Below are 57226 nucleotides of genomic sequence, written 5' to 3'. Positions count from 1 at the left end.
AGCATCAAAATCATCACTAGATTTTTTTGCTTTAGCCAATTCGCTTGAAATTTGTGATTCTTTGTCACGAGTTCTCTTTTCAGCTTCAGCCATTTTTTTATCTCTCGATAAAATTACTTGTTCGTGTTCTGTCTTTAATTCTAAGAACTTTTCTTTTGCTTGTAATATTTTATCTTTTTTAAGAGCTTCTGCTTCTGCTTTTGCATCTTTTAAAATAGAACCAGCTTCTTTTTTTGCATTTTTAATAAGATTGGAAACGTTGCTTTTTTCTAATGCTTTAGCAATTCCAAAACCACCAGCAAGACCTGCTATAATTCCAATTATAATGTATATTAGTGTCATAATTTAGTTAAATAATTTATATAAAAAAAGCCTACATTAGAGTGTTGTATAAACTCGTAAAGGACAAGTTTTGAGCTAACTCGTAGTTCAAGCTTCCTACTTAAAGGCTTGCTATAGTTACGAAGATTCGCTCATTTTAATTTGTTAGTGTTGAGTTTATCAAATTATACTAATGTAGGCAGTATCTTAATGTATATGTAAGAACGTATTTATTTTGAGAGTAACTCGCTCAGTTTTTTATCTAAATTTTCTAGTCGAACAATTGACGATGATTCTACTTCTGTAACATCAATTTGTTTTTGTTCAACTTGCGAAGCAAACTGTAAAGCACACATGGCTAATACGTCTTGCTTATCTCTTACAGCATAGCTTTGTTCAAATTGTTTAATCATTTCATCAATCTTTTTTGAGGCAATTCTTAGTCCTTCTTCTTGAGAGCTATCTATAGTTAATGGATAAACTCTGTCTGCAATTGATAATTTAATTTTTAACTTTTCTTTCATTCTTTTAATCTGAAAGTTGTGCTATGCAATAATCGATTTCGCGAATTAATGAATTTATTTTGAGCTTTGTTTCTCTTTTGTTTTCTTCACTGCCTATTAATGAGTTTGCCATTCTAAGATTTTCAATTTGACTTTTTAAAGCAATTAATTCTTCCGACTGTTGTTCTTGATTTTTCTCAAAAACTACTATTTTTTGCTTCAATTCTTGGTTTTCACTTTCTAATACAACTAATTTTTTGTTGAGCTTAAAAAATTTAACTTCAAGAGAATCAATTAATTCTGATAATCCTTTCATGAATGATAAAATTCATTTCTATTTCTACAAATTTAGCATTACTATCGAATAATTACAATACTTTTTAATAAAATTTATGTAAAAAAATGTTTTTTTTATAATAATTTGGTTTAGAACCAGTTATGGAAAGGTTTTTGATTGTTGTGTTTTTGTGCTATTATTTTTATTATTTTTATCTTTTATTTAATTCTATGAAAATTTTTCTTCTTTTTTTGTTGCCTTTTTCTGTATTTAGTCAAGTTGATTATCCAGCTGATTTTATCTCACCTTTGCCAATTACTCTTGATGTTTCTGGTTCTTTTGGGGAGTTAAGAAGTAATCATTTTCATTCAGGTATTGACTTAAAAACTAACGGTAAAGAAGGTTTAGACGTTTATGCTGTTGCAGACGGTTACATTTCTCGAATTAAAATTTCAGCATTTGGATATGGAAAGGCCATATATATAACACATCCAAACGGATTTACAACGGTATATGGACATTTGCAAAAAGCAAACGGAGCAATTGAAGATTATATTAAACAAAAACAATATGCTGAAAAAGCATTTGAAGTAGAGCTATTTCCAATGCCAAATGAACTTCCTGTTAAACAAGGTGATGTAATTGCATTATCGGGTAATAGTGGAGGAAGTGGTGCTCCTCATTTACATTTTGAATTTAGGGATACGAAATCAGAAAAAATTATAAATCCTCTCTATTTTGGTTTCAATAAGTTAGCAAATGACACAAAAAAGCCTGAAATCCAAGGGATAGTTGCCTATCCAATTGATAGTACTTTGGTAAATAAATCTGAAAACCCAATTGCTGTCTCTTTCAACAAAACGGCTGACGGTAATTATTTAGCGACTAAAGTTATTGCAAATGGAAAAATAGGTTTTGGTATCAATGCTTTTGATTATTGTACTAATCCGTATAACAAAAATGGATTGTTTAAGGTGAAAGCGTATTTAAATGGTGTTTCGTATTATGAATATGAATTGCAAAGTTTTGCTTTTGATGAATCTCGATTTGTAAATAGTCTTATTGATTATCAGCGATTTGGTAAACTTCGTCAGCGTGTACAAAAACTTTTTCAAGAAATTCCTTTTCCGCTTTCGATTGTAAAAGCGAATAAAACGAATGGAATTATACATGTTCAGCCAAATGTAACTTATACTTATAGAGTTGAATTGTATGATTTTCACGGAAATAAAGTACAATTAACTATTCCTGTTGAATATGGAAATCAAGAAATTGTTTTTAAGAAAGATGTAAAGAAAACGAAGTACTTTTTAAAATCTAAAAACGAATATAATTATACTAAAGATAATGTTTCGGTTTACATTCCAGAAAATACTTTTTATGAAGATTTCTATATGGATTTTGATGTGAATGACGGCGTTTTAAATCTGCATGACGAATCTGTACCAGGATATAAGAATATGACTATAACTTTTTCAGATGTTCAAGGATTGACCGAAGAGCAATTAAGTAAAACTTTTATTGCAACCATTGATGGATATAAATTAGATTACAATAAAACCTATAGAAAGGGAAATACTTTTAAATTGTATACTCGAAATCTAGGTAAATATAAGTTGTCTCAAGATAATGATGCACCGCGAATTTATAATGTAAATTTTGTGGAAGGTAAAAACTTAAAAAATCAGTCTACAATTAGTGTTTATATTGCAGATAATTTGTCAGGTATTGACACGTATAATGCCTATTTAAATAATGAATGGATTTTAATGGAGTATGATTATAAAACAAAAAAGCTAATTCATCGTTTAGATGATAACAAGTATAAAGAAGGCAGGAACGATTTGAAGATTATTGTAACTGATGATATGCAAAATTCTACTACCTTTGAATCTTTCTTTTTTATGAATAACTAAAATAGTCCTTTTGAAAAATATATATTTAATTCTTTTTATTTTAATAATTTCACTTACATCTTTTGGTCAAACCGCAAGGGTAAAAGGGGTTATTTTAGATGAATTTAATAATCCTGTTGAAAATGTTTCGGTTAAATATGGAGAAAAAGGGACGGTCACTAATGCAAATGGATTTTATCTTTTAGATGTTCCTTCTAATGAAAAAATAACAATTGTTTTTTCTCATATTTCTTTTAAAAATTCAGTAGTTACTTTAGAATTAAAGTCTAATGAAGATTTTGAGTTTAATCCAGTTATGAATGCCAATGTTCAGGAAATTGGTGAAGTAATTGTAAGTGGAACAAGTAAGAAAAGGGTAGAAGGTGTAACCACAATTGATCCTGTAATTATTAGAAAAATTCCGGGTGCTAATGCCGGAATAGAGAACATTATTAAAACATTACCAGGAGTATATTCTAATAATGAATTGAGTACTTCATATGCTGTACGCGGTGGTAATTACGATGAAAATTTGGTTTATGTTAATGAAATTGAAGTATATCGTCCGTTTTTAATTCGTTCAGGTCAACAAGAAGGATTAAGTTTCACCAATACCGATATGGTTGAAAATGTCGATTTTTCTGCTGGAGGATTTCAATCTAAATATGGCGATAAAATGTCGTCTGTTTTAGATATAACGTATCGTAATCCAAAGAAATTTGCTGCTGGAATTGAAGCTAGTTTATTAGGAGGAAGTGTTTCTGTTGAAGGTGTAAGTAAAAATCAAAAATGGAGTAACATAACCGGTATTCGTTATCGAAACAATGCTCTTTTGGTAAACAGTCAAGAAACTGAAACAAATTACAGGCCTTCATTTGCTGACATCCAAACGATGTTTAATTTTAATCCATCTACGAAGTGGCAATTTAGCTTTCTTGGAAACATTTCTCAAAACAAATACAATTACCAACCTTTTACAAGACAAACTAATTTTGGAACTATAGATGAGCCTATCGCTTTATTGGTTTTTTATGAAGGTCAGGAAAAAGACGAATACACTACTTATTTTGGAGCCTTTAAATCGGTTTATCAGTACAATGATAAGAATAAATTGAAATTTATTGCTTCAGCTTATCACACACAAGAACAAGAATATTACGATATTTTAGCTCAATATAGATTAGGAGAAGTTGATTCAAATATTGGTTCTGAGACTTTTGGAGATGTTGTTTTTACAAGAGGAATTGGCTCTCAACTTAATCATGCAAGAAACAATTTAGATGCATTAATTTTTAATGCAGAAGTAAAAGGGTTTCATGAACTTGATGCGAAAAAGCAAATTGAATGGGGTTTTAAATATACTCGTGAAGACATAATGGATAGAATTGTAGAATGGGAAGTTATTGATTCTGCAGGTTTTTCTTTACCTAACCCACTTCTGGAATATGTTAACGACCAACCTTATAATCCATATTACGGACCTTTGGCTCCTTATCAAAATGTAAGAGCTACAAATTATACTACGATTAACCGTTTTTCTGGATATGCACAATGGAATTATAGAGGGAAAATTGGAGTTCATGAATATTGGGTTAATGCGGGTGTAAGAGGTCACTCTTGGCAAGTTTCTAGTCAAGATGAAACAGGAAAAAATAAATTTGTATTCTCACCAAGGTTTCAATTTGCATTTAAACCCAAGTGGGAAAAAGACATGTTGTTTAGAATTTCTGGCGGAATGTATGCACAACCTCCTTTTTATAGAGAGTTAAGAGATTATGATGGAGTAGTGCAAACCAATGTAGATGCGCAAAAATCAATTCATGTCGTTTTGAGTAACGATTACAGTTTTAAAATGTGGGGCCGACCTTTTAAATTAATTTCTGAGGCTTATTATAAAAACATTACAGATGCTAATACGTATACGATTGACAATGTTCGTATTCGTTACAGAGCAAATAATGATGCTGTTGCTTATGCTTATGGTTTTGATGCGCGTTTAAATGGTGAATTTGTTCCAGGAACTGAATCTTGGTTTAGTGTTGGATTTTTAAAGACAGAAGAAAATCAAGACGATAGAGGATATATTGCTAGGCCAACCGACCAACGATTAAAGTTTGGATTGCTTTTCCAAGATTATATGCCTAATATTCCTAATGTAAAATTATATTTAAACTTGGTTTATAATACTGGTTTGCCAGGTGGCTCGCCTTCATATGCTGATCCTTATGCGTATCAATTGCGTTTAAACGATTACAGAAGAGCTGATGCTGGTTTTTCGTATGTGTTTAAAGACCAAACGTTGAAGTCTCCTAAAAGATGGTTAAATCCGTTTAATGAGTTTTCTATAGGATTGGAAATATTTAATTTATTCAATAACCAAAATTCGATTACGAATACTTGGGTTAGAGATGTTTATACTAAAACACAATACGGAATTCCTAATTATATGACAACTCGTGTTTTTAACGTTAAGTTAATTGCTAAATTATAATTACGGTTTACTTTATAAATTCTTATATTTGAATATAAAACTGATGCATATGAATTTCTTTCCAAAATATATTCTTTTAATTTTTGCAGTTTCTTTAGTAGCTTGTAAGAAGCAAGAAAAGCCAAAAGTTATTTATGATGAAACAAAATCATCCAATACAAATGCAACTAAAATAGACACAAGTTCTATTAAAATTGCCGATTTGCCTATTCTTATGGAAGGAACAAAATACTTAATTCATCCTGTTGGGGATATTAGAGTATATGATGATTTTTCAAAAGTATACGGTTCTAGTAAAACGAGCCAAGGAAGTTATGCTATTTCAAATTACAACCGTTTTGAAATAACGGGTTATTTTGATAATTTAAAGTTCCAACATTTAGACTCCACAAATGTTATCGCCTTAACCAATAAGAAAGTTCAAATTCAAACGGTTACTTTTTTAAATACTATTGCAGAAAAATCAAAAGCTAGAATATTAGTATATACATTAGTAGATTCAGATACGAATAGAGATGGAAAAGTTGATCAAAACGACATTAAGTCTTTATATATTAGTAATGCTGATGGAACTGGTTTTGCTAAATTATCATTAGATCTTCAGGAGTTAGTAGATTGGAATATCATCGAAGCACAAAACCGTTTGTATTTTAGATGTATTGAAGACATTAATAAAAACGGTGCATTCGATAAAAAAGACAAAGTACACTATCATTTTGTAAATCTTCTAGCAGAAGAATGGAAGGTTGAAGAATATATGCCTATTTAAAATTTAATAACTCCCGTAGTTTTGTCATTCTGATGGAGGAAGAATCTCATACCATAAAATGAAAAGCTTATTATCAATTTTGTTATTTCTTCTTCTATTTCAAGGTTTTTCTCAGAATAGAAAAAAAGAAGAAATTGTTTTGACATATTCTAATTCAAGTTATGTATTTGGAGGGGTAAAAATTAAAATTAAAGCTAATAATAATAGTAAAAAAGTAAAGGTTATTGTTTTAAGAAACATTTCTAATGAAACTATTAGAGTATCTTATAAAATAACTTACGAAAAATATTTAAAATTAAAGAAAGCAGTTTGTCAAATTAAAGATGAAGATCTTCTTGTTAATGTTAGAAGTTATTTAGATTCTGGTTTTATAACAATAAGCTATCTTTCGGAAGATGGTGAACAAATTAATCATTGGTTAGATAGTCTGTCTCAAGAAGAAGATTTGAATACACCTTGGAAAGATTTTTTAATTGCGGTAAATTTGTTTTTAGAATTTTCTCACCTAAAATTTAAAGATTTAGAATAATTCTTATATCAAAATATCACTTTCCAAATCAGATTTTTCAATAGCAATAGTAAAATCTAATTTTTGCATTAACTCAATTACCAAGTTTTTATACCAGTTTTCACTTTTTGGGTGAATGTATATTTTTTCAATAAGTTGGTCAATGTTTACATCTACTTTTAAACCATCGTTAATAGAAACTCTACTTCCGCTCGTATCAGAAATAATTCGTACTTCTCTTTCGTACTGAAAACTTTTTCGTTTAAATAAAAACGGGAAAAAAGTATCTTCAAAAGGAATATATTCTTTTTTATAGTCGATATAATTTACTGCTCCTATATTTTGTAGGTATTTTTTTTCTGGAGCTAATGCCTGTTTTAATCTTCCAATAGTAGATTGTATAGCTAAACCTTCATTGTTTTTCGTGAAAATTTGCCACATCGCATACGATTCATATTCGTTAATGTGCCAACTGCTAATCACTACTTTTTCTCTGTGTGATTTGTAATAGTCTAAAAACTTCGAATTGTTTGCTGCAATTTTCTTAATCTCTTCATAGGTTGGTTCAGAAAACGTACCTTCATATTGATCTTCAAATTTATCAGAACGCGACATGAAAAGTTTCTTAGATAAAAGCATGTCTAAAAACTTAGATAAATCTAAATATTTCCACACAATAGTATCGTCGCTTGGTAAGTTTATGTTTTCGTTATCTGCGTACATTTTTGTTTAAGTTCACCTTTTATTCAAAACTTTGCATCATTACTAATTTAGCATAAACACCTTCTTTTGCTAATAATTCAGAATGCGTTCCTTGCTCTACAATTTGTCCTTTTTGCATAACTACAATAGTATCTGCTTTTTGAATTGTAGATAATCTATGCGCAATTACAATTGAAGTTCTATTTTGCATCATGTTCTCCAATGCAATTTGAACAAATTTCTCGCTTTCAGTATCTAAAGCAGAAGTTGCTTCGTCTAATATCATAATAGGAGGGTTTTTTAAAACCGCTCGAGCAATTGACAAACGTTGCTTTTGTCCACCAGATAATTTTCCACCAGCATCACCAATATTCGTTTCAATTCCATTTGGCAACTCTTTTACAAACTCGTAGGCATTTGCAATTTTTAAAGCTTCAATAATATCTTCATCAGTAACATTTTCTTTTCCAAGTGTAATGTTGTTTTTAATTGTATCGTTAAATAATATTGAATCTTGTGTAACAAGGCCTAATAAGTTCCTAAGCGAATGAATGTCCAAGTCTTTAATGTCTATACCATCAATCTTAATTGTTCCTTCATTTACATCGTAAAAACGTGTCAATAAGTTTGCAATTGTACTTTTTCCAGAACCAGATTGACCAACAAGAGCAACTGTTTTTCCTTTTGGAACTGTAAGAGAAAAGTTTTTTAAAACATATTCATCTTCATACTTAAAATTAATGTTTTCAATAGTTATTTTATCTGTAAATCCAGTTGCTAAAATTGCATTGTCTTTTGAGGTAATTGTGTTTTCTGTTTCTAAGACTTCAAAGACTCGTTCAGCTGCTGCTAGACCTGTTTTTACTTGATATGATGCTTTAGATATGGCTTTAGCAGGAGTTAGAATATTATATGCTAATCCCATATAAGCAATGAATTTTGAACCTTCTAATAGTGGACTTCCATCAGCAAAGGTTTCAACTAAAACCATATTTCCACCATACCAAAGTAAAATAGCAATAACAACAATTCCCATAAATTCACTCATAGGAGATGACAAATTGTTTTTTCTTCCAATACTGTTTGTTAGTCTATATAGTCTTTGAATAGAGTTGTTGAATTTTGTTGTAAAACTTGCTTCAGCATTATAACTTTTAACCACTTTTAGTCCTCCTAAAGTTTCTTCAACTACTGAAATTAAATAACCATTTTCGTCTTGAGCTTTTTTTGATTTTGCTTTTAGTGTTTTTCCAATTTTTGAAATTACAAAACCAGAAATAGGTATGAAAATAAAAACAAACAAGGTTAATTTAAAGCTAATTACTATCATCGCACCAATTGTAAAAACAATGGTCATAGGTTCTTTTATAACTAATTCTAAAATATTAAAGAAAGAATTTTTTACTTCATTAACATCGCCAAGCATTCTAGCCATTACATCTCCTTTTCTTTTTTCTGAATAATAAGAAATAGGTAGACTTATAATTTTATCAAACATTTTGTTTCTTAAATCTCTTAAAACTCCATTTTTAATAAGCATTAAGTGATTAAGTGCTATGTAGTTGAAGAAGTTTTTAAGTAAAAAAGTAATTATTATGATTGTAACTACTAGTAAAAGAGCGTATTGCGGCCCGCTCTCATTAGTTAATTTTGTAATGTAAAAATATAAATAGTCATTTGCATAACTTGTAATATCCCAAATTGATGTGTATTCTGGTTTTTCAACAACTTTTTCAGCATCTTTAAAAAGTACATCAAGCATTGGTATTAATGCGATGAATGATAATGTGCTGAATAATGCATAAAGAATATTAAATGTAATATTCATTATAACATTAGTTTTATAAGGTTTTAAAAACGGAATTATTTTCTTTAAATTTTTATCCATTAGTTCAATTGCATTGACGCAATAATGTTTTTAATTCTTAAATCTAAAACTTCCTCAGTAGTAATTGCTTTTTCAATTCCATCTAATTGTGTGTTTACACTAAAGTAGAATTTAATTTTAGGTTCAGTTCCACTTGGTCTAGCGCAAATTTTACTTCCGTCTTCAAGGTAATAAATTAATACGTTCGATTTTGGAATTGAAATATCAAATTCTTCTTCGTTCATAAAATCATAGCCTTTCGAACTTTGATAATCTTCAATGCAAATAACGCGTTGGTTATTTATTTCTTTCATTGGGTTTTCGCGTAAATCAACCATCATTTGTTTGATTTCGTTTGCGCCTTCAATCCCTTTTTTAGTAATTGAAATTAAGTATTCTTTATAAAATCCTAAATCGGTATATAAATTAAGTAATTCTTTATATAACGAACTTCCACTTGCTTTTGCTTGAGCTGCAATTTCACAAACCAATAAAGTAGCTCCTACAGCGTCTTTATCTCTTACTTTATCGCCTACCATAAATCCGAAACTTTCTTCACCGCCGCCAATAAATTCTTGATTAGGAAAATCTTTAATGAACTTTGCAATCCATTTAAATCCGGTTAAACCTACTTTACATTCTACATCATAAGCCGAAGCTAATTCAAGCATCATTGGTGTACTTACAATTGTTGAACCAATAAATTGATTGCCGTTAATTTTTCCGCTGCGTTTCCATTGTTCTAATAAAAAAGCAGTCATAATAACCATAGTTTGGTTACCGTTTAGCAATTTCATTTTTCCGTTTAAATCTCTAACAGCAACTCCAAGTCGGTCACTATCTGGGTCTGTTCCTATAACGATATCAGCATTTGTTTTTTCTGCTAACGCTAAAGCCATAACAAGTGCTTCTGGTTCTTCAGGGTTAGGCGATTTTACAGTTGGGAAATTTCCGTTTGGTTCTGCTTGTTCTGCAACAATTTCCACATTGTCATATCCAGCTTTAGATAAAACATCTGGAATCAACTTTATAGAAGTTCCATGAAGCGAAGTGAAAACAATTTTTAAGTTGTCTTTTGCTGCTTTTGGTGTATTGAAACTAGCATTTTCAATGGTTGAAGTTGTAAAAGCTTCGTCAATTTTAGTGTCAACATATTCAATTAAACTTTCGTTTGCTTCAAACTTTATGTCGCCGTATTGTAAACTATCAATAAGTTGAATAATTTCTCCATCTTGTGGTGGAACTAATTGTCCACCATCTTGCCAATATACTTTGTATCCGTTATATTCTGGTGGATTGTGAGAAGCTGTTAATACAATTCCTGCATGACAATTTAAATAACGAACCGCAAATGAAAGTTCTGGCGTTGGTCTTAATTCTGAAAATAAGAAAACCTTAATTCCGTTTGCTGAAAAAACATCTGCAACTACTTTTGCAAGTGTGTCACTATTATGACGACAATCGAAAGCAATGGCTACTTTAAGTTCTTCGTTAGGGAATGATTTTTTTAAATAATCAGATAAACCTTGCGTGTTTTTTCCTAATGTATATTTATTAATACGATTAGTTCCAACTCCCATTACACCGCGCATTCCACCAGTTCCAAACTCTAAGTTTTTGTAAAAACTATCTTCCAGCTCTTTTGGAGCCGAAGTCATCATTTTTTCAATTTCTGCTTGTGTTTCTTTATCGAAAGTTGGTGTAAGCCATTCGTTTACTTTGTTTAATATGTCTTGTTCTATATGCATTTTGTATTCTTAATATATTTTATATTTCCTCAGAAACCTTGTATCGTTCTTCATTGTTTTTGGTACGTAAAATGATTTCGCCTAAAAAACCTGCTAGAAAAAATTGCGTACCAATGATCATCGTGACTAATGAAATGTAAAATTGAGGTCTATCGGTTATTAATCTTCCAGATGTATTGATGAAAAGTTTATCAATTCCTAAATAAATAGCAAATCCAAAACCTATCATGAACATTAAAACACCAAGAGCACCAAATAGATGCATTGGCCTTTTTCCGAATTTCGAAATGAACCAAATGGTAATTAAATCTAAAAAACCATTAATAAAACGCTCCATTCCAAATTTGGTTGAACCGTATTTTCTAGCTTGATGCTGTACAATTTGTTCTCCAATTTTTGAGAACCCAGCATTTTTAGCTAAAACTGGAATGTAGCGGTGCATTTCGCCTGAAACTTCAATGTTCTTTACTACCTCATTTCGGTAGGCTTTTAGTCCGCAATTGAAATCATTTAATTGAACACCTGAAGTTTTTCGGGCAGCCCAATTGAATAATTTTGAAGGCATATTTTTGCCAATTACTGAATCGTATCGCTTCTTTTTCCAACCCGATACTAAATCAAATTTTTCAGTAATGATTTTGTTGTATAAAGCAGGAATCTCCTCCGGACTGTCTTGTAAATCAGCATCCATAGTAATTACAACATCGCCTTTTACTTTGGCAAATCCAGCATGCAAAGCCTGACTTTTACCGTAATTGCGTAAAAAGCGAATTCCTTTTACATTTGGGCTTTCTTTAGAAAGCTTGTCAATTATAGACCATGAATCGTCTGTGCTACCATCATCTATAAACAATATTTCATAAGAAAAGTTATGAGTATTCATAACTTTTACAATCCAATTGTGTAATTCGGGTAACGATTCTTGCTCGTTTAATAAGGGAATAACTATGGATAAATTCATTTATTCTTGATATGTGGGTTTGCTTTTGAATATAGCTGCTAAGATTAAACCAAATATTGCAGAAAATAAAATGCTAAAAATAGATCCTTTTAATTGAGCTACTGTATCAAATTGATTTTCTTCTGACATTTTTTCAACAGTTTCTTTAATTACTTCAGTTGGCGTGTTAAATTTTTTCAACATGTTAACTTGAAACTCAATTAAATTATCTTGAACTGTGTCTTTTGCTTCTGTGTCAATAACGTTAAATAAAACTATATTAAATAAAACAGATATTACTATTCCTATAACTGCAGATATGAAATAAGTTGTAAACGCATCTTTAAAAGGAAAAACACCACCTAATTCTTTTTTTGTTTTAGAAAGTAAAAATATTCCAATTCCTAAGTAAATAGCTATACTTAAAAGACCTAGCCACCATGCTGTGAATAATTTTAAATCAATAATATAAACACTAGCTGTTATTAGAATTGATATTACACCAGTAATAACTCCAAAAGTGATTCCGTTTTTTTTGATAATTTCGTTCATAGTTTTGTTTAGTTTTATAGATTTACAAATATAGAAATAATATAGTTTATCGTATTAGTAAAAAAAAACAAAAAAAAGTTACACAACAACTTGTAATTTAAAAATTAAATGTAAATTTGCACTCTCAAAATAAAAGATTATAAACTAAAAAGTTATAGACGTTTATACCTTTTTCAATAAAATGAGAAAGCATCAGAACGGTTTGTAACCATTAATAAAAAAGAATTACAAGATGAAAAAAGGAATTCACCCAGAAAATTACAGATTAGTAGCATTCAAAGATATGTCTAATGAAGATGTGTTTATTACTAAATCTACTGTTGAAACAAAAGAAACTATCGAAGTGGATGGTGTAGAGTATCCAGTATACAAAATGGAGATCTCTAGAACTTCTCACCCTTTTTACACAGGTAAATCTAAACTTATTGATACTGCAGGACGTATTGATAAATTCAAAACTAAATATGCTAAATTCGATAAAAAATAATCGAATTTTAAAACTAAATATAAGCCTTCCAACTTGGAGGGCTTTTTTTATGCCTTTACTTTTTATATTTTTAAGTTATTACTTTGTAACTTTGATACTTTAACTTTTAGATTAAAATCATGAACTATATACTTTTTGACGGAACTGTTCGTAATGCGTTATTGCCTTTTACATTTACAAGACCTGTTGCTGATATTCGAGTTGGTATTTTAACCATTAGAGAAAAATGGGAACAATATTTAGGTTACACAACGTCTACGCTTACTGAGGAATATTTGATGGAAAAATACCCAATGGTTGAATTGGGAGAAAACATTATGATTAATGCTTCTTTTTTTCCAAATGATGTATTGGTTGAAATGATTTTTGGCCTTGAGAAAAATCAAGCCATTTTAAGTAGAGAAGAAATTATCGCTTTTTATACAAATGATACTCAAGAAGAAATAGATTTTGATATTTATGAATTGATTGAATATGATGGTGAAGTATTACGTATTGAAAACACTTGGGATATTTTTGCAAAGAATGATGCAGCAATTCGAGAAGACTTTGAATTTCTTACAGAAGGCAGGTTTTCAGAACCAATTCCAAAATCAGTAAATGTAATTGCTCCAGAAAATGTTTTTATTGAAGAAGGTGCTAAGCTTGAATTTGTGACTTTAAATGCTTCAACCGGACCCATTTACATTGGTAAAAATGCTGAAATTATGGAAGGTTCTGTAATTCGTGGGCCATTTGCTTTATGTGAAGAAGCACAAGTAAAATTGGCTACTAAAATTTATGGAGCAACAACAATAGGGCCGCATTGTAGAGTAGGTGGAGAAGTAAATAATTCGGTTATGTTTGGTTATTCTAACAAAGGACACGATGGATTTTTAGGAAATGCTGTGTTAGGAGAATGGTGTAATATTGGTGCGGATTCTAATAACTCTAATTTAAAAAACAATTATGAAGAAGTGCGCTTGTGGAGTTATGAAACAGAAGGCTTTGCAAGAACTGGTTTACAGTTTTGCGGATTGATGATGGGAGATCATTCTAAATGCGGAATCAATACCATGTTTAATACAGGAACTGTGGTTGGTGTTTCTGCAAATATTTTTGGCTCTGGTTTTCCACGTAATTTTGTGCCTAGTTTTTCTTGGGGAGGCGCTTCTGGATTTACAACGTATTTGACTAAAAAAGCATTTGAAGTTGCAAAAGTGGTTATGAGTCGCCGTCATGTAGAATTTACAGAACAAGACGCTAAAATATTAGAACACGTTTTTGAAGAAACTAAAAAGTGGAGAAAAGAATAGGGTTAATAGATCTATTTATCTAGGTAATAAATAGCAAAAATAAAAGCAATTAGAAACAGAATTAATAAAGAGATTTGAATCATTTTATTTATTCTGTTTCTTCTTTTTAATAATAGTTTTAATTCTTGTAGTTTTCTTGGGCTAATTTTTCCTAGTTTTTTCGTTGCAACTTTATTTGAACCAGTGTAGCTTTTCCATTTACTACGGTCTACTTTACGTAATGCTTTATTGTTTTTTAAGCTTGTAGCTGCACCAGCCATTGAACCTTCTCCTGCCATTATAATTTTTAATTTAATAATTATACGTGTTAACTTTTAAAATGTTACATAATTTTCAAATCTTCAAATTGTGTCATTTTCAAATTAATAGTACATTTGCACTCTCCATTTTTTGACAACGATTTCATTAATGGTGATTATGTATGGAAAACAAGAAAAAAGTAGCCTTTTATACGTTAGGCTGTAAATTAAATTTCTCCGAAACTTCTACTATTGCGAGAAATTTTCAAGACGAAGGTTTTGAGCGTGTTGATTTTGAAGAAGTTGCCGATATGTATGTGATTAACACGTGTTCGGTTACTGAAAATGCTGACAAACAATTTAAACAAGTTGTAAAAAAAGCCCTTAAACTAAACGATAAAGCATTTGTGGCAGCAGTTGGTTGTTATGCACAATTAAAACCAGAAGAATTAGCTGCAGTTGATGGTGTAGATTTGGTTTTAGGCGCGACAGAAAAATTTAAAATTACCGATTATATTAATGATTTGGCTAAAAATGACATGGGAGAAGTACATTCCTGTGAAATTGAAGAGGCCGATTTTTATGTAGGAAGTTATTCATTTGGAGATAGAACTCGTGCCTTTTTAAAAGTACAAGACGGTTGCGATTATAAATGTACTTACTGTACTATTCCATTAGCTAGAGGAATTTCTAGAAGCGATACTATGGAAGGTGTTTTAAAAAATGCTGCTGAAATTTCTGCAAAAGGAATTAAAGAAATTGTTCTTACTGGAGTCAATATTGGTGATTATGGTAAAGGTGAATTTGGAAACAAAAAACACGAACATACCTTCTTAGATTTAGTGACAGAATTGGATAAAGTTGAAGGAATTGAGCGTTTGCGAATTTCTTCAATCGAACCTAATTTGTTAAAAAATGAAACTATTGAATTGGTTTCAAAATCAAGAGCATTTGTTCCTCATTTTCATATTCCACTTCAATCAGGAAGTAACGATATTTTAAAGAAAATGAAGCGTCGTTATTTGCGTGAATTATATGTAGATCGAGTTAATAAAATTCGTGAAGTAATGCCTCATGCCTGTATTGGTGTTGATGTAATTGTTGGTTTTCCTGGTGAAACTGATGAACATTTCCTAGAAACCTATCATTTCTTGAACGATTTAGATATTTCTTATTTGCATGTTTTTACCTATTCGGAAAGAGATAATACTGAAGCAGCAGAAATGGATGGAGTAGTGCCAAAGAATGTTCGTGCGAAACGTAGCAAAATGTTACGAGGTTTATCAGTAAAAAAACGTAGAGCTTTTTACGAAAGTCAAATAGGAACAAATAGAACTGTTTTATTCGAAAGTGAAAACAAAGAAGGTTACATTCACGGATTCACGGAGAATTATGTAAAAGTAAAATCACCTTGGAATCCGGAATTGGTAAACAAATTGCATAATGTTCAGCTTACTAGAATTGATGAAGACGGAGCAGTGAGGTTTGATTTTTTATAAAAAAGAACTTTATAAATGAAGATAAAAAAAATCCCAAGTTTTTAATTTGGGATTTTTTTAAATTATATTTTTAAACCTGGAGGAAGTAATTCTTGGTATTTTCTATTTTTTCTAAAAAACTTAATCATTTTTATGTGTGTAGGGACAACTTTTAGTTTTCTTTCTATTGCTATTTCAAGGACATTAGTTATAAATTCTTGGTGAAGCTCTTCATCCTCGTTGTCATTTTCAACAAATTTTGTTAAAAATATTTTTCTGTCTTGTAAAGAATATTCAATAGCTACTAATCCTGAATCAGTATTAATTTCAAATTGTCTTAAAAGTTCATTGTCTTTAATTTCCATGTTCAAAAGCGTCATAGTTGGATTTATAAGGGTGAGAATATTTCTTTGACTTTAAAAGTCAACTACAAAGTTATTAAATAGAATGTCAAAATCAAATCATTTTAGACTATATATTGTGTTTTGTGTTTTTTTTTATTTAAAAAACTATAAAAATTTCATTGATTAGGAGTATTTGCTGAAATAAAAATTAAGATAACTTTATTATATAATACAACACTACTTATGAATTATTTAATAATTTTATAAACTTAAATAGTAAAAACAATTATTTAGTTAAATGTCAAAAATTCCTGTTTATTTCATGCCTGGTTTGGCTGCAAGTCCAACTATTTTTGAAAACATAAAACTTCCTGAAGACGAATTCGAAATTATTTTATTGGAGTGGTTTATTCCTTTAGAGAAGGAGTCATTAGAAGATTATGCATTGAGAATGACTAAGAATATTATACATGAAAATCCGGTTTTAATTGGAGTCTCTTTTGGTGGAATTTTAGTTCAGGAAATGGCTAAACTAATAAAAGTGCGTAAAACAATTATTATTTCAAGTGTAAAGTCAAACAAAGAATTCCCAAGAAGAATGAAAATTGCAAAATCAACAATGGCATATAAATTGATTCCTACTCAATTGCTTTCAAATGTTGAAGCATTAGCTAAATACGCTTTTGGTGAAACTGTAACAAAAAGATTAGCGCTTTACGAAAGATATTTGCAAATGCGCGATAAAAAGTATTTGGATTGGGCTATTGAAAACGTTATCTTATGGAAAAATGATAAAGCAGATGAAAAGGTTGTACACATCCATGGACAAGAGGATGAAATTTTTCCTATAAAATATATTTCTAATTGTATTCCAGTAAAAGGAGGTACACATATTATGATTATTAATAAATACAAATGGCTAAATGAAAATTTACCATTAATAATAAAGAAACAATGAATAAAATGAAGATGATTCAATTGAAAAAAATAGCATTAACTGTTGCAATTGCATTAGGTAGTTTGCTGTTTGTTTACGCAGTAACAATAAATTCAAATACTGAGCCTACAAAGAATTTTCCTATGAAAATTGATTTTGCAGGTGAAGAAGTGCCAACTTATATGGCTGACGTTTACGAGCGATTAGACAGGGAATTAGTAACTAATACAAATTACCATACAAATACAACTTTGGTTTTAAAAAGAGCCAACAAGGTATTTCCAATAATTGAACCTATTTTAAAAAAGCACGGTATTCCAGATGATTTTAAATATTTAGCAGTTATTGAAAGTAGTTTGGTCAATGCCGTTTCTCCTGCAGGGGCAAGAGGGGTTTGGCAATTTATGCCTGCAACCGCAAAAGAAAAGGGGTTAGAAGTTACTGATGAGGTTGATGAACGCTATCATTTAGTAAAGTCTACAGAAGCTGCTTGTTTGTATTTAAAAGATGCAAAAGAGAAATTTGGAAGTTGGACATTAGCTGCGGCTTCATATAACGGTGGAATGAACGGAGTGCAAAGACAATTAGAATCGCAAGGAGTAAGTTCTTATTATGATGTTTTGTTAAATGAGGAAACTTCTCGTTATGTTTTTAGAATCCTTGCTTTAAAAGAAATTATGTCGCATCCTACTGAATATGGATTTAGATTGTCAAAAGAAGGTTTGTATAATGACGTGCCTGTAAAGTTAGTTGAAGTTGATTCCTCAGTTACAGATTTTGCTTTATTTGCTATATCTCAAGGTATAAATTATAAAATTTTGAAGCTTCATAATCCTTGGTTAAGAGATAAAAAATTAGATAATCCAAAGAATAAAAAATACATAATTGAAATACCAACTTCAGGTTATGCAAAAAAATAAAAAAAATAAAAATACAAAAATGACATTACAAGTTGTATTATCGCTTATTCTAATTGGAATTATTGCAGGTTTATTAAGTGGATTAGTTGGAGTAGGCGGCGGAGTAGTTATGGTTCCTTTGTTGGTTCTTTTGTTAGGTTTTAGTCAACATCAAGCGCAAGGTACAAGTTTAGCAGTTTTAGTAGTTCCGGTTACTGCTATTGCGGTATTTAATTATTACAAAGAAGGTTATATCAATTGGAAGCATGCAGCGATAATTGCTGTTTTTTTTGTAGTGGGTGGCTATTTTGGAAGTAAATTAGCTATTAATCTTGATCAAAAAATGCTTAAGAAAATATTTGCTGTGATATTATTATTGATTGGAGGAAAAATGCTCCTTTCCAAATAATTATGCTGATTTGTATTTGTTAATCAATCAAAAAAAAGCACCTGTACAGGTGCTTTTTTGTTCATATAAAATAATTATATTTTTTTCATTTGATCTTTAAGCATTTTCATTTGGTCTTTTAACATTCCGTGCTTGTCTAATTTTTTTGCTTCAGCTAATAGTTTAGTAGCTTCAATTTTTCTTCTTTTAGACATTGCAATTCCTGCTAATTGAAGTTTAGCTAGTGCTAAGTCTTGGTCCATAGATAAACCAAGTTCAATAGCTTTTTTGAAAAACTTCTCAGCTTGAGATAAATTAGTTTGAGAAACCATAATTCCATTTAAGTAATTATAATACCCTTGTTGTTTTCTAACTAAAGCAGTTTCTGGATTAGAGATTTTATCTAGCCATTTTTTTGCTCCGTCCATATCTTGCTTTCTTAATTTTAAAAAAGCCAACAAAATAAACTCATTTTTAAAGTATAAGAATATTGGGATAATAGATAAAAATATTAGAAAGATTCCATTTCCAACGCTTCTGTCAACTATTTGATAAATCCCTAAGGCAATTAATAAGCCAGCAATAATTAATTTAATATTTTTGTGAAACATAATGTGTTTTTTTAATGTGGTGCAAAGGTAATAAAATCAATTAAAAATATTTTTAAAAAAGTACTTGCGAATGAAAAAAGACTTTGTATATTTGCACTCGGTTTTCAAAGGAAGGAAACTAAGAGTTATAAGACATTTATATAAAGATTTTTAAAAATACAAGTCATGAGTAAAAGAACATTTCAACCATCGAAAAGAAAAAGAAGAAATAAACACGGATTTATGGACAGAATGGCTTCTGCAAATGGAAGAAAAGTTCTAGCTAGAAGAAGAGCTAAAGGAAGACATAAATTGACTGTTTCTTGTGAACCAAGACATAAAAAATAATGATTAGTTTCTAATCAATATAAAGCCGTTACTTTTATTAGTAGCGGCTTTTTTTTAAACTTGTTTATAAATTTTAATAAGTTTCAATTGCTAAACTTTTAAAACTTAAACAAAGAGATTATTTTTGAACAATTACTAAAAACAACACAACTACAACACAATGCCTAAAGACAATTCAATAAAATCGGTTTTAATTATAGGTTCTGGGCCTATTGTAATTGGTCAAGCATGCGAATTTGACTACGCTGGTTCCCAATCAGCTCGTTCTTTAAGAGAAGAAGGAATTGAAGTTATTCTTATAAATTCAAATCCGGCAACTATTATGACCGACCCAACAATGGCCGATCATGTTTATTTATTACCATTAACTACAAAATCACTTATCCAAATATTAAAAGAGCATCCTCAAATTGATGCTGTTTTACCTACTATGGGTGGACAAACTGCTTTAAACCTTTGCTTGGAAGCAGATGAAAAAGGAATTTGGAATGATTTTAATGTAAAAATGATTGGTGTTGATGTTAATGCCATTAATATTACAGAAAATAGAGATCAGTTTAAAGAACTTTTAGCAAAATTAGGAGTTGGAGCTGCACCAGCAAAAATTGCAAACTCATTTTTAAAAGGAAAAGAGATTGCTCAAGAATTTGGTTTTCCATTAGTAATTCGTCCTTCATTTACACTTGGAGGTACTGGAGCTGCTTTTGTACATACTCCTGAAGAGTTCGATGAAAAACTTTCGTATGGTTTAGAAATGTCGCCAATTCATGAAGTATTAATCGATAAGGCACTTTTAGGTTGGAAAGAATATGAATTAGAATTACTTAGAGATAAAAACGATAACGTAGTAATTATATGTACTATTGAAAATATGGATCCAATGGGAATTCATACAGGAGATAGTATTACAGTTGCTCCAGCAATGACGCTTTCAGATAGTACTTATCAAAGAATGAGAGATATGGCCATTTTAATGATGCGCGCCATAGGTAATTTTGCAGGAGGTTGTAACGTTCAATTTGCGGTTTCTCCAGATGAAAAAGAAGACATCGTTGCAATTGAAATTAACCCTCGTGTATCTCGTTCATCGGCTTTAGCATCAAAAGCAACGGGTTATCCAATTGCGAAAATTGCTTCTAAATTAGCACTAGGATATAACTTAGACGAATTACAAAATCAAATTACAAAATCAACTTCAGCACTTTTTGAACCAACTTTAGATTATGTAATTGTAAAAATACCAAGATGGAACTTTGATAAATTTGAAGGAGCTGATAGAACATTAGGACTTCAAATGAAATCAGTAGGAGAGGTAATGGGAATTGGACGTTCGTTCCAAGAAGCATTACACAAGGCCACTCAATCGTTAGAGATTAAACGAAATGGTTTAGGTGCTGATGGTAAAGGATATAAAAACTACGAGCAAGTTATTGAAAAATTAACCAATGCAAGTTGGGACAGGGTTTTTGTAATTTATGATGCAATTGCAATGGGAATTCCATTAAGTAGAATTCATGAGATTACAAAAATAGACATGTGGTTCTTAAAGCAATATGAAGAATTATATGCATTAGAAAGAGAAATTTCGAACTTTAAAGTAGATACACTTCCTAGAGAATTATTGTTGGAAGCAAAGCAAAAAGGATACGGAGACAGACAAATTGCTCATATGATGGGTTGTTTAGAAAGTCAAGTATATAAATTACGAGAAGAACAAAGAATAAATAGAGTGTATAAATTGGTAGATACTTGTGCTGCAGAATTTAAAGCACTTACTCCTTATTATTACTCAACTTTTGAAGCTGAAATTGAAAAGGCTGACGGAACGCGATATGTTCATAACGAAAGTATTGTTACCGATAAAAAGAAAGTAATTGTTTTAGGTTCTGGACCCAATAGAATTGGACAAGGAATTGAATTTGATTATTCATGTGTGCATGGCGTTTTAGCGGCTAAAGAATGCGGTTATGAAACCATCATGATTAACTGTAATCCTGAAACAGTTTCTACTGATTTTGATACGGCAGATAAATTATATTTTGAACCAGTTTTCTGGGAACATATTTACGACATCATTCGTCATGAAAAACCAGAAGGAGTAATTGTTCAATTAGGTGGACAAACTGCATTGAAGTTAGCAGAAAAGCTTTCTAAATACGGAATAAAAATTATGGGAACTTCATTTGATGCTTTAGATTTAGCAGAAGATAGAGGACGTTTCTCTGATTTATTGACTGATTTAAATATTCCTTTCCCTAAATTTGGAATTGCAGAAAGTGCTGAAGAAGCTTCGGTTTTAGCCGATTCACTTGATTTTCCATTATTGGTTCGACCTTCTTATGTGTTGGGTGGACAAGGAATGAAAATTGTAATCAACAAACAAGAATTAGAAGAGCATGTAATTGATTTATTAAAATCAATTCCTGGGAATAAATTACTGTTAGATCATTATTTAGATGGTGCTATCGAAGCAGAAGCCGATGCTATTTGTGATGCGGATGGAAATGTATATATCATAGGAATTATGGAACACATTGAGCCTTGTGGAGTACATTCTGGTGATAGTAATGCCACATTGCCTCCATTTAATCTAGGTGAGTTTGTAATGCATCAAATTAAAGAGCACACGCATAAAATTGCAAGAGCTTTAAAAACTGTTGGTTTAATTAATATTCAGTTTGCAATTAAAGACGATACTGTTTATATCATTGAAGCCAATCCAAGAGCTTCTCGTACGGTTCCGTTTATTGCAAAAGCATATGGCGAACCTTATGTAAACTATGCAACAAAAGTAATGCTAGGTCATAATAAGGTAACCGACTTTAAATTCAATCCACAATTAAAAGGATACGCAATTAAACAACCGGTTTTCTCTTTTAGCAAGTTTAAAAATGTAAACAAAGCTTTAGGTCCAGAAATGAAATCGACTGGGGAAAGCATTTTGTTTATAGACGACTTAAAAGACGATCAATTCTACGAGTTGTACTCACGAAGAAAAATGTACTTAAGTAAGTAATAAATAGAAAATCCCAATTGAAAGATTGGGATTTTTTGTTTTATCGGATTAAAACTTATAGCATTTTTTTAATTTGTCCAAGGTTCTTTGTCTTTAGCATTCATGAATTTTTGACCGTCATAAATACTTATTCCTTGCCAAGTTCCAAACCAAACTTGTTCTTTGTTATCTTCAAGAATACTTTGAACTACATTGGTGGTTAATCCGTTTTCAGTTGTGAATTGGGTAAACTTAGTACCATCATATCGATATACACCAAAACCTTCAGCTGAGAACCAAATATTTCCTTTTTTGTCTTCATGAAAATTATAGGTTTCTATTCCTTCAATTATTCCGTCTTTAGTAAAGTTGTTGAATGTTTTACCGTTAAAATTACTCACACCTCCATTAAAGGTTCCAATCCAAATATTTCCTTGTTTATCTTCTAAAATATCTGCGGCGTTATTGTCGGTAAGTCCATTTTTATTAGTTAGATGAGTAAACTCTCCCTTTTTATATTTAAAAATTCCATTTCCATCTGTAATAAACCACATCGTTCCATTTTTGTCTTCTAAAAATTTGAAAATCAATTTATCAGAAAGCATATAATGTTGGTTTTCCACTTTTCTATTGGGTAATGAAAAAGGACTGAATTTTTTTCCGTCAAAATGACTAATTCCACCAATTGTTCCAACCCAAATGATGCCTTTTTTATCAATAGTTAATCCCCATATGTCTTCATTTTGTAAACCCACTTCTGTAGAGTATGTTGTGAATTTTTTACCATCATATTTTACTAATCCCGAAGAAGTTGCAAACCAGATATTACCCATTTTATCTTCAACAATTTCTCTAACAGAAACAGAGTTTTGCTTTTGTTCAATTGTCATTTTTTCAAGTGCATGACCATCGTATCGTATAATTCCATCTCCATTTGTTCCAAACCAGAAGTTACCTTTGGTATCTTGAAACATAGCTCTAACAAATTGGCTAACCATTCCATTTAAATTGGTGTGAATTTGTGGAAATGTTGTACTTGTATTTAATAAAAGAGGTGGATTGTTTATTGTTTTTATTTCAGGATCATTTGCAGGTTTTTCTTTTACTTGCCCGTTACAAGACGATATTTGAAGTGTTAAAAGCAACAAAATTAAATTTCTCGTATTGTTTATTCTTTTACTGCCTAGATTTATCATAGAATTGGTGTTAAGGTCTTGAAATATGGTTTTTTAATATGTTACAGGTTTTTGAGTGCTAATAATCAATTGATTTTTTTTTTGACAAACTATCATTGAGCTTTATCACTCCTTTTACATATTAGTTATTTTACTTTATGTTCAAATTTAAACGATTCTTTTCCGTTGGTTACTACAATTTCATAATAGCCTTTTTTTAATCCTAGGTTACAGTTTTCTTTTTTATTTAAGACTTCTACAATGTCAATAGGAACAGCTAGATTTATATCTTCTTCTTTCTTATAAGCCAAAACCATAACCGGAAATTCCAATTGAATGTCGTTTAATGTAATGGAAACTTTTTTATTTCCATTTTTAAATAACCAATTTGGGCGATTATCTACAAAGTTTGTGCTTGGATGAAAAACGGCAATATCTGACCATGCATCTTTACGTTCATATTTAAACGGGTTGTTCTTTTTGTCAATTATAATTGTTGGTTCTTTGACATCTAATGCTTTTAATAGCGGATGATTAAATTTAGAATTACTTTTTTCACTATACATTACTTGATTAATAGTTAAGGGATTTATTCCTGTATATTCTGTTAATCTTCCTGCCATAGCTTTTTCCCAAGATTGATGAGTTCCCTCTAAGGCATGGTCAAAACCACAATGAATTAAAAACTTTTCATTTGGTTTAGAATCAATTACTTGCTGAATGTTTTTTGCTTGTTCTATCTCTCTTTGTTTTCCATTTCCTTTTGTAAAATTCTCATAGGCAAATAAATTATATCCTATTTCTAAGGCATCTCTAACTAAATTTCCAAACTGCGGATCTTTAATGTAATGCCCTGTTGTAAGGATTGGATATTTTCGATTATTGAGTGTTGAGTCTAAATACTCTCCATTTCCTAATGCTTCTAAACCTAAATTTGTATATCCTTTATCGTAAAGTTTTTGAAGAAGCGATTTTGTAAATACTCTATGATGCGAATTGTGATGTGCTTCGTTTATTATAATTACTTGATTTTTTTTAGCTTGTTCAATGATGTAATCAGATGCATTAACTTTTGTATATGCTTGATTTATTGAATCAACTTGATTTCTAGAGTATTCTTTTTGACCTGCTCTCATGGCAAGGTCCCAATGAATTAAAGCATTTTTGTAATCACCTTTAGTAGCATATTCGGCAGCTGAAATTTGATATTTCCATGGAACAGTATCTGTAGAAACCTTGTTTTCTATTTCAGAAGAAAATTTATATTCTGTTTTAAAATTAATTTTTTCAATTTTGATTTTTGATGCTTTACAAGAGTTTAATAAAAGTAAAATGGATAATATGTAAAATGTTTGTTTCATAATTATTGTTAACGTCCCCGCGCTTTGCATCAGTGGTTTGTGATTCAAGACTGACCATAACAAATATAACGCAAACTTTTGAATTTTCGGAGACTCGAGCACTTTGTGCGAACTGGCGAAGCAAAATTCCGAACACAAGCCAAGCCTAGCAATTGCTACAAACGGTTGTTAGCGGTTGTTTTTTTAGTTACACTTAAGATAGAATGAACTTTCAAGATCTCTTAGGCTTAAGTTTTTGACTTTTCCGGTTATAATTTGTAATTCTCTATCTTTTAGCATTCTGTAGTCAAAGCAACTCATTATTTCAGGATTCTCATTACAAACCGCAAAATAGTAAAATGGCATTAGACAGCATTGCATATCACTTTTCTCAATTTTCACTACTTTTTTTCTAATCAAGTTTTCTAAACCATTTTGTGCGGTCTTATTTATCAACGGCTTACTATAATCATAAAATATAATATTCAAGCCATAGATTGATTTATAATAATACTCGTGCTGAATATAGAAAGTATCACAAGGTGGTGTTAATTTAATAATAGTATTGTTTTTAGTTTTCTCTTGAGTGCAAATTATAAGTTCCCAATTGCTATCTTTTAGTTTTTTTATTGAATCTCTAATTGTTTTAGAGTGACTAACAAAATTTGAAAGATTTTCTATCTCGCTAATTTTTTGGATTTGCTTTTTTTCTGTTTTCGAGCACGCGAAAGAAATTAGCAAAAAAGCTACAGTTGAAAATTGGAGGATTTTGTTTTTTAACATAATGTTCTTAAAATAACCGCTAACTAGTTTATATGCGCTATAAACAAATACTTATAATTAATTGTATGCATTTGTTCTATCTGTAAATATATAAAAAGGGATGATTAGTTTACGTAGTAAGTTTTTTTCAAACATAATATAGCTTGTTTCTCAAAAATAGCGGTTTAGATTATTCTTTAATGCATCTAATTCCATGACCTATTTGTATTGCATCTTGTTGATATGAAATAGTGCTTTCATCAAATAAATTTACAGATGTTCTTGTACCGTTTGTTGAATTATAGTTTGAAGTTGCCCAAGCACAAATGATTTCTGAAGCAGTTGCACCTCCAAAAGCATTCACATATCCATTGGGTAAGCCATTAAACCCAAAAGCATTTGTTCCATTTCCACTTGAACTCAACCAGCCAAATGTAGTTTTTAAAGCAGTAGCTTCTGTTCCAGATGCTCCATTGCTGTTTAAAAAGCTTTCTAATTCTATAAAGTCTTGTTCCGTTGGAATTCTCCAACCTGTTGGGGCTAATTTTCCAGATTCTATAGCGTAATGGTTGTACATTGCTCCGTAATAATCAAACGGAAGTGTTTCTGTATACACATTATTTAAATCATCTGTATTAGCCCATTGATATAGTGCTTCTTCACTACCTGCATTATGCCAATTATTACCATGTGTTGCAAATGTGTATTCTGTAATAGCTACCCCGTCATTAAACTTTGTAGTTTTAAGATTTTCTAACATCCAAGTTTGATTGCCAATTTTGATAGTATTGTAAACATTACCATCTGCATCTGTAACTGTTTCAACTTGATTTTGATCTTGCTTAATTTTATCATCAAAGTCAGAGCATTCAGAAAAAAATAGTATGATACAGAAAAATGCAAAAATTTTTATTGATTTATTCATGTCTTTGTTTTTTAAAAGATTCATTTTTTAACAAAAGGTTGCTTGTTATTTAATAGAAATTAGAGTTTTTTCAAATGCTTTTCTTGGCCTTCCTCTAAAATATACTTCACCACAAAAAGTGTAACCTATTTTCTCAAAGATAGAAATCATGGCTAGATTGTCAAAATTAGTATCGGCTTTTATGCTGTAAATTTTGTTTTTGATTGCAAAATCTTCAATATATTTAAAAATCTTTTTTGCCAAACCTTTTCCTAAATGCGTTTCTGCAATAGCGACTCTATGAAAAACAACAAAATCAGCGTTTGTAAGCCATTTTCCCTCGATGTTAGCATATTCAGGTTCGTCATTGATAAGTACAGCGCAATAACCAACGATAGTGTTGTTTTCGGTTAAAACAAAAGCAGCTTCTTTATCAATGTCATTTTGTAAAACTTCAGGGTTTGGGTAACCGTCTTGCCATTGATTGCTTCCGTCTTCTTTTCTTCGTTGTATGGCACCTTGTATAATGTTCCAAATTTCAGGAAGTTCATTTAATGTAGCTTTTCTAAAGTTGTAATTCATTTATTTTATTTATTATGCTTGTTTAAGCTAATTTTTTAATCATTCCATTAAAAATAAACCCATGAAAGGGTAGGACAGCATACCAATACATTCTTCCGATTAAACCTAAAGGTCTGAAAGTAGCTGTTTGAATTAGTTTTCCATTTTCAATTTTAAATTCAAGCCATGCATCGCCTGGTAATTTCATTTCAGCATATAGGAGTAATCTTCCTTCTTCTTTATTGGCATAAATAACTCTCCAAAAATCTAGAGCATCTCCGGTATTAATTGAGTTTTCAGAAGTTCTACCCCTTCTTAAACCTACACCACCAGATAATTTATCTAAATATCCGCGAATTTTCCAAAGCCAATTTCCATAATACCATCCGTTTTCCCCCCCAATACTCCATATTTTATTAATGCATTCTTCTTTGTTTTTATAAGGTATTGATTTGATGTCTTTAAAGCAACCAAAAGAAGGAACTTGTATGAAATCTGAGATGTTTAGGTTAAAATTACTACTTATAAATGCATCTTTCCAACTTGAAACTACCTCGTTTCTTTCGATTTTACTAAATGCTCTTTCTAATGCTTTTTTGTATGGAATTGGTTCAATATCTAAAATTTTATTGATTTCGTCATTACGGCAAATAACTTCAATGCTCATACTGTTTACAAGTGCAATGGCTAGCTTATAGGATGTTGAGGTTACAAAATATAGCCAATAGGATGAAAGTTTAGGAGTCATTACTGGAATCGTATATATGTATCGTTTTAAATTCCTCATTTTTCCAAATTCTAAAAGCATTTCTTTGTAGCTCAACACATCTGGTCCGCCAATATCAAAATCTTTATTGAATGTTCTGGTATTGAAAATAGTTTTAGAAAGAATTGTTAAAACATCTGATATTCCTATGGGTTGGCATTTGGTATTTAGCCATTTTGGAGTTATCATTACCGGAAGTTTTTCTACTAAATCTCTCATTATTTCAAATGAAGCACTTCCTGAACCAATGATTATTCCTGCTCTTAATGTTGTTAAGTTATATTTACCTTTTCCTAACTCAGTTTCTACATTTTTTCTTGAGCTTAAATGTTTTGATAGTGCTGATTCATTAACAATTCCGCTTAAATAAACAACATGTTTGCAATTTGTAGTGTCAATTTCATTTCTAAAATTAATTGCAGATTCTTGTTCAAGTAATTCATAGTTAGAAGATGATGACATGGAATGTACTAAATAATAAGCACCATCAATGTCTCTCGGAATGTTTTTTAATGAAGCTTTATCTAATAAATCTACTTCAATTATTTCAATTTTTGATTTAAGTGAATCTGGTGGAGAAAATCGTTCTTTATCTCTAACACAACAAATTACTTCATGTCCGTTTTCAACTAATATGGGTAGAAGTCTTTTTCCTATATACCCTGAAGATCCAGTTAGTAATATTTTCATTATAAACAGTTAATTTGTTGAATTATTAGTAGTAGATGATATTGTGTTTTCTAGTTATTTTCGTAATATTTTTTCCATTTTTCTACCTTTAGCTAATTCATCAACTAGCTTGTCTAAGTATCTAACTTGTTGGGTTAATGGATTTTCAATTTCTTCAATTCTATAGCCGCATATTACTCCTTTAATTAGACTTGCATTTGGATTTAATTTAGCTTCTTCGAAGAACATTTTGAGGTAATTTTTTTATCAATAAATTCATCTAACTTAACCTTATTAAACCCAGTAAGCCACTCAATTGCTTCCAATAACTCTTCTTTTGTTCTTCCTTTTTTCTCTACCTTTTCCAAATAGTGAGGAAATACAGATGTAAATGTCATATTAGCTATTCGCTCATTATGTTCAAGAGTTGTTTTCATAATTCTAATTTATTTTAAAAATAGTAAAACGCTATTTAACAAATATAAATTAAAATTATCATTAAGACTATTTACTTTTTTGGAGCACGTCCTCTTGGCTCATCTCCTTTATAAAGTACCATTTCGGAATGTAAAAATTTAACTGCATCTGCTGAATCTTTCACTTTAACAGCACTTCGTTTCAACATTTCTGTTTCAAATTCATTTAATACACTTTTCCTGATTCCAGCTGACTTCCATTTATTTGGTGGATTACAGCTTTTTAAGATTTCTCTTGCCAAAGATAGTGCGTCTAATATAGCTTGATTTGCTCCTTGGCCTTTAAATGGACTCATAGGATGTGCTGCGTCTCCAATTAAGGTTGTGTTTTTTCCTTTTTGTAATAACTCTGTACGGAGGAGTTCTCTATCATAAACAGGATATCCAGAAATCATATTTTCTTCGGTAGCAGCTAAAATCTTTGGAATTGGTTCATGCCATTTGGCTCTTTTACAAGCTTCTTTTTTAAGGTATAGAGCCCCTAGGTTACTTAATTTTTTGGCTTCTTTTTCTTCCATTGGGATACTGAGTTGCCACATGACAGATGTCGAATCATAAGGCATAATATAGATACGTTCCTTGCCGTTTGCAGTTTGAAATACTGTTTTAGAATCAAGTAATGGACTGTCTAAATGATTGAGTTTTTTTAACGGACAAATACCTAATATTACAATACAACCCAGATAGCGTAAAGGAGTAGCTTCTTCTCCTATCAAAATCTTTCGAACAATGCTCCGAATTCCATCTGCTCCCACTAAAAGATCAGCCTTAACTTTCTTAATATCATCTTTTATTTCAAATGCTAATTCTACCTTATTATCTTCAGTTTCTGAATATTCTAGTAATTGGTGCCCCCATTGAACGGTTTGATGACCTCCAAGCTGTTTTAGCAAGGCTAATCGTAATGATTGTCTTGCAATATGAATGTTTGATTTTTTAGGCTCTGATTTGGTTTCAGCCGGCATCCATTTTCTGTTTCCCCATTCTCCAATTATTTTTCCATTTGGGGTATGCACTATGTGCTTTGAAGAGATTACTCCGTCTTCTAATGAAAACACTCCTAAACCTTTAATTGCTTTATTGGACTGTTGAAGTGTAAGTCCGTAGCCTTGAGATCGGGAATTAAAGTCAGCATCTCTTTCATATAAAGTAAATGGAATTCCTCTATGTAAACAAGCTACTGCCAATGCTAAACCTCCAATACCAGCACCAATTATTGCAACATGAGGCATATTTTTTAAATCGACTTGAGTACTTTTCTTCGAATGTATTAAGCCACTACCGTTGCATTTTATACAAGAGTAGAGGTGACTTGTTGGTCGTATTGGAGCCAATCCTTTTTTATTAGCATTTTCAAATTGATTAAGTGCTTTTAAGTATTTCTCTTTAGATTTCTTACTAAGTCCTTTATTTATTTTGCCACGTCCTTGACACTGTTTGCAAATAGTCCAGTTGTTTTCTTGCTTTTCAACTTCCTTCACTTCCTTCACTTCCTCTTAATTCTTATTGATTCAAAGGTAATGTAAATTTGAAACAACTGCCTTTTCCTTCTTCGCTTTCAGCCCAAATAGTACCCCCATTTTTATTCACAAATTCTTTACAAAGTACTAGTCCTAGTCCAGATCCATTTTCGTTAGCTGTTCCTAATGTTGTTGTGTTTGATATTATTTCAAAAAGAAATTTGTGTTTTTCTTCATTCATTCCAATTCCGTTATCAGAAATAGAAATTTCTACATGGTTATTTTTTAAAATACTTTTCACATTAATATGACCACCAGTATTTGTAAATTTAATAGCGTTTGAAATAAGATTTCGCAATACTGTTCGTAACATGTTTACATCTGCAAAAACTTCCAAATCATTTGATGATGTGTAACTTACAGAAATGCTTTTTGTGTCTGCATGTAATTTATTTAGTGCTATTATTTCTTGAATAACATTTGATATAATTATTTTTTCGGGTTTAAAAATTAATTGGCCTGTTTGAGATTTTGCCCAATTTAGTAAGTTGTCAAGTAATATTAGTGTGTTTTTTGCTGAAGAATTAAGGATTTTGATGTATTTCTCAGATTCTTCATAATCAATACTATTGTCAATTAATAATCCTGTTAGTCCAATAATATTAGTAAATGGTGTTCTTAAATCGTGTGCAATTATTGAAAATAGTTTGTCTTTTGTAGTGTTAAGTTCTTTTAATTGTTGTTCACTCTCTTTAAGTGAGATTTCAGACTTTTTACGCTCGGTAATATCATGAATAACACCAACAAGGTATTTTTTACCTTCTGAATCAATGAACCTTGTTTTTCTAGTTGAAATTGTTCTGGTTTTTCCTCTTCTTATAGTTAAGGTTTCTTCATTTATATTTTCTATTCCGTCTTCTAATACCTGTTTGTCTATTTTTAAAAATATTTCCTGTTCTTTTTTTGAAACATCTTCTGCGAGTGTTTTTCCAATAATTTCTTCTCGACTTAGGCTAAAAATAGTGCTGAAAGCATCATTGACAATAACCAATCTGCTTTGATCGTCTTTAACAAATACAGGATCTCCAATATTGTTAAGTATACTGTTGTAATAATCTTCTCTTACTTTTTTATCTGATTTAATCGAAGATTGAAACTTTAAAATTTCATTTTGTTTTTTTAACTCAACAATTTGATTTTCTAATTCTTCATACGTTAATTTTTTATTAGCCATTTACATTTGTTTTTAACAAAGCAATTATCAATAATGTTCTTTTCTCTTAATTTTTAGCAACCGATTTAATTATAAATTGTGCTACTAAGTTAATCATTTTGTTAGGATTTCTTCTGTTATTTGTCTAATAATTCAATTTCAATTGCTTTTATACAGTCTAAAATTTAATTTTTTGATTTGAAATTTGACAAATGAAATAAGTGTAATAAAAACAAAAAACGCTTAAAATTTTATTTTAAACGTTTTTCATAAACTATATGAATTAGCTTATTTTATGTTAGTTTTTAGTAAATGTCAAATAATCAATTCCTCCATTTCCGCCACTAACATCTTTTAGTCTTATTTCAGTTGTAGATTTTTCAATAATTTCCCAATCGTCTGTTAATTCTTCAAATTGTACTGGAGCAGTAAAAGAAATATTGAAATCTAAATCACTAATACTATCATCATTACTATTACTGTCAGTTACAGACCAAGATCCATTATAGTTGTTTGTACCATTTGTAGCAGTAAGAACATTGCTTGCTCCAAAAGTAAAATTATAACCATTAAAATTGCTGGTTTCTTCATGGTCTGTATAGTAATAATATGTTATTCTCCAAGTTCCGTTATTTACTATATTAATAACATCTTCAGGGTTGTTGTTAGATGGCGATGGGTTATCATCGCTACTGCACATTGACGATGTAGTCAAAACAAATAGCATTGCTATTACCAAACTAAATTTAATTTTTTTTAAGTTTTTCAAAATTTTAGCTTTAATTGGTTTATTAATTAGTAACGTTTTTTTCGGAAAAATATTGCTTTACATCGGTTCGGTGTATGGTTAGTTGCGAGGTTCAGCAACTAATTCAGCAAATAAAACACAGATAGAAAGTCTGTGAGGTCTTTCGTAAATAGGGTAGAACTAGCAATAAATTATTTACGGTGTTTTGCTTAGTGATTTTTCCGTTTGCTTATTTATCCAATCCATTAATTCATCTTTATTTATTTCATTCCAAGTTGTCTGTGTATTCTTATTTTCGGATTGATTATTTTCTGGTTGTAAAACAATTAATTCCGTATTTTCATTTCCTGCAAGTTCTAATTCAGCTAAAAACCCAACTATATCAGTCGAATTGTTTTCATATAAGGTTCTGTAATACTTTTTTAGTCTGTATTTTATTTTAGGCTCAATATAAGCTCTAACAGCATAATTTTTGTAAAATTTAACATTTTCATTGTTTTCATCAGAGTAGCTATAAGTTGAGAAATTGTAGTAATTATCTTTGGCTGTTTTAGGCGTGCCTTTCAAATTGGTTTCCAACATATAATTTATAAATATTGGCTCCCAAAGGTCAATTCGATTGATTTTTATATCTCGTTTGTGTTGTTGCCATTTTCTTGTCCAATCCAATGTGAAATCACAAATAACAACTCCTTTTATGTTGACTTGAAAATCATAATCTCCTTTTTTGATAAATTCAATATATTTCATCGCTCTATGTCCTACTAAACTTGCACCTAAAAAGAAAATATTTTCATTAGGTAAATTATGTTTATTAAACACCTCTTGAATTAAATTATGAGTAGAATTCATAGATGATTTAGAAAAGTAAAAGTCTAAAGGGATTTCAGTTGAAATTGACAATACTGCAAAGTTATTTTCAGATGCTTGAGCATACATCTGCTCTGAACTAAAATTCTTTTTGTCATACTTTGAATCTTCGAGGAAAATAAGCACACCTTTTATTTCCTTATTTTCAGGAAGCATTAGAGTATAACCTTTTTGAATAAAAGGCAAAAAGTCATTTTCTCCTATTCCAACTTTTAGGCTATCATTTTTTACTGGCTCGTAATATTCAACTATTTTCTGTGAAAAAGATTTCGCACTAAAAATAGTCAGGAAGAGTAAAAAGAATACCTTAAAAGGTGTTTTCATTATGTTTTGTTTTAATTGCGCACAACGTTTAGTATATGAAAAGTAGGCAATTTCGAAGCACTAAACTATCGGTTAAGCACAAAGTTTTATACGTGCCAAAACCATTTATTTTAATGCCGTTTTGCCTATTTTTTATATACATTGTTGTAGTGCGTTATGTTTTATTTCTTTTAATTTTATCAGCAATTAAAGAAATTATAATCTGTGGATGGTAGAGAGTCTTGAATGCATAATCCTCGTACTATAGTTAGTATTTGTCCTCTATGGAATGTGCTATGATTGATTATATGCATTATATACTCATATCTACTCAATTTATTATTTGCCCACGATTCGTTAAGTGTTATAGATTCCATCAATTCTTTTTCTGAATAAGTCAAGAATTCATTTTTCATATCAACTGACTGATTTTTTAATTGTAACAAATTATTTTGGGCTTGATTTTGATTAAACAACCAATCAAAATTTGAAATATGCCTTAGGGCTATAAAGTCTGTCCAAAATAGTTGTGCCTTCAGAATGTGTTGAATGGTTTTATCGATGCTATTAAAACTTGAAGGAACCTTCTTATATAATAGGGTTTCGTCAATCCCTCGCAACCAATCATAATATTTGGAATTCGCCCAACTGTTGTAGCTTGCATAATTGTGTATTAGTTTTTGTAGGCTCACAGTCTTGGTGTTTTTTTTAAAAGTTTAAGATACTATTTTTGTTAATGATGTTCAATTCTTTCGCCATCGCTTGAAACTGGAACGACTCTTTTCCTATTTCAAAATAGTGATTCCCAATTATTTTAAAATCGTGTTTTTCATAAAATCTAATCGCTCGGTCATTTCCCTCCCAAACCGAAAGCCAAATGGAGTCAAACTTTTGATTCGTAGCCTCATTAAGCAATGCTTCCTGCAATTTTTGACCTATTTTATTGGATAAAAAGTCATTTAGGACATATATTTTCTGTAATTGACAAACATTACCAGAATCGATAAACGCAGATGCTGAATTTAATTTTAGTTTTGCATAGCCTACAGGAAGTTTTTCCCAAAAAGCCGTCCAATAAATATTTTCAGGTTTTTTAATGCTATAAGAAATCTTGTCCACAGAAAAAGTTCGGTTTAAATAATCTCCTAAATCATTCTCATCCCGAAACAAATTTCCAAAGGTTTCGCTAAAGGTTATTCTTCCCAATAGTGCAATAATTTTAGCATCGTCAATTGTTGCTTTTTTGATTTTCAACATATCGTTTTTTATTAAGTTCTGACAATCTATAAAGATGTAGTATGACAGCAATAGTACATCCAATAATAATTGGAAATGCACTGATTAATAGACCGTAAATAATGTAAATGAAATTTGCAATAGCTGATAATAGCCTTAATTTATATTCGCCTTTTACTGACATGGAATATAAGTTTATAACCAAGGCGGAGTATCCAATAATATCAAAAACTATTAAGTTCATTTTATACTATCATTTTTATAGTACAAATGTATGTCTTATATTCGTACCATAAAATAACTGTCAATATTGACAGTTTAAATGTGTACTTATGATAATAGAAGGCGAAGAAAAAGTCTATGTGATAGCTAAGCAAACATTTCATTGCGGAACCGCAGTAGCATTTCAATTTTTTGGTGGAAAGTGGAAATCTATCATAATTTGGTATCTGCGACATGGCAAATTGCGATTTTCTCAATTAAAAAAGTTAATTCCGGACATAACGGACAAAATGCTTAGCATTCAACTAAAAGCACTTATTGATGACAATTTGATCGGGCGAGAGATTTTTGGTGAGAAACCTCCTTATTGTGTAGAGTATAGTTTAACAAAAACAGGTAAAAGTTTAATTCCAGTGCTTGAAAAAATTACGGAATGGGGAATTAACTATGCAGAAAAAAATGGAAGCCTAATTAAGGCTCATAAAAAGTAAGGCAGAAACTATTTGTGATTGTGCATAAGATAAAAGAATTACTGCTCTTCAATGATTGAATTTCCCTTTGACTTGTCGCCAGATGTCCATTCCCAATTTTCATGTAGTCTTATTTTCCCATTCGTAAGCAGCTCTGGTTTTGAGGAGCAAATTCCTGTCATCAATTCACCTTTGTTGTTAACCTGATGATAACGCATTTCAATGTTTCCAACTCTGTCCACTAAACCAATCAAGTGGCCGTATTTTATATTTCCACCTGAATATTCGGAATAAAGTATGTTGCCAATCTGTTTGTAATGGAATTCGGTTTCACTCGTAGTCTCTCCATTTGCTGAATTAATTATCGGTCTAAACAATTTGTCATTGTAATTTATCATAATTCAATGCTTATTAAAATTTTTTGGTTCAACAAGTATATGAAATAAAGCAGTCTCATTGACGGACTTGTTTAACTGAAAGGACGTTCAAGTCAGCAAAAGTCTAAATGTGTCAATTGTTACTTCAAGAATATTTTCTTACCGTTCACGTGTCAATATTTTCTCTTTATGAACATATTGTCAAAATGCACTACAACGGTCAAGTATAAGCGTAGTGCGGGATTAGAAGCACTTCACTTTCGGTTTAACCTTATGTTTATTAATATTCAATTCGTTTATATTTAGCACTTCAGCCCGCATTACGCTTATACATTGTTGTGTGTAGTTATTTCTTTTTTCCTGTCCAATATGAAATGAATTTCCTCCCTTCGGAATATGAAATACCATAAATCTTGTTTTCTGAAAAGTACCCTGAATGGTAATAAGTATTACTACTGTCATTGGTAGTAAAGGCAAATTGAATTTTATCCCAATCAGTATTTAGCATACCATTAGAAAAAGGAGAACCATAAAATTCTCCCTTGAATTCTTTTCCTGATACTGCTGTAATGTAAAAGTCCATTAGGTAGGGTTCACTATTGGGTGTTGGTCTTAAATCTATTTGCCAAGTGCCTTTAATTTCTTCAGTAGTGGAATTGATGGTAGTATTTTGATTTTCGCTTATAGGAATATCTACCTCTTTTCCAATGCTCAATAAATACAGCTTTTCCGACAGCTCATAAAGATTGGTGGCGTTTGTATTACTCAACACGATAATTGTTTTTTCCTTTTCCATTGTGTGAATCCAATTCGCATTTGAACCCATAATAGCCCCAGTACGATAGTAGAAAGGTTCACTGAAATTTCCCCAGCCTGTTGAACCCCAAAGTCCGTAAGCGGTATATCCGAGTTCAGGGTGAATGGTTAGTAATCTTTCAGTTGACGGTTTGTTCAATAGTTTAAAATTGAAAAGGGCTTGATCAAATTTTAGTAAATCTTCAATAGTAGCGTAAAGTGCACCTGCCCCAAAGTAAAGTTCTGGATAATAGGGAGCGTCATTGACGAATATTCCGAGGGAATCCTTAAAAGTATAGCTCGGCAACAATCCTGCATTGATTTCTTTGGATTCCACAAGTTGAGTGTTCTGCATTCCCAATGGTTCTAATATGATTTTAGCCAAGTAAGTTTCATAACTATTTTCGGAAACTGTTTCTATTATTTTTTGAAGTAATATGTACTCCGTATTACCGTACTCTGATTTCTCTCCTGGCGTGAAGACTAATTTTCCTGAACAGTAGGCTTCAATAAATTCATCCAGCGACTTATCCGTTTGGTAAGGTGTCATCCCAAGGGCATCTAGTTTGTTTTCAATTCCCGAAGAATAGTTTAGCAATTGGTGAATGGTCACTTTGTCTTTTCCTTCGCCTTGATAATTTGGTAAGTATTTGCCTATCTTATCATCAAGATTTATCCTATTTTCTTCCACCAGTTTCATCACGAGTACTGCTGTAAAGACCTTGGTCATTGAGGCAATCTTGAATTTAGATTTGGTGTTCAGTACCGAACCATTTTGTCGATTTCCAATGCCTGTGCTGCTTAAAAAATCAATTTCTCCGTTGGTAGCAACAAGCACTACTCCATTAAATTGCTTTTCCGTGTTATAATAGTTTAGTAATTCTGAAAACTGTGGGTTTTGCGCAAAGGTTAGTTGCGTCAAAAAAATTCCAATTATTGTTAAATATATTCTCATTCTTTTTTCTTAGGCTGCGGTTAAATTACACACAACGTGTTCATGTATGTTTAGTTGCGTTGGTTTAGCACTAATTTAGTAAAAGAAAACGAACCATAGGTTAATCTATATCATTTTCCGAGTAAAGACTTGACTAGCAATTAAATATACACGTTGTTGTGTGTAGTTATTTTAGTTTTTTCATTTCAATATTCAAACTGTCATTCCGAATGGTCATATAACTCTCTTTCAACTGAAAATCCATACTCAAAACTACTTCCATTCTATTTGTATCAGGATTTAGGACATCAGCCTCTGAAATATAGTCTTTGTCAAATGCAATGAAATCTATAGTTTTACTTTCCTTATCGATTTTGTATTTACCTGTATAAATCTCATTAAAATTGTTATTTCCTCGAATAGAAAATGTTGAGGCTTCTTGAAAATAAATTCGTGACCAGTCATTCTTATTTGTCGGTTCCCAAGCGCCATAAAATTCATTTTTGGTCATTATGTTCTTTTTTAATGTGTATGTCAAAGCAAAAAGTCCCGCAATTAATAAAGGAATGTAAAAATATTTGACTTTGCTAAATTTATTCATCCAATTTGGTCTATCAGTTTCTTGATGTAAAGGCGGTTCTTGAATGAAAAATTTATAGAAAGATTTAAATTCAGCAAAAAACACAAAAAGTGCGATTATTGTTAGTGTAATTGCCATTCCAATTGCTCCGTCAATTTCGTAAGTCAAATCTAAGACCAGAATATTAATCATTATCGACAAATAAAGAACTATTCCGAGTCTGGTAGTTTTTCTGAAGAACAATAGAAAAGCTGCGATTATTTGTGAGGAAGCGATAAAAACTCCGTACCAAAAAGAATAACCGTAGAAAAACCAAGTTAGCTCAAAACCAGATAATTCACCGACCGTTTTGTCCCAAATAGATGGTGAAGAAGAGAATTGAGTGCCCATTATTTTGGCAACAGCATACATTAATATAATTGATGCTAAGAAATAACGAGCAATTGTATGAAGGACTGGATAATATTTTTTCATTATAATTGATTTTCTATTCAGACGGTTTTACGAAGTTTTTGTTACAAACACCAAATTTATTTCAACAATTAGTTAGTGATTGTAATTACACACAACGTGTTGCCGCTTGTGGCAGTTGCGTAAATTTAAGACAAAAGATTACAAGTACAAAACACCTCATGGAATTTTCGGAGAAAATTCCGAACACAAGCCAAGCCTAGTAATTGCTACAAAAGGCTGTTGTAACCAGTTATTTCATTCGTATGCATAAATATTTATTGATTCACAATCATGTTCATTTCCGTAAATCATTAAAGGTTGTTCGATTTCGATTCCGTTAAATGCATTTATTCCAATTTCTTCAAAAGCCTTATTAAGCAATAAATAAGTTTTGAACTTTATACAATTTAGCAAACTTTGATATAGTTCAGTTTCGTATACTTGATCGTAAATATCTAAATCTTCTAAAAGCTCATTTATTAAAGATAATTCTTTCCATATTTTAGAAAAATCTATTTTTCCAATACCAGCATATAATTCTTCTCGAAAGTTAAATTCAAAATATTCAGGTGTTTTCAATATCGGGTAATTTCCTTTTCCAAATCCGCAAAAATAAGCATAAGGTTCATAATCGTACTCAATAAATATTATCTGGTTTTTAAAACCTTTATTTTCAGAGTTAATTTTAGATTTCAATTCAAAAATAGAATTTAAAATATCAGTTTTAAGTTCAGCGATGATTTCTTTTTCATCAAATTCCATTTTTTTTGCATTTTCAAATGCTGAAATCAAATCAGTATTCTTTTTAGCTTTCTTGAAACTTTTAATCTCATCGTTATCAAACAAATTTGTTATAACTCCAAGATTTAAATTGAAAGCTTTTGGGTTTTCGTTGATTAATTCATTGAACATTTTTTTAATCGAAGTGTTCTTAATAACTTCAAAATTGATATTGAATAAATTCGTAAGATTCGATGTTATTTCTAGGTTCATTTTAATTGGTTACAACGTTCCCAGGCTTTACGTCTGTTGCGGATTAAGAACTCCGAAACTATCAGTTGAGCACTGAACTCAAAGATACAAAAGAAAATTTAAATTAAGGCAGAAACCCGCAATAGCGTAAAACCTGTGTTAGCGGTAGTTTTTAATGTTGGCTTGATATCCAATTTAAAGCCTCTTCCAATGTTTTGTTATTATCACACTCCACATCAGGGTAAACAGAATGTCCATATTTTGTTTTATTTCTGTCTGCAAATACACTTTCAGTTAAGTTAATTCTTGAACCATCAGATAAAATATGTACACGATTACAAGTTGAAACTCCGAATGTCTGTGTTCCAAATGACTTGGTTTTGCTACGCCCCTTAAAGGCTATTGCTACTGCTTCTCCAGAACTTGCTGTAATATTATCTGTAAGAATAGCAACATAAGGATTAGGGGATTTTAAAAGATAGGTATTAGTGAATTGCTCCCACCAAATACCATTTTCATCATATAGATATCCATTTTTATAATTCCAAGTATAAAATGAATTGTCAGGATAGAAAAAGTATCCTAATACTCCTTCTCCCAAAATTGGACCTACTGCGGTTAACATTGGTACCATATCGCCTCCAAAATTTCCTCTCAAATCTACAATCCAGCCCTTTAGATTTATTTTATCTTGTTTTGCTATTTTGTCTATAACAGAATTGATATAGTTTTTTTTGAGTTGTTCGTCACCCATACAAAAACCAATTCTAATATAACCAATGTTTTCGGGTACAATTTCATCTAACAAAATTGGCAAAGGAGCCAAATCGCTCGTATCTTGTGAAACGATATTTGCAGCAAAATAACTATGGTTGTCTTCTAATTTAGTTATTGCATAAGTAATTGAAGGATAAGTATTTTCTATTGTTTTCGACCCTTTTGCGTGTCTATATACATCATTTCTAAAATCTTCCCAATTAATCTTGTTTTTATTTATTGAATTGTTCTGCAATAAAGTAATTACTTCGTCAATATAGCTTTTCGATACAGGTGAAAGATTTTGAGAATCTCCACAAGTTGTAATTAAACTCAATATTAAAATGTAGAATACAAATTTCGTCATACCTGATAATTAAACTTATATCATTTTCTTGATTCTGCGATAAAATTACCGCTAACGTTTTGCAGCTAAAAGAAGTGGCGACGAGCCAAGACCAAGCCAAAACAAATATAACGCAAACTTTTGAATTTTCGGAGAAAATTCGGAAGTATGCCCTTGCCTAAGCCATTACTTTTAACTGCTGTTAGCATAGGTTTTTTTTATTCAGTTTCATTATAAGAATTTACTTTATAGATTAACTGAAGTTTAATAGGGCTCTTTTTAGAGTTCGGATATTTTTCATTATTGACTCTTTTTTCAAATTCTTTCATGATTTCTAAATCAAGTTCATCTCGAACAGAGAATTGTATTACGTTTTTATCTTTTTTGATTTCAAATTCAACCATTATTTTACCGGGCTTTTCAGAATTTTTGAATAGCTCATCAAAGATTAAATTTGTTTTGTCAACTATTGATTTAATATCTTCAAAAGAACTATTTTTTTTTAGTTCTTCATCTGTATTTAAAAGAACAACTTGTTCAAGTTTAGTTTCTTTTATTCCTTTTGAATTAGAATTTACTTCTTTACCATTTTGATACTTTACTACATCATTGTCTAATTTTTCCTTATTTTCTTTTGAGTTTGGAGCTTCATCTAACCACATCAATTTTAAATCTTTTTTTAAAAAATTTAAAATATAATTATGTTCTTTAGTTTCTATAATTAAAAGAGGTTCATCAATGTCAAAAGATATTACAGACCAATAATATTTTAATTCTTGTTCATTTGCTTTTCGTATTGTATATTCATCCGAAACTAATTTCTTGAATTCATCCCAGATTATTTTAGAGTCGTTAATATCTTGACTCATTTTTCCATCTAATATTAAATCATCAACATGAAATTGAACTTTTCCTTTTTCAATTTTTTCAATTTTTTCATTAACCTTAAGACTTTTCCATAGTATGGGACCAATAATAAGGTTGTTTTGCAATAATCTATAATCACTATTTTCTGATAAATTATCAGTGATTAATTTCTTAGCTTTTTCAATGATTTTATTATCACAATAATTATATACAATTCCTTTAGGGACATTTATGGTTTCTTTTTTTTGTGCTAAAGAAAGATTAATTACAAATAATAAAAATAAGGTTTTTGTTAATTTCATTTTTTTTCGTTTTTTTAAAATCTATGCTAACGTTTCGCATATTTATGAAGTGGCGGCTTTTGAAAACCGATGCTTCTTTTTAGCACTTAACTTTCTTTGATGCACAAAGTTTCTATTTTGCACTAAACCCGCCATTTCATAAATATGCTGTTAGCGGTTCGTTGTTTTCATTGCTAATTTAATTGTCAAGTATTTGTATTTCTGGTTTATAAACATTTGGGTTAAATAGTTCCATATATAATTCTGGTTTGGGTAATTTAGTAAAGCCATACTTTTCATAAAGCCAATCTGCTGTCGATGTCAATAAAATCCAGCGTCTTAGTCCTTGTAAGTTTGGGTGTTCAATTACAGCGTCCATTAGTTTTTTTGAAAGTCCTTGTCCACGATAATCTTCCAAAATATAAATGTCCCCTAAATATGCAATAGTCGAAAAGTCCGATATTATTCTTGCAAACCCAATTTGTTTGTCGTTATGAAATAGTCCGAAGTTTAGGGAATTGTCAATAGAAGACTTTACTTTGTCAAAAGGAATATTGTCACTCCAACCTGAATATTTTGATAAGAAGTCGTGAATTGCAACAATATCCATTTTTGATTTGTCTGTCGTAATTTTAAAGTCGTCAAAAGCGATTTCAATAATTTTCATTCTGTTCTAATTTCTATTTCAGTTGTTGTCTATTTGGTTCGTCTTTTTACAATTACCGCTAACGTTTTGCAGCTAAATTTCTGTGGCGATAATTAAGCTACGGCTGACACAAATATAGAAAAAACCTTTCAATAAGCGCATTATTTTCGGCTGATTAAACCCAAGCCAAAGCCATGAAATTTAACTGCTGTTGTACGACGTTTTTGTTATTCTTTAAGAACGATTTTCACTCCATTAATTTTCGTTCCGCTTTTCAATTCCGCTTCTTTGATTTCGTAATATGGTTTCCACTTTTCCAATATCAATTCACTTTTAGAAGACCAACTTTTTATTCTAAATCCGTCAGGAATCAATCCTTTACCAAGTTCAGATTGGCTTTTGTTATTTTCAACTACAGACCAAAATACTCTTGAATATCCAAATCCGCCGTTGTCGAATTGATATTCATAATATTTATGCTTTTTATTCGGTGAAATAGATTCAGAAATAAGAACAAAGTCAGCTTCTTCTATGGAATGTTCAGAATTAAAGGTTTCTACAACTTCATTTAAATCAGAATTTATTTTGATACTAATTCCAACAATTCCAATCAGAATTATTCCAATCATTATTAAAAGCCATTTTTTCATTTCGTCTTTTTTATTTTTCGAAATTCTAGTTTTTTGTTCTTTTTTCAAGCTCAGATTCAGCTTCATCTCTTGATTTTGTCCAGCTTCTGCGAGCTTTATTAACATCAACCCAGTTTTCCATTTTATCACAAGCTTGAACCCAAATCTCAAGCTCTTGATTTGTCATATCATTAACTTTCTTTCCTCTGAGTTGTTCTTGTTGTTTTGTAAGTGGATTTTTCATTTTCAAAATGTTGTACAACGTGTTGCCGCTTGTGGCAGTTGCGTAAATTTAAGACAAAAGATTACAAGTACAAAATTCCTCGTGGAATTTTCGGAGAAAATTCCGAACACACACCGAGCCTAGCAATTGCAACAAACGGCTGTTGTGCGTAGTTTTTTAATCATTTTTAATATATGTCCACTTTCCATTTACTTTTAAAATTATTAACGACATATTATAACCTTGTGTAAACCCATATTTACCACCAATTTTATAGTCGATAACAACAATTCCTTTATCCATTTCGTTATTAAAACAAACCCTTGAAAAATTAAACATAAGATATATTTCTGCAGAAGTCGTTTTGTCATCTTTTTCAAACATTTGATTGTAGGGTTTATCTAATTTGATTTCAGTTTTATTGAATTCTCTATATTTTAATGAATCAAAATATTCAGAATTAATTAATTCGTTAAATAGGATTGAATCTTTTTTTGTAAAATTATTGTTGGAAAACATCCATTCATTGTCTTCTTTTATTTGTTTTATTGGAATTAATGCATCAGATATGTAAACGTCAAATTCAGAATCTTCTACTTGAATAGTGTCTAATTTTATGTATTCGTCATCTAAGTTTAAGTGACTTCTTCTTAGATAATCATTTGTAATATCGCTAATGACTTTGATTTCTTCTTTTTCATAATCATTCCCACAACTTAAAAAAATGATCGAGATAATATAAAGAAAGAATTTTTTCATGTCATTTTTTTAAAATTACGTATAACGGCTCGGCTAGGCGACGTACCGTAGCTTGCGGAGGTATGTGCGCCTAGCCATTGTTAGCTGCTTTTTTCATTCTTTCCGATATTATATTCCTTGTATTAAGTCAATCCCCATTCCTAAAATTATTGCCGCAAGAAAGAAAGTTATCATACCCAGCAAGTAAGATAAAACTCCTTTAAAATAGTTTACTTTTTTGTTTTTGTCAAAGAATCGTCCAATTGCCCACGAAGTATATACTAGTGCAATTATTCCTCCTATATGTAATATTTGTATTTTAGTTGTGCTTTCTATGATTCCAAAAACTGTATAAATTAGCATACCAATTCCCATTACGAAACATAGTAAGATTAGTATTTCAAAATAATTGTATTCATATTTTCTAAAGAAAATTTTAATCCAACCTGCAATGAAAATTGCCATTAAGATGTTCGCATAACCGTAATTTTTCTGAATCCACCCAAAAATATTTGCAGTTGTTGACTCTTCAAATCCTCCGGCATTTACATAACCATCTTCAAAGTGAAGAAATTGTTGTGCCAGTGTATAAATCAATGAGGTAATAATGATAAAGATTATCGGTTTCACAAGTCGATTTCTATCTTCAAGAACGAATGTTTGAATATTCTTTCCAGGTCTTAGTAATAATTCCCTTATCGTGTATAAAATTCCTCTATCGAAGTTTAAGACGCTACTAATTTCTTTGAGAATATATTGTCCGTTGATTCTTTTTAACACAACTGGAGCTCCACAATTTGGGCAGTAATTTTGGATTACTTCTGTTTCACAATTCTTACAAACCATCACTATCTTTTAACTTAAATTTCGTTCTTTTAATAGTTTTTCCAAAGCTTTATGTTTTTTGGATTTTTTAATCAGTACATAAATCAAGAATAGGGGGATTATTGCTAAAAACCCCATACTGTTTATTATAACACCGTAAACAATAATACCAATCAAAAGCCCAATTAAAAAAGCATCAAGCCAAGGGTTGGGTTTTATTCTTTTCGACTCGTCTAATAGTTCTTGATCTGTTAATTCAGATAATTCTTTTCTATTCATTAGTGTTTTTTTAATTCGGTTGTTCTAATTGCAGCTAACGGTTAGTATATGAAAAGTAGGCGATTTCGAAGTACCAAACTTTCGGTTAAGCACCAACTTTGAGGCGAGCCAAAAGCCTTGAAATTAATACTGTTTCGCCTATTTTTTATATACATTGTTGTGCGTTCGTTTTTTTACTTAATCTTTCCATAAAAATATGAAATGCTATTTTCTTTATCATCGTAGGTTACAATTTCTCTGTCATTGTTAAATTCAAAGTAGCTTAATAAACCAAAATCTCCTGAAGAAAAAGCCGTATGAGTGAGCAATATTCCTAGAATTGTAAAATCCCATAGATTTGAAACAAAAAATAGAAGAATTCCCAAAATAATAGATATGACTACAAATGGCGCAAGGGCAACAACTTGAAATTCTTTCTTGTTGGCAACAAACTTATCAGCAATTGCCATAAAATGAAATTTTTTTAAATTCGCTCCATAGGATGTTTTTTCAGCACCTTGAGATTTATAAGCTAAAACGTGGATAAATTCGTGTAATGGTATCAGTCCAAATGCAATAGCCATTCCATAAGTAAAATATGTAATTCCACTGCCCAAACTAAAATCATCAATTCCATAATTTTGCCAAAAACAAAATATTATTGCAACAACTATAATTATATTAGAGACTGTGTAAAATGATGAAATTTTTGTCCGCTTTTTTAAGTATGTTCTCACAAAAGGAATAAGTTCCTTATGTCCTAAACTGTCTATTAGGACGTAACCATTATTATCTAACTCTTCAGGTTTAATTTGCATTTCAAAGTTTCATTTTTAAATGACGCACAACGTTTTGCAGCTTGGGATGTGGCGGAATTTCAGCTCCAAACATCACAAATATAAACAAAACTTTTAATAATCAGCGAACTTTCTAAAAATGCCAAAACCCGCCATATTGCCAAACTGCTGTTAGTGGCTGGGCTTGTTTTTGATTTCTAATTCCGCTTTGTCAATTAATTTTTCAATTTCGGTTTTCAATTTCTTTGAACTATTTTCATCCTCAATTTTTCCCATTCCATAATAATTTTCGATTTCATCGATTATTATTTTCTGTGTTTCCAATTTTGGTTTGTTGTTATAAAATGAACTCAATAAAATATTTGTTAAACTTTCATATTCGTCTATTGGTGCTCCACCAAGAATAAGTCCACATAGATCAAAATCATTTACAAGATTTTGTATGTTTTTAAAATCGTTTTTGGATTTTGTTTTGTCCATTTTATTCTGTTTCTAATTCTTTTGCAATAACCCAAGGAATTTCAGTTTCAAATTCAATCTGAACAAGATTGTTTTTGTCTTCAAAAAAAGATAAAGCTGAACTTAAATGGAAGCCAATACTAAAGTTTTCTTCAATTTTAGTTAGTTCAAATGTAAAACTATTTCCTTCCTGTTCATTTTTACAATTTTCTCCAATAAATTCCCCTTTAAAGTGAAACCAACCACCATAAAAATGCAAACCATTTTTTTGTTTACAATATCGAGTAATTTCACTTTCTTTGTTGAAGTCAATTCCAATTTCAGAAAAAAGGTTTTTAATTTCTTCAGGAAATACATTTTCACGATAAGCAGAATAATTTTTACATTCATCACAAACACAACTGCTCGCACTTCCTATTTCAGCTTTTTTATAAGTTGATTTAGTTAATTCTACATCAACAATAAGTGTCCAATTTTTGAATTTTATTGTTTTCATTTTTCCTTTTAGTTTCTGGTGCAGTAACCTTGCCACTAACGTTCCGGCGCTTGGCGAGGTTGCGAACTTCGGAACCGATTATTTTCTATCAAAGATAAAATTTCTTGCGAGAAATAAACGTGAATTTACTACAAAATTCGCAATCTTGCCAAACGCTTGTTACAAGCAGTACTTTATTTAAATTCAGCTTCTCTTGTTAATTTGCTTTTGTCTAAGTCAAAGTAAACGCTGAACCAATCTGTTAGTATTTTTTCAATTTCCCTTTTGTTGAAAGTATTTTGGTTTCGTCTCGATTTTAAATAATTTTCTCTTGTCATTTTCTCCGCAACATCACCAATAGTCATCAAGTCAAGTTCGTTTCCAATTCTCTTTGATAACTGAAGTCCGCAGATAGAAAAGACACTTCCCAAAATTCCAATACGCCAATTGAAAAATATTCCAATAATTGATATAATTAATACAATTAAAAGACTTTTAGTTACCCAATTCGGTGCTCTCAAAATATTCAGTTTAAAACCCAAGTGATTTTCTAACTTTTTTGTTGTTGAGCGTCTATTTTGTCTCGGTAAAATTTTGGTTAGCGGAAAGTCAGGAGTAATTATTTTATTATCAATTTGAAGTGTGGTTAAAATTGCTTCACGCAGTTTATAGAATGCTTGTTGGCTTGTACAATCGTTAGAGTTGTCAAGCTTTATTTTATCTGCAATATGGTCGCAAAGCTCTCCAAATGTCGCAATATGAGCTAACTCATTACCAACAAAACTAATTCCAAATGACTTTTCGACTTCCACAAGTAAGTCTTCAATGTCTTCGGAGTCAATATTTTTTAATTCGTAGTCTGTCATCGTATTGCTTGTAACGTTTATGTATATGATTAGTGGCGTGTTTAAGCACCTAATTTAGCAAATAAACACCGAATAGAAAATCCGCAAGGATTTTCGTAAGTAAGCTAAAACTAGCCATTAATTATATGCTGTGTTGTAGCACGTTTTTATTTATTCAATCGTTTTTTATTCTTTCTCTGATTAACAGAAAACTCATAATTGTAATAATACTTATTCCAACTACTAATAATCCGTATTTAAATAATCCTGTTAAAAAAAATGTTGGAAATCCACCATAGCGTCCTTTTTCCGATATTTGAACAAGTTCAGAAATGATGTTAGAATTCTCTAACAAAAAAAAGCAGGCTATACAGACTAAACTAATTATATAAAGTCTTATAATTTTAAATTTTCTTTTATTCCGATTTAATGTCATCGTCAGTATGAAATTTTCCATCTGAACCAGCAGACGTTATTAAAAATCCTTTTCCGTTTTCCGTAATCGTAAATTCATATTCTCGATTCCAAGCGTCTTTTTTCCAATCTTGTCTTAAAGGACTATTTCCGATTAATTCATTCAGTTCCGTTGGATATTTTCCTAAATTTTCTTTCCAATTTTCCATTCTGTCGCTCATTTCCAATATTTCTTTTTTCGTTTTTTCTGGAAATACAGATTTTCTTTGATAAGTAAAAAACAGAATAGCACTTATGCTTCCAATTACTATAACAGACAGAAACATCAATGCACTTGGTTGCATAAAATATTTTTGAATCGGTCTTTTAATTCCGTCTTCTTTTTCTTTTTTTGTTATTCGCTTTTGATGTTTATAATCCTCACGAATTAAACCAAATTCAGCTAAAGTCGAAAGTATTAATTCTATCATTTAGTTCGTTTCTCAAATGTGCTACAACGTTCCGCCGCTTGGCGAGGTTGCGAACTTCGTAACCGTTTATTTTCCACTAAAGATAAAATTTCTTGCGGAACGCAAACGTGAATTTACCACAAAATTCGCAATCTTGCCAAACGGCTGTTAGCAGTAGTGTTTTTTTTATTTTCTTTGTTGTAACTTAATAATCTGTTCTTTATTTCCACAGATAAATTTTATTGTATTATTTCCCCAACCGCTTGAAATTATTGTGTGTTCGTTTGTAAATTTGAATTTTTTTACTCCGCTTTTTTCGTTGTCTTTTTCTGTTACTGAAATTATTGGAGTAATTTCTATAATTCTATTTCGCAAACTATCTTTTTCAATTCGCTCTGATAAATGTATTTTTTCAATATTTGGTTCCCAATGACCATCATCAAATTTCATTTTTCCATATACTGAATACGATATTAAAGACTTAGAATTGAATAAGTTTAGTTTACTTTCTATAATTCCAATTTTTAAGCTATCAATTATTAAATCATCTTGGTATGACCACCAACCAACATTATATGTTACAGGAATTTCAATTTTTGGTTTTCTTGGTTCGTTTGATAGAATTCCTTTTCGACCAAAATCTGTTAGATACAAATAAGCACAAACTAAAAATAGAAATATAGATAGAATTATAATAGCTAATATTTTAATTACTTTTTTCATTTTAGTTTTCTCTGTATTTCTAATTTTTTTTGGTTAAAATATTGGATTTCATAATTATACGGTATGTTTTTCTAACATTACTGCTAACGTGTTGCAGCTAAAAGTAGTGGCGGAGAGCCAGCACCAAGCGAAAACAAATATAACGCAAACTTTTGAATTTTCGGAGAAAATTCGGAAGTATGCCCTTGCCTAAGCCATTACTTTTAACTGCTGTTGTGGCTAGTTTTAATTAAACGGCTCTGAACTCGAAATGTATTTCATATCGCCTAAATAGATTACAGCAGCAATAATAGAAATAATCCAGCAAATTATAAGAAATGTTACTAAGCTAAATTTAGTATTATTTAATTTTTTTATTTCAGGTGTATTTTTAAAAAAAAATGGGATTAAGCATAAAATAAAGCCAGAAAAGCAAATAATTCTCATGAAGTTTTTGTTTTTCGTTTTATGAATTCCAGCTAAATCATAGTTTAGTAATTCTTCATTTCCTACGTTTAACTTAAAAATGTCATTACCAAATTTGCTGATTGTAATGGTTGTGTCTTTATGAATTAATTTTAAAAATTTATCTTTTGATATATATTTATAATCTATTCCTCTAATCTTATATTTATTTTCATTGCTATTTAGTTCAATATAATAGCTTGCCCATTTTCCTGTCGGTTTTTTAAAAACGGGCTCTTTAGTTAGTTTTATTTCAACATTTTCAAGATCATTTAAATTTGGATGTTTTATTGAAAAAAATGTAAAAACAAAAAGGAATAAAAATATAAAAGCAAAAACTTGAAATCTGTTTTTTTTATCATTCCATGCTAATTTATTCCAAGATTTGTCATTTTTACTCATAGTTTTCAAAAATTAGCTACAACGTTTTGCAGCTAAATTTCTGTGGCGATAATTAAGCTACGACTAACACAAATATAGAAAAACATTTCAATAAGCGTAATATTTTCGGCTGATAAAACCCAAGCCAAAGCCATGAAATTTAACTGCTGTTATAAGCCGGTTTTTCCCTCTATAATTCTTTGATAAATCCTAACCTTATTCATTAGTCTTTCTTTTCGTCTTTTTGGATTGTATAAGCTTGGATTCTCAAGCATTACTACAAGAACGAGTTTCTCTTCTGTGTTAAGTTGTTCAAGGCTTTTTTTAAAGTAGAACTTTGCGGCATCTTTAATTCCGTTGTTTCCAAATAAATAGTCGGCATTTAGAAATTGAAACTTCAAACAGTCTTCTTTCGAAAACTCTTTTTCAATTTTCATTACATAAATCATTTTTATTATTGAACGTTCATGTCTATATGGTCCTATATATGTTGTTGAAACTTCACATTCGCATTTTTTGTTTTTTCTTTTTTCGGCCACTTTATTGTAAGTGTCTACGTAAAATTTTAAATCCTCTTTTTTAGTTTCTCTTATTTTAGAAGTTAAATAAACAAATTCCTCATTTTCAAATAAAGGATTGAAATCACTTAATAACAAGTTGTAAATCACAATAAGTATGATTAAAACTAAAGCTATAATTTTTAATGTTTTTTTAACCATAGAATTTTTAAACTGGCTTATAACGTTCTCGTATAACCGTCAGTTACGGGTTTAAAGTTACTGTTTTTCGGTTAAGCACTGACGTTAGTAATTTCGAGTGGATTCGGACGTAGTCGAATCCGCCGTAATTGCGGTTATACATTGTTGGGCACAGTAATTATATTTCATCGCACTCAATTTCTTTTGTGGAAATAAAGAGTTTGTCGAATTCATCATAGTGTCTCCAACCATCAAAACGCTTTATATATTTATTTGCTGAATTCCACCATCCGAAAGTCATAATATCTACTTGTGCATATTGCTTCCAATTTTCAGAGTCTCTTTTCGTTCTGTATTTTTTCCAAACTTTATCGGGACAACAATTAATTTTTGCTTTTCGAGAAGTTAGTTTTTCCCAAGTGTTTAATAATTCAGTATCAGAACCTTGTAAGGCATTACAATACTCATCAATTAGAGAATCAGATTCCCAAAACTCATCTAAGATTCCGAAATCTTTTGTTATATATGCCTTATATGCAATCTTACTGAATTTGTATTCTTGTTCTAACTGATTAATTATGCTATCTCTGAATATATTCCAATTCCCATTTTTTGGTAAGTTCAGATTTTTGACTGTTTTTAATTTTATCAAATATTCATTTGTTAAACTATCCTGGTTTAATCTATTAATGTCACTTGGTTTATGAACTGAAGGTGTTTTTGTAATTCTATAATTATTAAAATAAATAATTTTAAAACAATTTTCAATTTCAGATTTATTGTATTTATCGTTATCAAATACACTTAAATAAGTGCAGGTTTCATCGTACCATTCAAATTTTTGATTTTGTGAAACCAAAGTTTGAAAAATTCCTAAAAATAATATTAAAGTAAAGTGTTTCATCTTATTGTGCCCAACGTTTTGCGGCTTTGTTTCAGTGGCTTTGGTTAGACACTGACCAAAGCAAATATAAAACAAAATTACGAATCATAGAGGTTTTTCCGAAGGAAAAACCAAGCCTAAGCCATTGAACAAAACCGTTGTTGTGCGTTCGCTTTTTTATTTACTAATTTCATTTTTTAATTCCTCTGATATGTTTTTCCATTTTGTGTGTTCGGTAATTATTAATTTACAATTACAATCCTCCGCTACACTTATTATATGTTTATACCATCGTAAATATGTCCAATCTTTTGGTTTTGGCGAATACAAAAAAAGACCTTCATTGTCCCAGTGAACTTCTGTTGCGGTTCTATAAATTACTGTGAATTTTACATTTTCAGGCTTAATATATAATCTTTCCGCTATATCAATTCCAATTTCGGTTATTTTATCTGATTCCATTTAGTTAAACATTTCGTTATATTCTTTCACGTGATTTGGAAATTCTTGCTCATAAAATGGATATGGAATTCCATCAATATTTATTTCAAAAATATCACTATCCATTCCAGTTATATAACTAGACATTCCAGTTATTTCAATGTTTTGCTCATTGACAATTTTTAAATTTGGAATATTTCTTGTCAAAATTAGTTTCTCTTCAGGATAAAATTCAAATTCTATTTTATTTTTCTCGCAATATTCCTTAAAAAATTCTGAACCTGATTTTACTTTGATAAAATTTATTTTTCCGAAAACTACTCCCATTGGTGCATCTGCTTTTTCAAGTTCAGTTGTTCCAATTATATTTTGTTCTAAAGTTATAGTATAAATTTTCATTTTTCTTTTTCGGTTTTCTGTCGCTCGAAAGTGACGCACAACGTGTTGCAGCTAAAAGTAGTGGCGATGAGCCAAAACCAAGCCAAAACAAATATAACGCAAACTTTTGAATTTTCGGAGAAAATTCGGAAGTATGCCCTTGCCTAAGCCATTACTTTTAACTGCTGTTAGCGGTAGTACATTAAATTTTCTGTAGTTCTTCTCTTGTAAGTGCTGGATTCATATTTTTTGTTATCAACCAACCAGTCCAATCCGTTCCCATTTTGTTGTAAAGTTTTAGGTAGAATTTCCCAATTACTGTAACGAATTTTAGATGACAATTCTTTTTTTCTTCTGGACTAATTGAAGCTAAAATTGAAACACCATTTTTTCGATTAAAATATTCATAATCGTCTTTTTGAAGATAAAGAGCATGTCCTTCAAATTCTAAACTCAAAAACCCTTTAACTTCTATGACTTTTCCGTCATATTTTTCAGGATTAGCAATTAATTGAATTAATGATATCTTTTCTGCGTTTTTTTCTGAGAATTCAAAAAGACTTTCCCCAGGATTTTGCGCAATACAATTATTTAATCCAAGTAAAAATATTGTTATAAGAAAATATTTCATGATAATTTGTTTTGTATTACCGCTAACGTTTGACGGCTTTGTTTCAGTGGCTTTGATTAAGCACTGACCAAAGCAAATATAAAACAAAATTACGAATCATAGAGGTTTTTCCGAAGGAAAAACCAAGCCCAAGCCATTGAACAAAACCGTTGTTAGCAATAGTTATTTTATCCTGACGACAGTAAGTTCAACTGTCTTCATTTTGTTCTTGTCGTAACGAGATGTGATTTCTATTTGTTTTTCAAAAATCGGTTTGAATTTCAAAATTAAAAGATCTTTATCGTCATGGATTTCTATAGTTTGTTCATTTTTCTTATATTTCCAATTCCAAGGAAGAATAGGAAATCTAAATTTTGAATTTTTCACACGCCAATTAAAATATAATTCACCTTGTCTTTCAAACTTTATTTCGACAAAGTCTCCATGACCAAAATATTCCATTTCATTTTCTGAATATAATTTTCCATTTCCAGACCATTTTGGAGATAAGTTAACATGTTTTATTAATTTTAAAGTGTCGGATTTATAGAAAATGCTGTCTTTATTATTAACAAACCAAGCAGTTTTTACAAAATATTTTTTGTCGAATTTTTGAGCAATAATAAAGCAAGACTGAAAAATCAGAATTAATAAAAGCCCGAATTTTACTAAGTTTTTCATATAATTATTGCTAACGTGTTGCAGCTAAAAGTAGTGGCGGAGAGCCAGCACCAAGCGAAAACAAATATAACGCAAACTTTTGAATTTTCGGAGAAAATTCGGAAGTATGCCCTTGCCTAAGCCATTACTTTTAACTGCTGTTGTGGCTAGTTTTAATTAAACGGCTCTGAACTCGAAATGTATTTCATATCGCCTAAATAGATTACAGCAGCAATAATAGAAATAATCCAGCAAATTATAAGAAATGTTACTAAGCTAAATTTAGTATTATTTAATTTTTTTATTTCAGGTGTATTTTTAAAAAAAAATGGGATTAAGCATAAAATAAAGCCAGAAAAGCAAATAATTCTCATGAAGTTTTTGTTTTTCGTTTTATGAATTCCAGCTAAATCATAGTTTAGTAATTCTTCATTTCCTACGTTTAACTTAAAAATGTCATTACCAAATTTGCTGATTGTAATGGTTGTGTCTTTATGAATTAATTTTAAAAATTTATCTTTTGATATATATTTATAATCTATTCCTCTAATCTTATATTTATTTTCATTGCTATTTAGTTCAATATAATAGCTTGCCCATTTTCCTGTCGGTTTTTTAAAAACGGGCTCTTTAGTTAGTTTTATTTCAACATTTTCAAGATCATTTAAATTTGGATGTTTTATTGAAAAAAATGTAAAAACAAAAAGGAATAAAAATATAAAAGCAAAAACTTGAAATCTGTTTTTTTTATCATTCCATGCTAATTTATTCCAAGATTTGTCATTTTTACTCATAGTTTTCAAAAATTAGCTACAACGTTTTGCAGCTAAATTTCTGTGGCGATAATTAAGCTACGACTAACACAAATATAGAAAAACATTTCAATAAGCGTAATATTTTCGGCTGATAAAACCCAAGCCAAAGCCATGAAATTTAACTGCTGTTATAAGCCGGTTTTTCCCTCTATAATTCTTTGATAAATCCTAACCTTATTCATTAGTCTTTCTTTTCGTCTTTTTGGATTGTATAAGCTTGGATTCTCAAGCATTACTACAAGAACGAGTTTCTCTTCTGTGTTAAGTTGTTCAAGGCTTTTTTTAAAGTAGAACTTTGCGGCATCTTTAATTCCGTTGTTTCCAAATAAATAGTCGGCATTTAGAAATTGAAACTTCAAACAGTCTTCTTTCGAAAACTCTTTTTCAATTTTCATTACATAAATCATTTTTATTATTGAACGTTCATGTCTATATGGTCCTATATATGTTGTTGAAACTTCACATTCGCATTTTTTGTTTTTTCTTTTTTCGGCCACTTTATTGTAAGTGTCTACGTAAAATTTTAAATCCTCTTTTTTAGTTTCTCTTATTTTAGAAGTTAAATAAACAAATTCCTCATTTTCAAATAAAGGATTGAAATCACTTAATAACAAGTTGTAAATCACAATAAGTATGATTAAAACTAAAGCTATAATTTTTAATGTTTTTTTAACCATAGAATTTTTAAACTGGCTTATAACGTGTTGCCGCTTGTGGCAGTTGCGTAAATTTATAACAAAAGATTACAAGTACAAAACTCCTCGTGGAATTTTCGGAGAAAATTCCGAACACACACCGAGCCTAGCAATTGCAACAAACGGCTGTTATGCACTGTGTTTATTCATTTATTTGCCAATTAGAGTAATTAAACCAAAACACTTTTCCAATTTTCATTATCTCTATTTTTCTTTTTTTAGGTTTTTCGTATTCTTGGGTTTTCTTATTGTAGATTAGCGAGTTAATGTTGTCGTAAGCAATAATGCCTTTTTTGTCGCAACTTTCAAGTAATTGTATTTTTATAGAATAATATTTTTCGTTTTTTTCAATGATTTGACCTTTTGCTATGCAAATATCCTCATCATATTTTATTTCTTGCTCATTAGAAATGTATCCATTAGGATATTTAAAGAATACAATTTCTCCTATTTTGTATTTTTCAAATTTCTCTTTTTCAAAAGCTTCGTTTTTCTCTTTAACTTCTTTCCAATATTTTTTTGAGAATTCAACTTGTTCTTCCAATTTTATGTCTTCTTTTCTCAGATATCTTTCATAACTAGTCAATATTGTTCCAGACATATCATCAGCATGATAGATTCCTAAACCATTAAAATAGTTTGATAACCTAGAACCTCCCCAAAGTCCCCAATTGTTTCTTAACCACATTCCAAAACCGAAATGCATTCCCTTTTTAAGTTTTTCTAATTTAATAGACGTACTGTCTTTCCATATTTTGTTTATTTCTAAAAAACTGTCTTCAAGATTTTTCGGAATATAAACACTATTTAAGGTGTCAGCTGTATATTTTATTAATTCTTCAGCTTTCCTTTTTTTTTCTTTAATTTGAAAAGGTAGTAAAATTGCTTTTTCGTCAAATTTTCCATTAAGTAAATAACTTTTAAAAGCAATAAGAATTGCAATTTCTTGTTCTTTAGGTATGTTGATTCCTTTATTGTCAAAATACTTAACAATTTTTGGACTAGGAACACTGTCATTTGTCCAATTTGAGATTTTATTATAGTGACCACCCCAAGGTCGAATAAGATAAATTAAACTGTCATTATTGGTAATTTTTATTTTTTCTTGTAAATCATTAGGGCAATCTTTGGAGAGTAACTTAACTGCTGTTTTTAGATTTTTAGGCGCGGCTTTTTTTTGCCCATAATTTGCTAAAGGTAAAAGTACTGATAACATGATTATAAGCAGTAAGTTTTTCATAACATTGTGCATAACGTTTTGCAGCTAAATTCCGTGGCGGAACTTTGCTACGACTAACACAAATATATACAAAACATTTCAATAAGCGGATTTTTTTCGGCTGATAAAACCCAAGCCAAAGCCATGAAATTTAACTGCTGTTATGCGCTTGTTGTAAATTATTTCTGGATTTTCAATTTGAACCCTTATCATCTTCAATTTTAAATTTTAAAGTGTCTGCGTTTTTTATTATTGAAAAAAAATTTTCATTTTTCATTTTGAATATTTTATAAGGCGCATCGATATCGGATATTTCACGCACTTCTTTTTCTTTAATCCAACTAGGTAATGATTTATTTTGAATCAACGGACACCATGAATATACATAATAATCTCCAGCGAAATTTTTTAA

Annotated in this window: 66 protein-coding genes and 1 pseudogene (2 of these 67 cut by a window edge); 13 read left to right on the top strand and 54 right to left on the bottom strand. The window is 30.3% G+C overall.

From position 1 onward, the window contains the following. From rny to ACQ65T_RS11695, 3 genes are all read right to left on the bottom strand, one after another. Window positions 1–342 carry part of the coding region annotated (gene rny, locus ACQ65T_RS11705; RefSeq protein WP_430401286.1) for a ribonuclease Y on the bottom strand (this coding region is incomplete at its 3' end). The annotated region extends 1214 nt beyond the left edge of the window, so 342 of the 1556 annotated nt are shown. 209 nt (window positions 343–551) lie between these two features. Continuing rightward, the gene (locus tag ACQ65T_RS11700; protein ID WP_430401284.1) at window positions 552–845 is read right to left on the bottom strand and encodes a cell division protein ZapA; all 294 of its coding nucleotides are present in this window, start codon (window positions 843–845) and stop codon (window positions 552–554) included. Between the two features lie 4 nt (window positions 846–849). Next, window positions 850–1140 (bottom strand): hypothetical protein, encoded by a 291-nt coding sequence (locus ACQ65T_RS11695; RefSeq protein WP_430401282.1) that lies wholly within the window; start codon window positions 1138–1140, stop codon window positions 850–852. Between the two features lie 191 nt (window positions 1141–1331). Between ACQ65T_RS11695 and ACQ65T_RS11690 the strand changes: the two genes are divergently transcribed. Genes ACQ65T_RS11690 through ACQ65T_RS11675 form a run of 4 tightly spaced genes read left to right on the top strand, consistent with a single transcriptional unit; the run spans window position 1332 to window position 6785 of the window. Further along, the gene (locus ACQ65T_RS11690) at window positions 1332–3017 is read left to right on the top strand and encodes a M23 family metallopeptidase (RefSeq protein ID WP_430401280.1); all 1686 of its coding nucleotides are present in this window, start codon (window positions 1332–1334) and stop codon (window positions 3015–3017) included. A gap of 10 nt (window positions 3018–3027) precedes the next feature. Continuing rightward, on the top strand, window positions 3028–5487 hold the full coding sequence (locus ACQ65T_RS11685; protein ID WP_430401278.1) for a TonB-dependent receptor: 2460 nt from the start codon (window positions 3028–3030) through the stop codon (window positions 5485–5487). 49 nt (window positions 5488–5536) lie between these two features. After that, window positions 5537–6256, top strand: a complete 720-nt coding sequence (locus tag ACQ65T_RS11680; RefSeq protein ID WP_430401276.1) for a hypothetical protein — start codon at window positions 5537–5539, stop codon at window positions 6254–6256. Window positions 6257–6314: 58 nt separating this feature from the next. Next, the gene (locus tag ACQ65T_RS11675; protein ID WP_430401274.1) at window positions 6315–6785 is read left to right on the top strand and encodes a hypothetical protein; all 471 of its coding nucleotides are present in this window, start codon (window positions 6315–6317) and stop codon (window positions 6783–6785) included. A gap of 3 nt (window positions 6786–6788) precedes the next feature. Here ACQ65T_RS11675 and ACQ65T_RS11670 read toward each other — a convergent pair whose 3' ends face one another. Genes ACQ65T_RS11670 through ACQ65T_RS11650 form a run of 5 tightly spaced genes read right to left on the bottom strand, consistent with a single transcriptional unit; the run spans window position 6789 to window position 12573 of the window. Next, a complete protein-coding gene (locus ACQ65T_RS11670) occupies window positions 6789–7487 on the bottom strand; it encodes a hypothetical protein (protein WP_430401272.1) in 699 nt (232 codons plus the stop codon). Between the two features lie 19 nt (window positions 7488–7506). Next, on the bottom strand, window positions 7507–9354 hold the full coding sequence (locus ACQ65T_RS11665; RefSeq protein WP_430401270.1) for an ABC transporter ATP-binding protein: 1848 nt from the start codon (window positions 9352–9354) through the stop codon (window positions 7507–7509). Next, window positions 9354–11081 (bottom strand): phospho-sugar mutase, encoded by a 1728-nt coding sequence (locus tag ACQ65T_RS11660; RefSeq protein WP_430401268.1) that lies wholly within the window; start codon window positions 11079–11081, stop codon window positions 9354–9356. The genes ACQ65T_RS11665 and ACQ65T_RS11660 overlap by 1 nt, the downstream gene beginning before the upstream one ends. A 19-nt stretch (window positions 11082–11100) precedes the next feature. After that, on the bottom strand, window positions 11101–12042 hold the full coding sequence (locus ACQ65T_RS11655; RefSeq protein WP_430401266.1) for a glycosyltransferase family 2 protein: 942 nt from the start codon (window positions 12040–12042) through the stop codon (window positions 11101–11103). Further along, window positions 12043–12573 (bottom strand): DUF4199 domain-containing protein, encoded by a 531-nt coding sequence (locus ACQ65T_RS11650; protein ID WP_430401264.1) that lies wholly within the window; start codon window positions 12571–12573, stop codon window positions 12043–12045. A gap of 232 nt (window positions 12574–12805) precedes the next feature. On the opposite strand from ACQ65T_RS11650, the gene ACQ65T_RS11645 reads away from it, so the two are divergent. Together ACQ65T_RS11645 and ACQ65T_RS11640 are read left to right on the top strand one after the other, a co-directional pair. Continuing rightward, window positions 12806–13060, top strand: a complete 255-nt coding sequence (locus tag ACQ65T_RS11645) for a type B 50S ribosomal protein L31 (protein ID WP_430401262.1) — start codon at window positions 12806–12808, stop codon at window positions 13058–13060. A gap of 119 nt (window positions 13061–13179) precedes the next feature. After that, complete coding sequence (locus tag ACQ65T_RS11640) at window positions 13180–14355, top strand: GlmU family protein (protein WP_430401260.1); 1176 nt, start codon at window positions 13180–13182, stop codon at window positions 14353–14355. A gap of 11 nt (window positions 14356–14366) precedes the next feature. Here ACQ65T_RS11640 and ACQ65T_RS11635 read toward each other — a convergent pair whose 3' ends face one another. Further along, window positions 14367–14633, bottom strand: a complete 267-nt coding sequence (locus ACQ65T_RS11635; RefSeq protein ID WP_430401258.1) for a hypothetical protein — start codon at window positions 14631–14633, stop codon at window positions 14367–14369. 143 nt (window positions 14634–14776) lie between these two features. Here ACQ65T_RS11635 and mtaB point away from each other — a divergent pair, with 143 nt between their 5' ends. Continuing rightward, entirely contained in the window at window positions 14777–16093 is a 1317-nt protein-coding gene (mtaB, locus tag ACQ65T_RS11630) for a tRNA (N(6)-L-threonylcarbamoyladenosine(37)-C(2))-methylthiotransferase MtaB (RefSeq protein ID WP_430401256.1), read from the top strand. A gap of 62 nt (window positions 16094–16155) precedes the next feature. Here mtaB and ACQ65T_RS11625 read toward each other — a convergent pair whose 3' ends face one another. Next, window positions 16156–16437, bottom strand: coding sequence for a GNAT family N-acetyltransferase (locus ACQ65T_RS11625; RefSeq protein WP_430401378.1), 282 nt, complete (start codon window positions 16435–16437; stop codon window positions 16156–16158). A gap of 277 nt (window positions 16438–16714) precedes the next feature. On the opposite strand from ACQ65T_RS11625, the gene ACQ65T_RS11620 reads away from it, so the two are divergent. Genes ACQ65T_RS11620 through ACQ65T_RS11610 form a run of 3 tightly spaced genes read left to right on the top strand, consistent with a single transcriptional unit; the run spans window position 16715 to window position 18661 of the window. Further along, complete coding sequence (locus ACQ65T_RS11620) at window positions 16715–17374, top strand: alpha/beta hydrolase (protein WP_430401254.1); 660 nt, start codon at window positions 16715–16717, stop codon at window positions 17372–17374. A gap of 5 nt (window positions 17375–17379) precedes the next feature. Beyond that, entirely contained in the window at window positions 17380–18273 is an 894-nt protein-coding gene (locus ACQ65T_RS11615) for a lytic transglycosylase domain-containing protein (RefSeq protein WP_430401376.1), read from the top strand. Continuing rightward, on the top strand, window positions 18260–18661 hold the full coding sequence (locus tag ACQ65T_RS11610) for a TSUP family transporter (RefSeq protein ID WP_430401252.1): 402 nt from the start codon (window positions 18260–18262) through the stop codon (window positions 18659–18661). The genes ACQ65T_RS11615 and ACQ65T_RS11610 overlap by 14 nt, the downstream gene beginning before the upstream one ends. A gap of 74 nt (window positions 18662–18735) precedes the next feature. Here ACQ65T_RS11610 and ACQ65T_RS11605 read toward each other — a convergent pair whose 3' ends face one another. Then, complete coding sequence (locus tag ACQ65T_RS11605) at window positions 18736–19251, bottom strand: DUF2892 domain-containing protein (RefSeq protein WP_430401250.1); 516 nt, start codon at window positions 19249–19251, stop codon at window positions 18736–18738. A 165-nt stretch (window positions 19252–19416) separates the two neighbouring features. Here ACQ65T_RS11605 and rpmH point away from each other — a divergent pair, with 165 nt between their 5' ends. Beyond that, window positions 19417–19578, top strand: a complete 162-nt coding sequence (rpmH, locus tag ACQ65T_RS11600; protein WP_007136275.1) for a 50S ribosomal protein L34 — start codon at window positions 19417–19419, stop codon at window positions 19576–19578. A 160-nt stretch (window positions 19579–19738) separates the two neighbouring features. Next, on the top strand, window positions 19739–22594 hold the full coding sequence (carB, locus tag ACQ65T_RS11595) for a carbamoyl-phosphate synthase large subunit (RefSeq protein WP_430401244.1): 2856 nt from the start codon (window positions 19739–19741) through the stop codon (window positions 22592–22594). Between the two features lie 68 nt (window positions 22595–22662). Here the strand turns inward: carB and ACQ65T_RS11590 are convergent, their stop codons facing one another. The 13 genes and pseudogenes from ACQ65T_RS11590 to ACQ65T_RS11530 form a co-directional block, all read right to left on the bottom strand. Continuing rightward, window positions 22663–23769 (bottom strand): ligand-binding sensor domain-containing protein, encoded by a 1107-nt coding sequence (locus tag ACQ65T_RS11590; RefSeq protein WP_430401242.1) that lies wholly within the window; start codon window positions 23767–23769, stop codon window positions 22663–22665. A gap of 125 nt (window positions 23770–23894) precedes the next feature. Continuing rightward, window positions 23895–25109 (bottom strand): hypothetical protein, encoded by a 1215-nt coding sequence (locus ACQ65T_RS11585; RefSeq protein ID WP_430401240.1) that lies wholly within the window; start codon window positions 25107–25109, stop codon window positions 23895–23897. A 183-nt stretch (window positions 25110–25292) separates the two neighbouring features. Further along, window positions 25293–25871: a hypothetical protein gene (locus tag ACQ65T_RS11580; protein WP_430401238.1), complete on the bottom strand. Its 579-nt coding sequence runs from the start codon at window positions 25869–25871 to the stop codon at window positions 25293–25295. 169 nt (window positions 25872–26040) lie between these two features. After that, window positions 26041–26775, bottom strand: coding sequence for an FISUMP domain-containing protein (locus tag ACQ65T_RS11575; RefSeq protein WP_430401236.1), 735 nt, complete (start codon window positions 26773–26775; stop codon window positions 26041–26043). 45 nt (window positions 26776–26820) lie between these two features. Continuing rightward, the gene (locus ACQ65T_RS11570) at window positions 26821–27336 is read right to left on the bottom strand and encodes an N-acetyltransferase family protein (RefSeq protein WP_430401234.1); all 516 of its coding nucleotides are present in this window, start codon (window positions 27334–27336) and stop codon (window positions 26821–26823) included. Window positions 27337–27358: 22 nt separating this feature from the next. Continuing rightward, window positions 27359–28771 carry an SDR family oxidoreductase gene (locus ACQ65T_RS11565; RefSeq protein ID WP_430401232.1) on the bottom strand — a complete coding sequence of 471 codons (1413 nt, stop codon included), beginning with the start codon at window positions 28769–28771 and terminating at the stop codon, window positions 27359–27361. Window positions 28772–28825: 54 nt separating this feature from the next. After that, window positions 28826–29187, bottom strand: a pseudogene (locus ACQ65T_RS11560) (DUF2200 domain-containing protein). Between the two features lie 71 nt (window positions 29188–29258). Next, entirely contained in the window at window positions 29259–30707 is a 1449-nt protein-coding gene (locus tag ACQ65T_RS11555; protein WP_430401374.1) for an FAD-dependent oxidoreductase, read from the bottom strand. Between the two features lie 22 nt (window positions 30708–30729). Continuing rightward, entirely contained in the window at window positions 30730–31920 is a 1191-nt protein-coding gene (locus tag ACQ65T_RS11550) for a PAS domain-containing sensor histidine kinase (protein ID WP_430401230.1), read from the bottom strand. Window positions 31921–32197: 277 nt separating this feature from the next. Then, complete coding sequence (locus ACQ65T_RS11545) at window positions 32198–32668, bottom strand: hypothetical protein (protein WP_430401228.1); 471 nt, start codon at window positions 32666–32668, stop codon at window positions 32198–32200. Between the two features lie 174 nt (window positions 32669–32842). Further along, window positions 32843–33841, bottom strand: a complete 999-nt coding sequence (locus tag ACQ65T_RS11540) for a hypothetical protein (RefSeq protein WP_430401226.1) — start codon at window positions 33839–33841, stop codon at window positions 32843–32845. A gap of 179 nt (window positions 33842–34020) precedes the next feature. Next, window positions 34021–34512, bottom strand: coding sequence for a DinB family protein (locus ACQ65T_RS11535; RefSeq protein ID WP_430401224.1), 492 nt, complete (start codon window positions 34510–34512; stop codon window positions 34021–34023). A 16-nt stretch (window positions 34513–34528) separates the two neighbouring features. Further along, complete coding sequence (locus ACQ65T_RS11530) at window positions 34529–35077, bottom strand: GNAT family N-acetyltransferase (protein WP_430401222.1); 549 nt, start codon at window positions 35075–35077, stop codon at window positions 34529–34531. Between the two features lie 311 nt (window positions 35078–35388). Here ACQ65T_RS11530 and ACQ65T_RS11525 point away from each other — a divergent pair, with 311 nt between their 5' ends. Beyond that, window positions 35389–35769, top strand: a complete 381-nt coding sequence (locus ACQ65T_RS11525; RefSeq protein WP_430401220.1) for a winged helix-turn-helix transcriptional regulator — start codon at window positions 35389–35391, stop codon at window positions 35767–35769. A 38-nt stretch (window positions 35770–35807) separates the two neighbouring features. On the opposite strand, the gene ACQ65T_RS11520 is transcribed toward ACQ65T_RS11525, so the two are convergent. The 30 genes from ACQ65T_RS11520 to ACQ65T_RS11375 form a co-directional block, all read right to left on the bottom strand. Continuing rightward, window positions 35808–36125 (bottom strand): n-acetylglutamate synthase, encoded by a 318-nt coding sequence (locus ACQ65T_RS11520; RefSeq protein WP_430401218.1) that lies wholly within the window; start codon window positions 36123–36125, stop codon window positions 35808–35810. Window positions 36126–36471: 346 nt separating this feature from the next. Further along, a complete protein-coding gene (locus ACQ65T_RS11515) occupies window positions 36472–37875 on the bottom strand; it encodes a serine hydrolase domain-containing protein (RefSeq protein WP_430401216.1) in 1404 nt (467 codons plus the stop codon). A 166-nt stretch (window positions 37876–38041) separates the two neighbouring features. Beyond that, window positions 38042–38908, bottom strand: a complete 867-nt coding sequence (locus tag ACQ65T_RS11510; RefSeq protein ID WP_430401215.1) for a hypothetical protein — start codon at window positions 38906–38908, stop codon at window positions 38042–38044. A gap of 234 nt (window positions 38909–39142) precedes the next feature. Continuing rightward, entirely contained in the window at window positions 39143–39880 is a 738-nt protein-coding gene (locus ACQ65T_RS11505; RefSeq protein WP_430401214.1) for a hypothetical protein, read from the bottom strand. Window positions 39881–40031: 151 nt separating this feature from the next. Beyond that, complete coding sequence (locus ACQ65T_RS11500; RefSeq protein WP_430401213.1) at window positions 40032–40982, bottom strand: S41 family peptidase; 951 nt, start codon at window positions 40980–40982, stop codon at window positions 40032–40034. 197 nt (window positions 40983–41179) lie between these two features. Further along, complete coding sequence (locus ACQ65T_RS11495) at window positions 41180–42130, bottom strand: hypothetical protein (protein WP_430401212.1); 951 nt, start codon at window positions 42128–42130, stop codon at window positions 41180–41182. Between the two features lie 178 nt (window positions 42131–42308). Continuing rightward, window positions 42309–42776 (bottom strand): GNAT family N-acetyltransferase, encoded by a 468-nt coding sequence (locus ACQ65T_RS11490; RefSeq protein ID WP_430401211.1) that lies wholly within the window; start codon window positions 42774–42776, stop codon window positions 42309–42311. A 206-nt stretch (window positions 42777–42982) separates the two neighbouring features. Further along, the gene (locus tag ACQ65T_RS11485) at window positions 42983–43405 is read right to left on the bottom strand and encodes a hypothetical protein (protein WP_430401210.1); all 423 of its coding nucleotides are present in this window, start codon (window positions 43403–43405) and stop codon (window positions 42983–42985) included. 25 nt (window positions 43406–43430) lie between these two features. Next, on the bottom strand, window positions 43431–43628 hold the full coding sequence (locus ACQ65T_RS11480; protein WP_430401209.1) for a hypothetical protein: 198 nt from the start codon (window positions 43626–43628) through the stop codon (window positions 43431–43433). A gap of 156 nt (window positions 43629–43784) precedes the next feature. Continuing rightward, window positions 43785–44366: a hypothetical protein gene (locus ACQ65T_RS11475; protein ID WP_430401208.1), complete on the bottom strand. Its 582-nt coding sequence runs from the start codon at window positions 44364–44366 to the stop codon at window positions 43785–43787. 108 nt (window positions 44367–44474) lie between these two features. Beyond that, window positions 44475–45191 carry a DUF3667 domain-containing protein gene (locus tag ACQ65T_RS11470; protein ID WP_430401207.1) on the bottom strand — a complete coding sequence of 239 codons (717 nt, stop codon included), beginning with the start codon at window positions 45189–45191 and terminating at the stop codon, window positions 44475–44477. 9 nt (window positions 45192–45200) lie between these two features. Further along, window positions 45201–45449 (bottom strand): FUSC family protein, encoded by a 249-nt coding sequence (locus ACQ65T_RS11465; RefSeq protein ID WP_430401206.1) that lies wholly within the window; start codon window positions 45447–45449, stop codon window positions 45201–45203. Window positions 45450–45622: 173 nt separating this feature from the next. After that, window positions 45623–46246 (bottom strand): DUF3267 domain-containing protein, encoded by a 624-nt coding sequence (locus tag ACQ65T_RS11460; protein WP_430401205.1) that lies wholly within the window; start codon window positions 46244–46246, stop codon window positions 45623–45625. Window positions 46247–46396: 150 nt separating this feature from the next. Further along, window positions 46397–46705: a hypothetical protein gene (locus ACQ65T_RS11455; protein ID WP_430401204.1), complete on the bottom strand. Its 309-nt coding sequence runs from the start codon at window positions 46703–46705 to the stop codon at window positions 46397–46399. Window position 46706: 1 nt separating this feature from the next. Continuing rightward, complete coding sequence (locus ACQ65T_RS11450; RefSeq protein WP_430401203.1) at window positions 46707–47180, bottom strand: hypothetical protein; 474 nt, start codon at window positions 47178–47180, stop codon at window positions 46707–46709. Window positions 47181–47353: 173 nt separating this feature from the next. Then, window positions 47354–48025, bottom strand: coding sequence for an acyl carrier protein (locus ACQ65T_RS11445; protein ID WP_430401202.1), 672 nt, complete (start codon window positions 48023–48025; stop codon window positions 47354–47356). 154 nt (window positions 48026–48179) lie between these two features. Beyond that, a complete protein-coding gene (locus tag ACQ65T_RS11440; protein ID WP_430401201.1) occupies window positions 48180–48359 on the bottom strand; it encodes a hypothetical protein in 180 nt (59 codons plus the stop codon). Between the two features lie 61 nt (window positions 48360–48420). After that, the gene (locus ACQ65T_RS11435; protein ID WP_179317587.1) at window positions 48421–48888 is read right to left on the bottom strand and encodes a type II secretion system protein GspG; all 468 of its coding nucleotides are present in this window, start codon (window positions 48886–48888) and stop codon (window positions 48421–48423) included. Between the two features lie 165 nt (window positions 48889–49053). Beyond that, the gene (locus ACQ65T_RS11430) at window positions 49054–49590 is read right to left on the bottom strand and encodes a hypothetical protein (RefSeq protein WP_430401200.1); all 537 of its coding nucleotides are present in this window, start codon (window positions 49588–49590) and stop codon (window positions 49054–49056) included. A gap of 225 nt (window positions 49591–49815) precedes the next feature. Further along, entirely contained in the window at window positions 49816–50436 is a 621-nt protein-coding gene (locus ACQ65T_RS11425; protein WP_430401194.1) for a hypothetical protein, read from the bottom strand. A gap of 149 nt (window positions 50437–50585) precedes the next feature. Next, window positions 50586–51134, bottom strand: a complete 549-nt coding sequence (locus ACQ65T_RS11420; protein ID WP_430401193.1) for a transglycosylase domain-containing protein — start codon at window positions 51132–51134, stop codon at window positions 50586–50588. A 157-nt stretch (window positions 51135–51291) separates the two neighbouring features. Further along, window positions 51292–52017, bottom strand: coding sequence for a hypothetical protein (locus tag ACQ65T_RS11415; RefSeq protein ID WP_430401199.1), 726 nt, complete (start codon window positions 52015–52017; stop codon window positions 51292–51294). Window positions 52018–52173: 156 nt separating this feature from the next. Next, window positions 52174–52458, bottom strand: a complete 285-nt coding sequence (locus ACQ65T_RS11410) for a hypothetical protein (protein WP_430401198.1) — start codon at window positions 52456–52458, stop codon at window positions 52174–52176. Beyond that, window positions 52459–52836 (bottom strand): hypothetical protein, encoded by a 378-nt coding sequence (locus tag ACQ65T_RS11405; RefSeq protein WP_430401197.1) that lies wholly within the window; start codon window positions 52834–52836, stop codon window positions 52459–52461. Window positions 52837–53017: 181 nt separating this feature from the next. After that, on the bottom strand, window positions 53018–53446 hold the full coding sequence (locus tag ACQ65T_RS11400; RefSeq protein ID WP_430401196.1) for a hypothetical protein: 429 nt from the start codon (window positions 53444–53446) through the stop codon (window positions 53018–53020). A 162-nt stretch (window positions 53447–53608) separates the two neighbouring features. After that, on the bottom strand, window positions 53609–54106 hold the full coding sequence (locus ACQ65T_RS11395; RefSeq protein WP_430401195.1) for a hypothetical protein: 498 nt from the start codon (window positions 54104–54106) through the stop codon (window positions 53609–53611). 152 nt (window positions 54107–54258) lie between these two features. Next, complete coding sequence (locus ACQ65T_RS11390; protein ID WP_430401194.1) at window positions 54259–54879, bottom strand: hypothetical protein; 621 nt, start codon at window positions 54877–54879, stop codon at window positions 54259–54261. 149 nt (window positions 54880–55028) lie between these two features. Further along, window positions 55029–55577 (bottom strand): transglycosylase domain-containing protein, encoded by a 549-nt coding sequence (locus ACQ65T_RS11385; protein WP_430401193.1) that lies wholly within the window; start codon window positions 55575–55577, stop codon window positions 55029–55031. Between the two features lie 160 nt (window positions 55578–55737). After that, entirely contained in the window at window positions 55738–56811 is a 1074-nt protein-coding gene (locus ACQ65T_RS11380; RefSeq protein WP_430401192.1) for a DUF6794 domain-containing protein, read from the bottom strand. 196 nt (window positions 56812–57007) lie between these two features. Then, window positions 57008–57226 carry the 3' portion of a hypothetical protein gene (locus tag ACQ65T_RS11375; RefSeq protein ID WP_430401191.1) on the bottom strand. 165 nt of this gene lie beyond the right edge of the window, so the window shows 219 of its 384 coding nt (coding positions 166–384); its start codon lies off the right edge, out of view; the stop codon is at window positions 57008–57010.

The organism is Flavobacterium sp., from assembly GCF_965284515.1.
In the GTDB taxonomy this organism is placed as follows: domain Bacteria; phylum Bacteroidota; class Bacteroidia; order Flavobacteriales; family Flavobacteriaceae; genus Flavobacterium.
This window is presented reverse-complemented; position numbering and strand designations above follow the sequence as displayed.

Coding starts and splice junctions, on each gene's coding strand:
- ACQ65T_RS11700 (WP_430401284.1), bottom strand. CDS start 845: ATGAAAGAAAAGTTAAAAATTAAATTATCAATTGCAGACAGAGTTTAT.
- ACQ65T_RS11695 (WP_430401282.1), bottom strand. CDS start 1,140: ATGAAAGGATTATCAGAATTAATTGATTCTCTTGAAGTTAAATTTTTT.
- ACQ65T_RS11690 (WP_430401280.1), top strand. CDS start 1,332: ATGAAAATTTTTCTTCTTTTTTTGTTGCCTTTTTCTGTATTTAGTCAA.
- ACQ65T_RS11680 (WP_430401276.1), top strand. CDS start 5,537: ATGAATTTCTTTCCAAAATATATTCTTTTAATTTTTGCAGTTTCTTTA.
- ACQ65T_RS11675 (WP_430401274.1), top strand. CDS start 6,315: ATGAAAAGCTTATTATCAATTTTGTTATTTCTTCTTCTATTTCAAGGT.
- ACQ65T_RS11670 (WP_430401272.1), bottom strand. CDS start 7,487: ATGTACGCAGATAACGAAAACATAAACTTACCAAGCGACGATACTATT.
- ACQ65T_RS11665 (WP_430401270.1), bottom strand. CDS start 9,354: ATGGATAAAAATTTAAAGAAAATAATTCCGTTTTTAAAACCTTATAAA.
- ACQ65T_RS11660 (WP_430401268.1), bottom strand. CDS start 11,081: ATGCATATAGAACAAGACATATTAAACAAAGTAAACGAATGGCTTACA.
- ACQ65T_RS11655 (WP_430401266.1), bottom strand. CDS start 12,042: ATGAATTTATCCATAGTTATTCCCTTATTAAACGAGCAAGAATCGTTA.
- ACQ65T_RS11650 (WP_430401264.1), bottom strand. CDS start 12,573: ATGAACGAAATTATCAAAAAAAACGGAATCACTTTTGGAGTTATTACT.
- ACQ65T_RS11645 (WP_430401262.1), top strand. CDS start 12,806: ATGAAAAAAGGAATTCACCCAGAAAATTACAGATTAGTAGCATTCAAA.
- ACQ65T_RS11640 (WP_430401260.1), top strand. CDS start 13,180: ATGAACTATATACTTTTTGACGGAACTGTTCGTAATGCGTTATTGCCT.
- ACQ65T_RS11635 (WP_430401258.1), bottom strand. CDS start 14,633: ATGGCAGGAGAAGGTTCAATGGCTGGTGCAGCTACAAGCTTAAAAAAC.
- mtaB (WP_430401256.1), top strand. CDS start 14,777: ATGGAAAACAAGAAAAAAGTAGCCTTTTATACGTTAGGCTGTAAATTA.
- ACQ65T_RS11625 (WP_430401378.1), bottom strand. CDS start 16,437: ATGGAAATTAAAGACAATGAACTTTTAAGACAATTTGAAATTAATACT.
- ACQ65T_RS11620 (WP_430401254.1), top strand. CDS start 16,715: ATGTCAAAAATTCCTGTTTATTTCATGCCTGGTTTGGCTGCAAGTCCA.
- ACQ65T_RS11615 (WP_430401376.1), top strand. CDS start 17,380: ATGAAGATGATTCAATTGAAAAAAATAGCATTAACTGTTGCAATTGCA.
- ACQ65T_RS11610 (WP_430401252.1), top strand. CDS start 18,260: ATGCAAAAAAATAAAAAAAATAAAAATACAAAAATGACATTACAAGTT.
- ACQ65T_RS11605 (WP_430401250.1), bottom strand. CDS start 19,251: ATGTTTCACAAAAATATTAAATTAATTATTGCTGGCTTATTAATTGCC.
- rpmH (WP_007136275.1), top strand. CDS start 19,417: ATGAGTAAAAGAACATTTCAACCATCGAAAAGAAAAAGAAGAAATAAA.
- carB (WP_430401244.1), top strand. CDS start 19,739: ATGCCTAAAGACAATTCAATAAAATCGGTTTTAATTATAGGTTCTGGG.
- ACQ65T_RS11590 (WP_430401242.1), bottom strand. CDS start 23,769: ATGATAAATCTAGGCAGTAAAAGAATAAACAATACGAGAAATTTAATT.
- ACQ65T_RS11585 (WP_430401240.1), bottom strand. CDS start 25,109: ATGAAACAAACATTTTACATATTATCCATTTTACTTTTATTAAACTCT.
- ACQ65T_RS11580 (WP_430401238.1), bottom strand. CDS start 25,871: ATGTTAAAAAACAAAATCCTCCAATTTTCAACTGTAGCTTTTTTGCTA.
- ACQ65T_RS11575 (WP_430401236.1), bottom strand. CDS start 26,775: ATGAATAAATCAATAAAAATTTTTGCATTTTTCTGTATCATACTATTT.
- ACQ65T_RS11570 (WP_430401234.1), bottom strand. CDS start 27,336: ATGAATTACAACTTTAGAAAAGCTACATTAAATGAACTTCCTGAAATT.
- ACQ65T_RS11565 (WP_430401232.1), bottom strand. CDS start 28,771: ATGAAAATATTACTAACTGGATCTTCAGGGTATATAGGAAAAAGACTT.
- ACQ65T_RS11550 (WP_430401230.1), bottom strand. CDS start 31,920: ATGGCTAATAAAAAATTAACGTATGAAGAATTAGAAAATCAAATTGTT.
- ACQ65T_RS11540 (WP_430401226.1), bottom strand. CDS start 33,841: ATGAAAACACCTTTTAAGGTATTCTTTTTACTCTTCCTGACTATTTTT.
- ACQ65T_RS11530 (WP_430401222.1), bottom strand. CDS start 35,077: ATGTTGAAAATCAAAAAAGCAACAATTGACGATGCTAAAATTATTGCA.
- ACQ65T_RS11525 (WP_430401220.1), top strand. CDS start 35,389: ATGATAATAGAAGGCGAAGAAAAAGTCTATGTGATAGCTAAGCAAACA.
- ACQ65T_RS11515 (WP_430401216.1), bottom strand. CDS start 37,875: ATGAGAATATATTTAACAATAATTGGAATTTTTTTGACGCAACTAACC.
- ACQ65T_RS11510 (WP_430401215.1), bottom strand. CDS start 38,908: ATGAAAAAATATTATCCAGTCCTTCATACAATTGCTCGTTATTTCTTA.
- ACQ65T_RS11505 (WP_430401214.1), bottom strand. CDS start 39,880: ATGAACCTAGAAATAACATCGAATCTTACGAATTTATTCAATATCAAT.
- ACQ65T_RS11500 (WP_430401213.1), bottom strand. CDS start 40,982: ATGACGAAATTTGTATTCTACATTTTAATATTGAGTTTAATTACAACT.
- ACQ65T_RS11495 (WP_430401212.1), bottom strand. CDS start 42,130: ATGAAATTAACAAAAACCTTATTTTTATTATTTGTAATTAATCTTTCT.
- ACQ65T_RS11490 (WP_430401211.1), bottom strand. CDS start 42,776: ATGAAAATTATTGAAATCGCTTTTGACGACTTTAAAATTACGACAGAC.
- ACQ65T_RS11485 (WP_430401210.1), bottom strand. CDS start 43,405: ATGAAAAAATGGCTTTTAATAATGATTGGAATAATTCTGATTGGAATT.
- ACQ65T_RS11480 (WP_430401209.1), bottom strand. CDS start 43,628: ATGAAAAATCCACTTACAAAACAACAAGAACAACTCAGAGGAAAGAAA.
- ACQ65T_RS11475 (WP_430401208.1), bottom strand. CDS start 44,366: ATGAAAAAATTCTTTCTTTATATTATCTCGATCATTTTTTTAAGTTGT.
- ACQ65T_RS11470 (WP_430401207.1), bottom strand. CDS start 45,191: ATGGTTTGTAAGAATTGTGAAACAGAAGTAATCCAAAATTACTGCCCA.
- ACQ65T_RS11465 (WP_430401206.1), bottom strand. CDS start 45,449: ATGAATAGAAAAGAATTATCTGAATTAACAGATCAAGAACTATTAGAC.
- ACQ65T_RS11460 (WP_430401205.1), bottom strand. CDS start 46,246: ATGCAAATTAAACCTGAAGAGTTAGATAATAATGGTTACGTCCTAATA.
- ACQ65T_RS11455 (WP_430401204.1), bottom strand. CDS start 46,705: ATGGACAAAACAAAATCCAAAAACGATTTTAAAAACATACAAAATCTT.
- ACQ65T_RS11450 (WP_430401203.1), bottom strand. CDS start 47,180: ATGAAAACAATAAAATTCAAAAATTGGACACTTATTGTTGATGTAGAA.
- ACQ65T_RS11445 (WP_430401202.1), bottom strand. CDS start 48,025: ATGACAGACTACGAATTAAAAAATATTGACTCCGAAGACATTGAAGAC.
- ACQ65T_RS11435 (WP_179317587.1), bottom strand. CDS start 48,888: ATGATAGAATTAATACTTTCGACTTTAGCTGAATTTGGTTTAATTCGT.
- ACQ65T_RS11430 (WP_430401200.1), bottom strand. CDS start 49,590: ATGAAAAAAGTAATTAAAATATTAGCTATTATAATTCTATCTATATTT.
- ACQ65T_RS11425 (WP_430401194.1), bottom strand. CDS start 50,436: ATGAGTAAAAATGACAAATCTTGGAATAAATTAGCATGGAATGATAAA.
- ACQ65T_RS11420 (WP_430401193.1), bottom strand. CDS start 51,134: ATGGTTAAAAAAACATTAAAAATTATAGCTTTAGTTTTAATCATACTT.
- ACQ65T_RS11415 (WP_430401199.1), bottom strand. CDS start 52,017: ATGAAACACTTTACTTTAATATTATTTTTAGGAATTTTTCAAACTTTG.
- ACQ65T_RS11410 (WP_430401198.1), bottom strand. CDS start 52,458: ATGGAATCAGATAAAATAACCGAAATTGGAATTGATATAGCGGAAAGA.
- ACQ65T_RS11405 (WP_430401197.1), bottom strand. CDS start 52,836: ATGAAAATTTATACTATAACTTTAGAACAAAATATAATTGGAACAACT.
- ACQ65T_RS11400 (WP_430401196.1), bottom strand. CDS start 53,446: ATGAAATATTTTCTTATAACAATATTTTTACTTGGATTAAATAATTGT.
- ACQ65T_RS11395 (WP_430401195.1), bottom strand. CDS start 54,106: ATGAAAAACTTAGTAAAATTCGGGCTTTTATTAATTCTGATTTTTCAG.
- ACQ65T_RS11390 (WP_430401194.1), bottom strand. CDS start 54,879: ATGAGTAAAAATGACAAATCTTGGAATAAATTAGCATGGAATGATAAA.
- ACQ65T_RS11385 (WP_430401193.1), bottom strand. CDS start 55,577: ATGGTTAAAAAAACATTAAAAATTATAGCTTTAGTTTTAATCATACTT.
- ACQ65T_RS11380 (WP_430401192.1), bottom strand. CDS start 56,811: ATGTTATCAGTACTTTTACCTTTAGCAAATTATGGGCAAAAAAAAGCC.